The organism is Williamsia sp. Y712, from assembly GCF_059445525.1.
Window position 1 is genome coordinate 861,942 of the sequence record NZ_JCAIUN010000002.1, and the last position, 57,671, is coordinate 919,612.

Genomic DNA, 57,671 nt, shown 5'->3' on the forward strand with positions numbered 1-57,671 from the left:
GAACCTTCCCGTGCTCGGCCAGGCGCTGTCGCGATCGATGGAGTACACCGCCGACAATCACGGCTACTACAACCAGCCGTCCGGATCACCCGGCGCCATCGGGGTGCTGGCCGCCGGCAAATACATGCTGACGTCGGTCAGTTTCGACGAGTTCGCCGATCGGGCGACGCTGGAGAAGGGCTTCTTCACCTGGCTGACCAATCTGCAGTCGACCCATCCGGTGCTGACCTGGCGGGCCGCAGCCCTGCGAGACCGATCCGGACCGGGTCGGATGTTCTTCCGACCTCGCCAGATCGTTCGCGGGATCGGGAGCGGCCACGTCCAGCTGCTGCTGCCGACCGGTCCCATGCCCCCGACCGGGATGGTGCCGGTTTCTTCGATACCACCGGCGCCGCCGGTCGACCTGACCAAAGATCAGGCCGACCCACGCGCGACGACACGGAGGCCGAAGAGTGACGACCTCGGTTGAACCATCGGTCAGTCGAACTGCGGGCCCTCGTTGCGGGACCGCTTGAGCTCGAAGAAGTGCGGGTAACTCGACAACGCCAATGCGCCGTCCCACACTTTTCCGGCGACCTCTCCGCGCGGGATCCGCGACAGGACCGGCCCGAAGAAGGCCACGTCGTTGATGTGGATCGTGGGAGTGCCGACGTCATCGCCGACCTTGTCCATACCTGCGTGATGGCTCTTGCGGATGGCATCGTCGAAGGTGGTTTCGTCAGCGGCCTTCGCCAACTCGGCGGACAGTCCCACCTCTTCGAGTGCCAGCGGGATGACCTCACCGAAGTCCTTGATGCCCTTGTTGTGGATGAGCGTTCCCATCGCGGTGTACAGCGGGGACAGGATCTCATCGCCGTGTTCGGCCTGCGCAGCGGCGATCACGCGAACCGGGCGCCAGGCATCCTTGAGCCCTTCGCGGTATTCGTCGGGGATGTCTTTGCCTTCGTTGAGCACCGCCAGGCTCATGATGTGGAAGTTCGTCTCGATGTCACGGACCTTCTCGACCTCCAGAATCCAGCGGGAGGTGATCCAGCACCACGGGCACAGCGGGTCGAACCAGAAGTCAACGCGGTCAGTCGAGGCGGTCATGAGTTGGAGAACTCCTTCAGCAGTAGAAGCGTGGGGCATGGTGCCGGTGGAACCATTGCATGATTCAACAACTCGCGTCGGTTCACATTCCCTCCCGCACCGACCCATCGCGACCGTGCACGCAATACGGTAGTTGTGTAGCAACCGGCAAAATCTCTCCTGAAGCGAGGCAACGTGGCGGCACCAAACTTGACCCGGGATCTGGCGGGCCAACGCTCGGCGAACATCTCGGTCTCCAACTATGCGATCGATCTCGACCTCACCGACGGCTCGGGCAAACCCGGCGAGAAGACCTTCCGGTCGGCGGTGACCATCACCTTCACCGCCACGGCCGGTTCATCATCGTTTGTCGATCTGATCGCGCAGACGGTGCACAGCGCCACCCTCAACGGTTCACCCGTGGACGTTTCGGGTTACACCGAAGAGGACGGCCTGGCGCTGACCGACCTGGCCGGCGACAACACACTTGTGGTGGTCGCCGACTGCATCTATTCGCACACCGGCGAGGGCCTGCACCGCTTTGTCGACCCCACCGACGATGCGGTCTACCTGTACTCACAGTTCGAAACCGCCGACGCCAAAAGGATGTTCGCCTGTTTCGATCAGCCGGACATGAAAGCGACCTTCGACGTCACCGTCACCGCACCGACGGACTGGAAGGTGATCTCCAACGGAGCCGGTACCGAAACCGCCCCCGGCAAGCACACTTTCGCCACCACCCCGTTGCTGAGCACCTATCTGGTGGCGTTGATCGCGGGCCCGTACGCGGTCTGGACCGACAGCTATTCCGACGAGCACGGCACCATCGACCTCGGCATCTTCTGCCGCTCGTCACTGGCCGAGTTCATGGATGACGAGCGGCTGTTCACCGAGACCAAGCAGGGTTTCGAGTTCTACCACAAGAACTTTGGCATTCCGTACGCATTCGGCAAGTACGACCAGCTCTTCGTCCCCGAATTCAATGCCGGTGCCATGGAGAACGCTGGTGCGGTGACGTTCCTGGAGGACTACGTCTTCCGGTCCAAGGTCACCAAGTACCTGTACGAACGCCGTGCCGAAACCGTGCTGCACGAGATGGCGCACATGTGGTTCGGCGACCTCGTCACCATGCAATGGTGGGATGACCTGTGGCTCAACGAATCCTTCGCCACCTTCGCCTCGGTGCTGTGCCAGTCGGAGGCCACCGAATACAAGAACGCCTGGACGACATTCGCCAACGTCGAGAAATCCTGGGCATACCGGCAGGATCAACTCCCCTCCACCCACCCGGTGGCGGCCGACATCCCCGACATCGCGGCCGTAGAGGTCAACTTCGACGGAATCACCTATGCCAAGGGCGCTTCCGTGCTCAAGCAGTTGGTCGCATACGTCGGCCTCGAGGAGTTCCTGTCCGGATTGCGTGACTACTTCCAGTCCCACAAATTCGGCAACGCCACCTTCGCCGACCTCCTGGGCGCTCTCGAGAAGTCTTCGGGCCGCGACCTGTCGGACTGGGGTTCACAATGGCTCAAGACCACCGGTATCAACGTCATCAGGCCAGACTTCGACCTCGACGAATCCGGTGCTTTCACCCGCTTCGACATCCTGCAGGATGGTGCGGCACCCGGGGCGGGCGAGACCCGTACCCATCGTCTGGCAGTCGGCGTCTACGACGACGTGGACGGAAAGCTCGTCCGCACCAAACGAGTTGAACTCGATGTCACCGGCGAACGCACCGCTGTTGCCGAGTTGGTGGGGGTCGATCGGGGGCAGCTGATCCTGCTGAACGATGACGACCTGACGTACTGCTCGGTCCGCCTGGATCCCGATTCGCTGGCCACGGCAACCAGCCGCCTCGCCGACATCAGCGAGCCCATGCCCCGCACCCTGGTCTGGTCGGCGGCCTGGGAGATGACCAGGCAGGCCGAGATGCGCGCCCGTGAGTTCGCTGCATTGGTGGAGCAGGGCATCGGCACCGAAACCGAGATCGGTGTCGTCCAGCGAGTCCTCATGCAGGCGCAGACCGCAATCGACGGCTACGCCGATCCGGAGTGGGCAACCACGGTGGGGTGGCCGCGATTCAGTGCCCGTCTGCTCGAGCTCGCGCGGGCGGCGGAGCCCGGTTCCGATCATCAGCTGGCCTTTGTCAACACCCTGCTCTCCGGCGTGCTCGCCCCTGAACAGACCAGTGTTGTTCGGGCACTGCTCGACTCCGATCCCGCGGACCAGGGTCTGGCCGGCCTGACGGTCGACACCGACCTACGGTGGTCGATCGTGCAGGCGCTGGCGACCGCAGGCGCCATCGACACCGACCCGGCCTCGAGCCCGGTGATCGACGCCGAACTCGCCCGCGACAACACCTCGGCAGGCAGCAGGCAGGCCGCCAAGGCGCGGGCTTCACGTCCGCTGGCGGAGGCGAAGGCCGACGCCTGGGCCCAGGCAACCGAAGATGACACCCTGTCGAACACACTGGGGCGCTCGATCATCGCCGGCTTCGCCCGACCCGGCCAGAGTGAGCTCCTGGCGCCCTACACCGCGAAGTACTTCGAGATCGCCCCGCAGGTGTGGGAACGTCGTTCCAGCGAGGTCGCCCAGACCGTGGTGGTCGGGCTGTACCCGAACTGGGCCGTCGACGAAGACGCGCTGGCACTGGCCGACGAACTGCTTGCCGGCGATCATCCGCCCGCACTGCGCCGGTTGATCTCCGAGGGCCGCGACACCGTGGCACGGACGCTGCGGGCCCGCACCTTCGACAAGAGCTAGACGCGAACACACACAAGGGCGGGGCAACCGAATGGTTGCCCCGCCCTTGTGTTCGTTCAGACGCGTCTGTTCAGACGTGTTGCTTGGAGATTCGGATCAGCGAACCGTGACTGCCGCGGCCATGACCCGGATGGCGGAGATCAGTCCGTCGACGAGGTCACCGGACCGGATGCCTGCGATTGCCGCGGTGACCCCGAGCTGGGCCACCCGATCGTTGAGACGTGCGGCGACCTCTTTGCCGGAGACGACCACGACGTCCTTGGTGTTCGGCGAGACCGCGATCAGTACGGCGTGCTCGGGCTCAGGCGCGTTCGGCAGGATCGCCGCGGCACCCGCGACGGCGTCGGCGCCGAGGTCTCCGATGTACACCGAGAAACGGATGGCCGTCTCATCGGTTGCGTCGAACAATGCCTCGTCCAGTGCGACCAGTTCGTCGGTCTTGAACGGCGGCGTGGAAGGCACGTCCGTCGGGAAACGGGCTGCCGAGACCCGACCGCTGAGGGTCAGGGCCGAGCCCATGGGGAGCGATTCGGGATCGACAGTTGACTTGACCACATCACCACTTGCCACTTGCCGAGCCTCCGATCAAATCGTCCGTGCCGTGCCCGTGATACAGCGGGGCCACAGGTTTTGCCTCAGTTGCGCTGAGCAGCAACGGTCCGTGCTCCCACTTCTGGTCGATTGTGTAGAACTTCACCTTCGGGTACTTGACACCGCTGGTGAACACCAACGCTCCGACAACCATCACCACAGAAATGAGAGTGATGATGATGGTCGGTATGCCGACCGCCACAATCAGGTCTTCCATCGTTCCGCCCTTCAGAACCGCTCGACTCTTGTGTCAAAACTTAGCCGACGGCACCGGCGCTTGCTTCGCCGAGGGTCGCCCGGCGCGTCGGAACACCCTGCTCCGATGCCGCAGAGATCTGACTCAGGCCGCACCTACATCCAGATACCGCGACCATGCCGGATCGAAATCCTTCACCGTCGCAAGCAGTCGCCAGTGCCGGCCCTTCGGCGCGGTCAGGGCGACCTTGAGCGTCCAGCCGAGTTCTGAGAGCAGGCGGTCGGCTTTCTTGTGGTTGCAGGACGCGCAGCAGGCAACGCAGTTGTCCCAGGTGTGGGTTCCGCCGCGACTGCGCGGCACCACATGGTCGATCGTGTCGGCTTTACCGCCGCAGTAGCCGCAGCGCGTGCGGTCGCGCTGCATCAGTGCGGCCCTCGTCATCGGGATGACTGCGCGATACGGAACCCGCACGTACGTCCGCAGCCTGATCACCGACGGCACGGCTATCGCCATCTCCGCCGAATGAATGAGCGGGCCGGCGCCGTCCTCATGGATGACATCGGCCCGCTCACGGAGCACCAACACAATTGCCCTGCGTATCGAGATCGCGGCAAGCGGCTCATAGGTCGCATTCAGGAGCAGCACGCGGTGCTTGCCCCAGCGCGAATTGGTTCCGCCCCCGGGCGGCACACCGATCGCGTCGATGGAACGGGGGCCGGTGTCCAGCGTGGACACGCTTGCCTCACCGTGCGTTCTCACGCGTCCATCAGTTGTGGTCGGGCCGCGGTCATACCCCGCGTGACCCTTCTTACGCTGCACCTTCGTCCGCGACATCTAACCTCCCGGCCAAACCAACCGACCTCGATGGGAACGATTCAGTTCAACACGGATGCCGAACAAATGCGAGGCAAAATGCAGGCCGCTCGCCGCCAGGTATGTGAACACTGGATGTCCGGGCCCAGAAGTAGCCGACGGGCGGCGCCCACACCGATGCGCTCACCGGGTGGAACAATGGAGCCGTGACTACTTCTCCGCAGACGTTTTACGAGGCAGTGGGTGGCGAACAGACCTTTACCGACCTCACTGCCCGTTTCTACGAGGAAGTCGCGAAGGACGAGATCCTGCGACCGCTCTACCCCGAAGAAGACCTCGGTCCGGCCGAGCGACGGATGCGCATGTTCCTCGTGCAGTACTGGGGTGGGCCTCGGACGTACTCGGACGAACGGGGCCACCCGAGACTGCGAATGCGGCACAATCCCTTCCGGATCGGTCCCATCGAGAAGGCGGCATGGCTGCGGTGCATGCACATCGCTATTGCGTCGATCGACTCGGCTCGTCTGGATGACAATCATCGACAGGCTCTGACCGACTACGTCGAGATGGCAGCCGACTCGATGATGAACTCCCCGATCTGACTGAGAGACCTGCCACGGCGACGTGACCGTGACGTCCTGCAGGTCGTGAGGCAAGATAAATCACGTGAGTGATGAGACGAATGATCTTTCCGAGGCCGCGAGTAATGCTTCGGCGGAAGATCACACACCGGCCGACCCGGGCTTTCCCCGGTGGTGGCAGAACGCGATCTTCTATCAGATCTACCCCCGCTCCTTCTCCGACGACAACGGTGACGGTGTCGGCGACATCCCCGGTGTGATCGACAAGCTGGGCTACCTGGAACTGATCGGTGTCGATGCCATCTGGCTCAGCCCGGTGATGAAGTCCCCGATGGCCGACCACGGTTACGACGTCTCGGACCCACGCGATATCGATGAACTGTTCGGCGGCCTCGAGTCGCTGGACAACCTCATCCGCGAAGCTCACGAACGCGACATCAAGGTCACCATGGACCTTGTCCCCAACCACACCAGCGACCAGCACGCCTGGTTCGTCGAGGCACTCGCCTCTGAGCCCGGCAGCGCGGCCCGCGAACGATACATCTTCCGCGACGGGCGCGGAGAAGACGGCAGCGAACCGCCCAACAACTGGAGCAGCGTCTTCGGCGGGCCGGCCTGGACCAGGGTCACCGAACCGAATGGTGAACCGGGCCAGTGGTTTCTGCACATCTTTGCCCCCGAACAGCCGGACCTGAACTGGGAGAATCCGGAGGTCTTCGCCGACCTCGAGAAGACTTTGAGGTTCTGGCTCGACCGCGGTGTCGACGGATTCCGGATCGACGTCGCCCACGGAATGGCCAAGCCCGAAGGGCTGCCCGACATGGATCTCGAGGACGTCGGCCTGCTCAGCAACGCCGATGACGATCCGCGGTTCAACAACCCGGGTGTCCACGACATCCATCGCCAGATCCGCGCGGTGCTCGACGACTATCCCGACGCGATGACCGTCGGCGAGATCTGGGTGCAGGACAACGAACGCTTCGCCGAATACGTGCGTCCCGACGAACTCCACCTGGGATTCAATTTCCGGCTCGCCAAGATCCCCTTCGAGTCCGAGGCTGTCCGCGCTGCGATCGAGCATTCGCTGGAGGCAGTCGCGTACGTCTCGGGCACACCGACCTGGACGCTCTCGAACCACGACGTCGAGCGCGAGGTCACCCGCTACGCGTCCGACGACTCACCACAGGCCGGCATCGACCGCGCCCGGGCGATGATCCTGGTCGAACTCGCACTACCCGGCGCGGTGTTCATCTACAACGGTGCCGAACTCGGACTACCCAATGTCGACCTACCGGACGAGGTTTTGCAGGATCCGGTCTGGGAGCGCTCGGGGCACACCGAACGCGGCCGCGATGGCTGCCGCGTACCGCTGCCCTGGGAGGGCACTGCTCCCCCGTTCGCGTTCTCGACCAACCCGGACACCTGGCTGCCGATCCCCGCGGAGTGGGCGGCGCTGACCGTCGAGAATCAGCTCGAAGACCTGAACTCGACGCTGTCGCTGTATCGGCAGGCAATCGAGTTCCGCAAGACTCGTCCGGAGTTCGCCGGCGAGGCCATCGAGTGGTACGGCGCCCCGACCGGGTGCCTGGCATTCCGTCGATCGCTCGGCAGGTTGGTCTGCGCCCTCAATGCAGGCGAGGAACCGATCGGGTTGCCTCCGGGTGAGGTCCTGCTCTCCAGCGCACCGCTGGTCGATGGCCAACTCCCGCCCAATGCGGCGGCCTGGCTCGTCTGACCACCCTGATGGCCCGGTCGCCCGCGCGGCCGGGCACCGCTAGTTGACCGACAGCCCCAAAGACATGGTTCGGCGCTGGTAAACCGATCCGAATCTGGCGTCTAGTCGTGCCCACACGGCGGTGGCCCGGACCCGGACCATTTCGGCGTCGTCGATGTCTTCGATGGGCGATGTCTCGGTGACGTCGCGGTTGTCGGCCTGGCGCACGAAGCCCATGGCGGTCAGCGCAAAAACCGATCGCATCGATACCCCGATGACCTGATCGGATGACTCCGACGAGACGTCGACCACCCGCTGATCGAGCAGCGAGGTCGGTGGTCCGTGGCCGCTGCCCTGTGTGCGTGCGACCTCGGCCCCGGTCCTGGACAGTTGCACCAGTACCCGCGCGGGTATGTCGTCGATGTGGGTGAATCCGTCGGTGGAAGGCAACGCACCGCGCCAGGCGCTGTCGAGGGCGAACCCGGTGTCGACGGTTGTCGCCCCGGGATCGTCTTTGGTCGCCCGCAACGCCTTTCGCAGCTCGGACGCCCCACACACCACGTCGTCACCGGACATCGAACCGGCCACGACACGGCTGGCCAGGACATCGAATCCGGTGTTGACCCAGACGCCGAGCAATCCGTCCCCACGCCGCTTGATCCGGATCACGGCGACGTCGTCTGCTCGCAGGGCGCGGCCGGCGAAAGCCGCGAGATCAATACGGTCACGGGCGGACAGTGTCAGATCAGCCATCAGCGGATGATGCTCCTCAATTGTCGAGCTGCGACCGACAGGGTTGCCAGGTCGAGGTTTCCACTCTCGGAGATGTCCGAGAGTGTCGCGCGGACCCTGGACAACCTCGAGGTGTTGTGCAGTTCCCACTCGGCTATCTTCTCGTCCGCCGATTCTTCGGGTTCACCGGAGTCCAGGATCACCAGAGACAGCGATCGCAGCGCCTGGTGCAGATCATCGCGCAATGCCAGGCGCGCCAACGAGTGCCATCGGTCGATGCGGTCGAGATCGGAGACCGCGCTGAGCAGTTTCTCCACCCCGAGGTGATCCATCAGCGCGAAGTACAGGTCACCGACCTCCGCCGGGTCACGATCCGAGATCTCGGCGGCATCGATGATGTCGAGGAGGCAGAACCGGTGAAGGCTCAGTGCGACGGCCTGTGCGACATCGTCGGGGACACCGTCGCCGACCAGCCGTGCGGCGTGATGGTCGACAACGCTCGCCGACGCACCACGTAGCCAACCAGGCAGACGCGGAGACAACTCGGCGACCAGTTCGCCGTAACGGGTGACCTCCGCGGCCATCGCCAGGGGTTGTGGCCGGCCTGCGATCATCCACCGGGACGCCCGGAACAGGAGCCGTCGGGTGTAGACGATCATCGCGTCGGTGGTCGGGACCGGACACGGGGCCGCGGCGATCGCCCACCACAGTGCGTGCAAGCCGAAGACCTCGGTGACCACCTGATAGGACCGCACCACGTCGACCGGCTCGCCGCCGCTGCCCTCGCAGAGGCGGAAGACGTGCGTGATGCCGCCGTTGTCCACCAGATCGTTCACCACCGTGGTTGTCACGATCTCTCGACGCAGCTGATGGGTCGCGATCCCCTCTTCGAAGCGCTCCCGCAACGCGGCCGGGAAATAGGCGCTCAGGCGTGGCGAGAACACATCGTTGTCCGGGAGTTCGCCCGCGAGCATGTCGGCCTTCAGCAGGAGCTTGACGTGCGCCATCACAGTGGCCAGTTCGGGCGAGGTCAAACCGTGACGGCCGGTGGCACTTCCGCGTTTGGCCAATTCGTCCGGACGGGGCAGCGCCTCGAGTCGCAGGTCGACGCCGCGCCCTGCCATCTCCTTGAGCAACCGCCGGTAGACCTCTTCCGTCTGGTCGGCACTGGCCCGGCTGGTACCGAGTTCGGCGTTCTGCGAGACGTTGTCGGCCAAAACCAGATCCCCCACCTCGGTCGTCATCGACTCGAGCAGTGGGTTTCGCTGGGCAGCAGGCAATTTGCCCGTCGAGACCTGGGAATCGAGCAGTATCTTGATGTTGACCTCATGGTCAGAACAGTCGACACCGGCAGAGTTGTCCATCGCGTCGGTGTTCACCCGGCCGCCGCCGAGCGCGAACTCGATACGCCCGAGTTCCGTCAGCCCGAGGTTGCCGCCTTCCCCGACGACCTTGGCGCGCAACTCGTTTCCGTTGACCCGGATGGTGTCGTTGGCCTTGTCGCCCACTTGTTCCTGGGACTGGGTACTGGCCTTCACATAGGTCCCGATGCCCCCGTTCCACAGCAGGTCAACCGGCGCGAGCAGGATCGCCCGGATGAGTTCTGGCGGGGACAGCGCCGTGATGTCATGAGCCAGTCCCAGCGCGTCGGCGATCTGGGGGCTGATAGGTATCGACTTCTGATCGCGCGCCCACACTCCGCCGCCTTCGCTGATCAGGTCGGCGCGGTAGTCGGCCCACGAGGATCGAGGCAGGTCATACAGTCGTCGGCGTTCGGCGAACGACGCGGCGGCGGCGGGGTCCGGATCGATGAACACGTGCCGGTGATCAAATGCGGCGACCAGGTGGATGTGCTCGGACAACAACATTCCGTTGCCGAACACATCGCCGCTCATGTCCCCGATCCCGACGACGGTGAAATCGTCGGTCTGGGTATCGGAACCCATCTCCCGGAAGTGCCGCTTCACCGCTTCCCAGGCACCCCGGGCGGTGATTCCCATGGCTTTGTGGTCGTATCCGGCCGAACCACCCGAGGCAAACGCATCGCCCAGCCAGAACTCGTACTGTCCGGCAACATCATTGGCGATGTCGGAGAACGAGGCAGTCCCCTTGTCTGCGGCCACCACCAGATACGGGTCGTCGCTGTCGCGGCGGACCACTTCGGGAGGCCCGACGACCTCTCCCGACTTCGCGTCGATGTTGTCGGTGACATCGAGCAGTCCGGAGATGAATCGCCGATAGCATGCGATGCCTTCGTTGCGGACCGCCTCGCGATCGGCAGCGGCGTCTCCGGTCGGCAGCGGCGGACGCCTGACCACGAACCCACCTTTCGACCCGACCGGCACGATCACCGCATTCTTGACGGCCTGCGCCTTGACCAGTCCCAGGACCTCGGTGCGGAAGTCCTCCTGCCGATCGGACCAGCGCAGACCACCACGCGCAACCGACCCGAATCTCAGGTGCACGCCCTCGACGCGCGGCGAATACACATAGATCTCGAACAACGGCCTTGGCAACGGGGTTTGGGGAATCTCGCGTGGCCGGAGTTTGAAACTGAGGGTCTGGTGCTGCAATCCGGCCCGGTCGGTGCCGAAGTAGTTGGTGCGAACAGTGGCCTTCAGTGCGGAGACATAGGCATTGACGATCCGGTCGACATCCATGCTGATGATGTCGCCGATTGCCACGGATAGGCGTTCGAGTACATCGTTGCGACGGTCTTCGTCGGCGCCCTGCGGGTCGAAGGAAGCCCGGAAGAGTTCGACCAGCGACTTGGTGACCACCGTGTTCGTTCCGAGTACCGACGCCACATGTGTTGTGCTGTAGGAACTTCCACATTGGCGCAGATAGCGCGCGTAGGCGCGCAGCATGGCCACCTCCTGCCAGGTCAGACCACATCGGAAGATCAGTTCGTTGAAGTTGTCGACCGCGGCGTCGCCACGCCAGATCTGCGAAAATGCCTCGGTGAAACGATGTTCGACGTCGGCGACATTCTGTTCGTCGACCGTCATCCCGTCGGCCAGAGAGAGCCCGAATTCGTATACGAAACACCGATGGCCGTCCTGGCGCTCGATCTCGAGAGGACGTTCGTCGAGGACGTTGACGCCCAGGCTGTGCAAGACCGGCAGGATCTCCGTCAAGGTCGCCGGGCGTCCGCACAGATAGAACGCGAAGCGCCAATCCTGATCACTGCGCTCTATATCGGCGGCGGGCCGGTACAGCCGAACATAGAAGTCGCCGTCGCCGAGGGAATCGACTATCGCGACGTCGACATAGGCCTCCGCCGGGCTCCGCACGTCTTTGTAACTGTCGGGCAGGGTCGCGGCGTAGAACGCGATCTCATCGAGATCCCCGGCATCGCCAACGGCGACTTCACGGAGCAACTCGTCCCAGCCACGCGCTGCCTCGACCATCTTGTCCTGCAACGCAATCTGTCCCGGAGTGCCCACTGCGAGGCTGCCGAGTTCACGACAATCCCGCGCTCGGACCCGCATCACCACGTGCAACTGTGCCAGTGCGGATTCACTGACCCGGGCGGTGTATTCCAGATGCCCACCTCCGAGTTCGTCGAGCAGCAGTTTCTGCAATGTCTCACGTAGCCGGGTGGTGTAGCGGTCTCGAGGCAGATAGACCAGCGCAGAGACGATTTCGCCCGCGGGGTCAGGGCGCAGGAACACCCGTATCTGTCGATTCGGTACGGCCTCGAGGACCGCTGACAGCGTTCGCGCGAGTTCGTCGGCAGACATCGAGAACAGTTCGGTGCGTGGCAGGGTCTGCATCAGCTCGAGCATTGCCATGCCGTTGAAAGAGCTGGGATCGAACTTTGCCTTGGCCAGCACGTCGCCGGCCTTGGTGTCGATCACCGGAATCGCCAGGATGTTCTCGTGCAGCGCCGTCGATGTGAAGGTCCCGACAAAAACGTGATCGCCTTTTCGGGTGCCGTCGGTGTCGTAGTCGGCGACCGTGATCAGGGTGGGAAAGTTCGATCGCTGGATACGCGTCGGAAGATAGAGCTGTTGCACCGTCACCGGGCCGGCCCCGGGATCGGTTCTGTGCGCCGCGGTATCGCCCCGCCAGATACCCAGACCCGTCTCCGGTTCGGCAGTCCGGTTGCCGGCAGTTCCTACGCAGTGCACGTAGCCATAAGCCGAAAAATGATGCTCGGCGAGCCAGCCGAGCATCTGGGCATGGTCCGATGCCGTCGCGCGGTCGATACCGTCGGGCACGTCTGCTGTCGTATAGGAACCGAATACATCGGCAAGGCCACCGATCAGACCGATCATGACGTCTCGATCGCGATTGACGTCGCGAATCCGGGCAACCACGGTGTCGAGCTCTGCCCGGACTCGTTCGAGATCGATCGTCGAGGTGGTCGGCGTCGCCTCGACGTAGATCCACGATTCGGTGATCCGGCCACGCCCGGCGACGACGTCGTCGGCAGCCCCGGACCCGTCGACTTCCAGCAGCACGCCGTTCTCGTCACGGACAACCGGAAGAATCGGGTGATCGATGCGGACGACCATCAGGTCGGCCGCCTCGATACCGGCCACCACCGACTCGACAAGCAGCGGCATGTCGTCGGCAACCATTGCGATCAACACCGACCCGCCGTCGTGATCGATGTCGATGACCGCTGTGCCCGGGGATCGGATGTGTCCCAGCCCCAGATGCCGGAAGAGCTGGGATCGTTGTGCCGATCCCAGCTCTTCCCATGTCTTCTGCCGACGGGTGCCCGGTCCGTGAAAGTACCCACTGATTGCTTGTCCCAGCAGGGCTTTCATGGGTTCCGGCAGATCGTCGGACGGTATGTCCGCGAAATCAGACTGCGTCGATCCGACCATTACCGTCACACTCCAGTTGATCGGTCTCCCCCGGGATCTCCGGGGGTCTGCCTTCAAATGTAGTGATCGCGGGCGGTCGGCGAATTGCTAATCGCGTGTCAGCTTGCGGTGTGTCACAGAATGCGGGCGGGCGGCCTCGGCTCCGAGACGCTCGATCTTGTTGGCCTCGTACGCCTCGAAGTTGCCCTCGAACCAGAACCACTTGCCCTCTTCGACGTTGCCTTCCCACGCCAGGATGTGGGTACAGGTGCGGTCGAGGAACCAACGGTCGTGCGAGATGACCACAGCACAGCCCGGGAACAGTTCGAGCGCGTTCTCCAGCGAACCGAGGGTCTCGACGTCGAGGTCGTTGGTCGGCTCATCGAGCAGGATCAGGTTGCCGCCCTCTTTGAGGGTCAGCGCCAGGTTCAGGCGGTTGCGTTCACCACCGGAGAGCACCTCGGCGCGCTTCTGCTGGTCCGGTCCCTTGAACCCGAATGCGCTGACGTAGGCGCGCGACGGCATCTCGTTCTGACCGACCGTGATGAAGTCCTGGCCATCGGAGACAACTTCCCAGACGTTCTTCTTCGGGTCGATGTTCGCGCGGTTCTGGTCGACGTAGCTGAGCTTGACCGTGTCGCCGACCTTGACCTCACCCGAATCGGGTTCTTCGAGTCCGACGATGGTCTTGAACAGCGTGGTCTTACCGACACCGTTGGGGCCGATGACGCCGACGATGCCGTTACGCGGCAGGGTGAACGACAGGTCCTTGATCAGCACCCGACCGTCGAAACCCTTGTCGAGGTGGCTGACGTTGACGACCACATCACCGAGGCGCGGCGGCGTCGGGATCTGGATTTCCTCGAAGTCAAGCTTGCGCATCTTCTCGGCTTCGGTGGCCATCTCTTCGTATCGGCCGAGGCGGGCCTTGTTCTTGGTCTGGCGGGCCTTGGAGCCGGACCGCACCCAAGCCAGCTCCTCTTTGAGGCGTTTCTGCAGCTTCTGGTCCTTTTTGCCCTGAACCTCGAGCCGCGCGGCCTTCTTCTCCAGGTACGTCGAGTAGTTGCCCTCGTACGGGTGGAGCTTTCCGCGGTCGACCTCACAGATCCACTGCGCGACGTGATCGAGGAAGTACCGGTCGTGGGTCACGGCCAGCACAGCGCCCGGGTAAGACGCGAGGTACTGCTCGAGCCACAGGACACTCTCGGCGTCGAGGTGGTTGGTGGGCTCATCAAGGAGCAGCAGATCCGGCTTCTGCAGCAGCAGCTTGCACAGTGCGACGCGACGACGCTCACCACCGGAGAGGTGGGTGACGGGCTCGTCCGCCGGCGGGCAGCGCAGCGCGTCCATCGCCTGTTCGAGCTGTGAGTCCAGGTCCCAGGCGTCGCCGTGGTCGAGGGCTTCCTGCAGCTTGCCCATCTCTTCCATGAGCTCGTCCGAGTAGTCCGTTGCCATCAGTTCGGCGATCTCGTTGAACCGGTCGAGCTGTTCCTTGATCAGGCCCATGCCCTCTTCGACGTTCTGTCGAACAGTCTTTTCTTCGTTGAGCTTGGGTTCCTGCATGAGGATGCCGACGCTCGCGTCGGGGTCGAGGAATGCCTCGCCATTGGACGGCTGATCGATGCCGGCCATGATCTTCAGGATCGACGACTTACCGGCACCGTTGGGGCCGACCACACCGATCTTCGCGCCCGGGTAGAACGACATGGTGACATCGTCGAGAATCACCTTGTCGCCGTGTGCTTTTCGCACTTTTTTCATTGTATAGATGAACTCTGGCATCTGGTGGCCTTCCTACCTGCTGTTTAGGGGTAATGGGCGTAGGGATTGCCCTTGTTCTGCCCTCCGCTGAGCCGGGTCAGTTCTCCGGGATGAAGCGTTGTCCGATTTTGACACGCTGCACACGGAGGTGAGCCGACTTTGCACCCCACAACCCTATCCAATCGCCGGAGAGACTTTCGCCCGCCACCGCGCAATCACGGTTGCCGACGTCGCCCGTCAGCCGGTAGAGGCCCATCACCCTTGATAGCAACGTCGCAACATCACCATGGAGTTCCCGGGCACCTCGGGTGGGCGCCGGACCGTAACCACCTCGCGTGCGCGTGCCACGAACCATGCGAGGATGCCTGGCACGAATGTGCCGATCTGGGCTTGGTGCCTGCCGAAGTCAAACATGTACCGGCTGGACGCCGGCCTCATGAGCAGAGCACTCCCGGAAGTTCACTGTGAAATCATGCTCTTCGACAGGTACACAACGGCCTGGCGCATCACCTCGACTTCCTGCTCGAGTTCTTTGATCCTCTTGCGTGCTTCCCGCAAACCAGCAGCGCCGTCAGTGACGGATCCCGAAGTCGGTCCGTTGATACGGCCCTCGCGATCGGCGATCTTGAGCCACCGCTTCAAACACGTTTCAGAGATCCCGAAATCACTCGCGACCTGACGCACTGAAGCCTCGCCATTGCGAGCGACTGAGATCACCTCGCGGCGAAAGTCATTCGGGTAGGGCTTAGGCATTACAACCGTCCTTTCAACGCGAGATGGATCTCACGCGTGAACACACCGGACCAAGTTTCCGTCGTCCGGTGCGGTTCATTGTTGATCACGATCCCAACGACCATCCGAGCTTTGCCCATGGACAGGAACATGTGTTTTCGCTGCATTCAATTCGGAATCGTTGGCGCTCATGGCAATCCCTGAATATTCGGCAGGACAGCACCTATCGACGGTGGCACCTGATCAGCGACCGAAGTCGACACAGCGTCACCGACAGCCGGCACGACACCACCGACCACAGACGACGCGGCATCATTCAATGCAGACCCGACATCGTTGACAACAGCAATGGCGTCTTCGACCACAGGCGGAAGAGCGTCGGACACTATGGCCGGTGTATCGACCACCGCAGGCGAGATGTCAGCCACCGTAAGTACAGCAGTACCGACGGTAGATGGCGCAGTATCTGACACCGCAGTATCTGACACCGGAGGCGAGACATCGGCCACCGATACATCAGGTACCGCAGAAGGCACATCCGTAGACACCGCAGGCACCACATCCGGAACCACAGAAGGCACATCGGCAGCCACAGCAGGCACCACAGCCGGCACATCAGCAGCCGCGGGTAGAGCATTGAGGATCGCAGTGACAATGTCATTCCACCCGGCCATCGCCCAGTCAGGTACCGGAGGCGGAATATAGTCGGTCACCGAATTCGGTAATGCTGCCGCAAGCACAGGAGGAAGAAAGTCGCCCAGCCGAGTCGGTATATAAGGTGCATTCAATGCTCGAATAGGCGCGGTAGGCACCAACTGGTCCATCACTGGCTCGAGATCACGTGGATTCGGCACATCCCAGGGCACCGGATACGACGGATACACCGGATTGGCACATGGCGCTGGATAAGCGTGCTGCGCCTGGCAATACGTCCCAATCGCACGTTCGGCGAATGTCAATGGATCTTTCAACGGATTGACCGCATCACAGTAGAGGTCGCGAAGGTTGCATATCTCGACTATTGCCGGCCCGTTTGCCCGCGCCACGCGCCAACCCGTGAAATGAAAGCCAGGTATGAAAGTGGGCAACACACCGAAGATCCCGGCGCCGTCCGGCCCTGGCAGACGTTTCGGATTGCCTTCGGTAATACAGGTCGTGTTTCTGCCATCCAATCGGTCGCACACGTCCGACACGACGATGGCTCCGAGCGAGTATCCGACTATGGTCACACCCGAACCCGGACATCTGGCACGGAACGAGTTGACGGCATTCGTCAGACCTTCGGTACCGATCCGAACGGACTCGTCACCCGACACGTAGCCCCCGACAGGCGAGATACTCGCTGGATAAATGATATTGGTACGCGGTCCGCCGGGAACATTTGGCACGTTCACGCTGTTCGGGTCCCCGGTCCCGCCGACCACAAAATTCTGCGAGGCAGGACATACCTGGGCATTTGCCGCAGGCACCTGGATAACATGAAAAACGAGAAACGTCAACAGAGCTCCGATTACAGCAGGAATTAGTCGCTTCAACGAGGTTCACCTACGATTCGTTCAGAGATCAATGATGATGCGTGGTTCGGTGGATATCACCGGCACGCTTTACTCACTCGCGGCCCGTTGCAGAAGCCCGAGTATTCAAACGGGAGATTCCCCGCAATCGCCAGGCTTATCCATGCCCGACACAGTGGACCTACTCAGCTGTGCACAAAGTCCCGATGCCAGCCGCCGCAGACCCGCCTTCCCACGACAGGGTGTTGCGCGACTTCAAGACTGAATAAGGACTTGACTGTGAGGATCACACCTCTTGAATACTAGACCCTCGCCTGAACCACGGCTAGGTGCTCACCTAAGCACACCAATCCATGGCCTCATGCCCGACGGTCGGCAAAATAGTGCCCGACCACTGCAGTGCGAGAATGCGGGGAAGTCAATCCATCATGAAACATACGCTGCCGCTTTCGAATTGAAGCTCTCGAGCTAGCTGCACTTCAGATCGACGGTAGACCCGAACCCTGACTGCCGCTCGTTGCCGACGGCGCCCACGTCATCAAATGGTGGCCACCTACGCCTAGGCCTATCGGAAGACACTGGCCGCGTTGACCAAATACAGGGCCTTTTCGTGGCAGCCGGATCCACATAACGGCGTCTTCGTTGATCAACTCAATACTATTGCGACAGAATCAAATTCGTGGACAACGGCGCCTTGTTCCAGAATATCGAGCTCCGAGTCACACGTTCATGCATTGCCTGGCATTGGGACCGGCGTATCCACGCATAGGTTCAAAGTGGATAAATCGACCTATCGCGACAATCCCTGGGAAGGTGAGATGGACGGAGTCGATGGCCTTTTGGCATTTTCTCGGAAGGCCTTTTGTGCTGATGTGTGTCGAGATTCTAGGCTGCACCTAGTTGGGAGTCACCCGCGGACCGCCCGGAGTGGGTTCGCTCGAAACCTCCTGGCCGGTACCACCCACGTTGTACGCGAGGGCGTACGACACGGTACGCAAGATCTACCGGTGGAGTCCACGCCGTGCGCAGCATCAACAAATATGGTCCACCGGTCGGGCGGAGTTTCGAGAAAGACACAGCCCCAACACCTCTCGCTTTAGGGAGCCTGACACACCGAACCCACGAACCGACCGACTGGCGATCAGATGGCCGCACCATATAGACAACCCAGAAGTCCGTGGCATGTATGCAACGGCGCGCGAGCGAGTGGAGAACCCAGCAGAGTCTCGGCGGTCGACTTTCCGTCGCTGGCAACGTCGAGGATGATCAGCGTACTCGCCCTCCTGAACTGTTCAGGCGCACATCATTTGGGATGGATGCTCCGGGACAGATACACAACAGCAAGGCGCATCACCTCAACTTCTTGCTCGAGTTCTTTGATTTTTCTGTGGGCCTCCCGCAACTCAGCAGCCTCATCACCAACCGGCCGCGATGCCGACGGGTTTGTATCCTCCTCGCGGTCAGCGAGTTTGAGCCATCGCTTCAAACAGGTATCTGAGATACCGAAGTCACGAGCAACCTGACGTATTGAAGAGTCGCCATTGCGCGCGACTGAGATTACCTCTCGGCGGAATTCTTTCGGATATGGCTTCGGCATGGCTAACACCCTCTCGCCCTGAGGCGAATTCAATCTGAGAACAAAATAGAGAGATCAAGATAGTCCAGTGCGGCCCATTTTTGGTCGCGTTGCCAGCGACAAACCGGGGCTGGTCGACGAACTGGAATACGGGTTTTCTAAATATCACCGGCGTCCTTTCGGAATTCCTTTGGATCATGGCATCCCTGGAATATTCGGCAACACGTCAACCAGCGCAGGCGCAACATGATCAGCCACCGCAGGGATAACATCGGCGATCGCGGGCACCACTTCATCCACAGCAGGCACCGCATCAGTGATCCCAGATATGACGTCATCCACCGCAGGCACCGCATCAGTGATCCCAGATACGACGTCATCCACCGCAGGCACCGCATCGGTCACCGCAGATACAACATCGTCCACCACAGGCACCGCAGATACGACATCAGTCACCGCAGGAACAACATCATCCGGTGGGGACACCGCGTCAGTCACCGCAGGCACGACATTGGCGACGGCAGGTACAACTTCACCCACCGGAGGCAGAAGCAAGTCACCAGCCGCGGGCTGCAGAATGTCAGAGACCGGGGGCGGAATGTAATCGGTGATCACCGAGGGCAATGCATCACGCAGCACCGGGGGAAGATAGTCACCGAACGGTGTCGGAATGTATGGCGACTTCACCCGAATAGGTGCATGAGGAACCAGCTTCCGGGTCAATGGATCGAGGCTCCGCAAAGACAGAGTGTGAAAAGGTGTTGCCAAAGACGGCAATACCCGGTCCGCACGTGGAGCTGGATAACCGTGTTGCTGCTCGCAGTATGTACCAATTGCACGATCGATGAATGTCAGCGGATCCTGTAACGGATTTGGCGCCGAGCAGTACAAGTCGCGTTCATTACAGATCTCAACAACTGCCGGGCTACCTGGAGGCGATTCCCGCCAACCCGTAAAGGTGAACCCGGGCATAAAAGTGGGTAGTACACCCATTATTCCGCCATTTTGACGTTTCGGATTGCCATAGGTGACACAGGTTGTGTTCGTGCCATCCAAGCGGTCGCACACGTCCGAGACGACAATGGCTCCGAGTGAGTATCCGATGATGGTGACTTGAGAGTCTGGACATCTGGCCCGGAATGTTTGGACAGCATCGGTCAGACCTCCGGTACCAATCCTTACGGATTCGTCACCTGACACATGGCCGCCTACTGGCGAAATACTCGCTGGATAAACAATATTGGTGCGCGGACCTGGAGGAACGTTTGGCACCCCTCCACCTGTCGGGTCACCAGTCCCTCCGACCACAAAGTTTTGCGAGGGAGGGCATGCCTCAGCTTTCGCGGTTGGCGCCTGGATGATATGGAAACCGAGAAGGACGAATAGTGCTGCAATGGCAGCAGAAATTAACCGCTTCATTGCGGTTCACCTACGATTCAAAGAGAGAGTTGAATAGGGTTACGTAGGTCGGCGGTACCACCGATACGCTCGTTTCCTCGAGACCACTTCGACAGTCCGAGTGTGCGACAGGGAGTTTCCCGATGTGGTCAGGATTTATCCATACCTGACCCGTGGACGCTACAGACTCTTCAGAGCACGATGTCACCCACGTAGACGCGCCTAGGTGGGTCAGCTGATGCGTGACTTCAGCGATTGATCAGAGGTTCGGCTGTGAGGATCAACCACCCAAATTGTATGCCCTAGTTGCGCCCCAGACTAGGTTGATGTTCGACGTGCCGCTACTCCACATTTCTCGTTCTCCCGGTTGCGCGCATCGCAGATCCGACGTCGAGCAATACAGTGCTCCAAGAGCGGTAGATCGATCAAAACTGCTGTGCAGCAGGCATATACATGGACCAAAGCGCTCCACAACTGGAAGCGGCCGGCGGAAGCCAACACCGATTTGCACTGGTTGTCGGCCCATGCCCTTGAGTCATCGAAGGTAGTCGGATCGCGTAGGAAGCACCCTCGCCGTTTCGCGGGCATGACCCTTGCCTGCAGTCAGAAGGGTCTGATGGCGGCGACCAAATACAGTTGGGGTGCGGGCAGTCCGGCGAACGCCCAACGAGCACGTATCGCACCCGAAAGGGGCCACCGGCCGCCTCAAGACCTGTGTGGCACAGTCTATTCAAGTCATTCCGTCGCATCTCGGTCCAAGCACGACTCGAACGCTCTCGGCATGTTCGCCCATAGTCAGATGCTGTCCGAAGTGTCCACCGCATAGAGGCACAAGTGGGCGAATCGTCCTTTCACGGCAACGCTGAACTAGTTGCGCGGGCGAGCTCGAAGGACCTTGGGCATCTCTTTGAAGACCTTTCGGCGCATGGCAAGTGGTGTATGACATCAACGAATGAATCAGGACTCGACTGTCAGGGTCACCCCTCCTGGTACCAAACGCTCGTTCGATCCGCGGCAGGCTTCTCGCCCTTCCTGCACCACCCACAGTTGGGTCTTCTGACCAAGACTCGGATACGGATCCGGGCCCAGTCGCAAGTGGCGACGTAATGAAGCCACTCACTCCCGAAACATGCACTGCTGCGCCACTATCGGGGCGCCTTGACATCGCCTGACGTCGAGCCGCGGCAACTCCGAGAACATGGCTTCTCCTGGTTGCCGACCCGCCCGCGCCATAAGTGGTTCCCACATCCACCTAGGCCCGGTTGATGACCTTCGGCAACTCCTGCCAAGCCTTCGTCACCCTGAAATATGCTGCCCCACAATTGAATTGTGCAAGTCCGTCCGGATGAATCATCTCGACCACGAGAATCGGACTCTCGGGAGCGGGCTCGGGTCCGAGCGAGGAGAGTTGTGCCACTAGACCGCGTTGCTTGGTTCGTGAAACCAAGTGAAGCCCCGTCGCATCACCGCCGGTGTGGCAAACCCCGATCCAGCAGGGTCAGGAACGAGTCCCCGGAGTGGGTTCGCTCGAGTCCGGGGCCCCCGACTCGTCAGTTGCCGGCTTGTCCCCAACCGGGCTCGTTGCAACCACCGACTCCTGTTGGTCTTCTCGCGACATCTGCTTCAACATCGCGTTGTAGCTGGCCAACTCTGCATCTTCGTCACGATCGGCACGTCGGTCGAACTGCCGGGCCTGTCGTAGGTCCTGGCGACTCCATTGCACCAGCAGAGCCAGCATCACCAGCACGAGCGGAATCTCTCCGGCCGCCCAAGCGATGCCGCCGCCCAACCGTTGATCACTCATCAGATCGGGATTCCACGGCAACATCAAGCTCTGGTAGAAGCTGCGGGCGATGACGTTGTCGGTGCTCATCAGGGCCACGCCGAAGAAGGCATGAAAAGGCAACGAGCCGAACACCATTGCGAGCTTGGCAACCGGCGACAACGTTCGAGGCGCTGGGTCGATCCCGATGACCACCCAGTAGAAGAGATAGCCACTGACGATGAAGTGGAAGTTCATCGCAACGTGTGCGGCGTGATAATCGACGAGCGTCTCGAACAGGCCCCCCAGATAGAGGACGTAATAGCTGCCGACGAAAAGCACCGACGCCACCAGCGGATGCGTGATGAACCTTGAGTACGGACTGTGGAGGATGGCCAGGATCCACTCACGCGGTCCCGGTGGTGCGCTCTTTCCGGCCGGACGCAGAGCCCGCAGCGCCAACGTCATCGGACCACCGAGCACCAGCAGAACCGGCGTCAGCATCGAAAGCGTCATGTGCGCGATCATGTGCAGGCTGAACATCGCCGGCGCATATTTGCCGAGTCCGGATGAGGTGGCGAACAACAACGCCGCGCAGCCCAGGATCCAGGCAATTGTCCGACCGATAGGCCACGCATCTCCACGGCGGCGCAAGCGGATCACGCCGCGCAGGTAGACGACGGCCATGACAATCGCCAGGGTTCCGAACAGCAGGTCGAACCGCCAGTCGAGGAAGATCCGCGCGAATGTGGGTTCGTGATCGATTCGGTAGCCCAGAAGCAGTTCGGCAGCGGGCATGTTCGACGGGTTTGCATTGACCGGAGGAGGCGTCCGCGACAAACCAACGGCGATACCGAATGTTGCCGCGAACACGAGCAACTCCACTACTGCGAATCGGATCAGCGGACGCCGATTGTCATCCTTCTCGATCGCCGGAATGCTGGCCTTCCGGTGCCACGCACCCAATCCACCCAGAACAACCAGCGCCACGATCTTGGCCAGAACCAACTGCCCGTAGGTCTCGGTGAACAGCTGATCGATCTTCACCCGGACCAGCGCGTTGATGACGCCGCTGGCCCCGACAACGATGAATGTCCAGAACGCGACACGGGAATAACGAGAGATCGCGAGCAGTGTGTAGCGTCCGGCACCGCGGGCGTAGATCAGGACCGCGAAGAGTCCACCCATCCACAGGCAGGCGCCGACCAGGTGCAGGATCAGACTGTTCGTGGCGACGTCGTGGCTTCCGCCGGTCGACGAATGCCCTGCCAGGGCGGTCGGCATCAACGTCAAGATCGACAGGGGCAAGACGATCAGCGTCCAGGTCCATCGCAGGGCAATGCGTGCGACGATCGCACAGATCAACGCAAAGATCGCGGTCCACAACCAGGACCGAGCGTCGGCGACCTGATCAAATGCCGTGATGATCCGGTCGGGACTCAACGTCTCCGACAGCGGATACCCCGACGTGTCCGAGATGGTCAACGGGATCATCAGCAGGGCCGCCACCGCCCAGATCAGTGCGCCGACCGACGCGGACTTGATCGCCCGATATCCGCCCACGTCGAGGACGCCGTCGGATTGTGGCGGCACGAAGAATGCTGCGAACAACGCGCCGCCGACTGCGATCACCGCACCGATCTCACCAATCGTCTGAACGGTGGGCAGCCCATACCGCGTCAATGTCCCCGGGTCTCCGACACCGGCGAGATCCAGTGCGTCGCCGGCGGAGACCGCGGTGACCGCCACCGCAACAGCAGCTGCCACCCAGGCCAACACCCAGCCAATGCTTGCTGCCGCACTGCGGCGGATATCGATCGAATCGGGACTGGGTGTGCTCACCCCTTCAGGGTAGGCACCACCCGACTGTGACTCGCGTCCGCCTGTGTTCGCGCGTGCCGATATACTCGCCTGCGCCGGTCATCGGCACGCCTCCGTAGCTCAGGTGGATAGAGCAAGAGCCTTCTAATCTCTAGGTCGCAGGTTCGAGTCCTGCCGGGGGCACCTGGTTTCCGCTTGCGCGATCACCTGCCCACCTGGGCAGGTGATCAGTCCTCGGGAAGTGCCGCGAAAGCCTTCTTTGTGCTTCGGTACCAACCCAATCCCGCGACGGGTCGCTTCCACCTGCCCTGCATATCCTTCAACGCACCTTCGTGCGTGGCGTCGCCCTTCTCCACCATTTCCTTCAAATGGCGGTCTTGGGCGTGGATGACGTCGTCCGCCTTGTCGCCACGGAGTTCAACCTCGCACGGCCCACCCAGTTGCTTACATGTCATCGTCTTCATGGCTATACGACCTCCCAGGTCTGGCGTGGACATCGCTTGGTTGATGTCCTACCGGTGACGCTATCCGCGCGTTCGCGGCCCACGCTTCTCGATTCCTGATCGATGCGGTTGGGTGACCGACTGCCGGATGTTATCGTCGATGTGACGTCCGACACACGGAGGCCTCAATGCACCTGTGGATCCAAGGTCACATCGTGGAACGACTCACGTTCGACGACACTCTGACGTTCTTCTTCAACGACCACTGCGAGTTGGTGCTGTGGACGCCGTTCACGTTGACGTCTCCGCCCATCGGCGGACTCGGTGTCGAACACGACAGCATCAACCCTGCGAATGTCATCGACGAGCAACGACCACTCTTCACAATGCTTGGCAATCGAGCCGAGGTCGTGGAGTGCAACGACGACGGCGATCTACACATCGAGTTCGGCGACGGCAGCGCCATAGATCTGCCCAGCGATCCCGAACAGACATCATGGGAGCTTTTCGCCAAACGATACGGATACGCGACCTGCGAGAAGACCGGTCAGATCCGCATCATCGAACACAATCACGCGGCCACCTGACCGAGATTCCGAGCCGTTCAGGCGGCGCCTCGTCGCGGTGTCGATCCGGCCCACGATTTCGCATACTCGTCGACGTACTCCTGCCCGCTGTGCTGGGCAAGGATCCGCATCAATGCGTCGGTCGCGCCGCGATAGTCGCTGGTCGCCGCATACGGTGAAAGATCGAAGGCCGGCAATATCTCGACGACCACACGGCCACGACGCCACCACCTCACACCCGTCACCGGCCGCGTCCCGGTGATCGCCACCGGGACAACTGGTATCCCGTTGGCAATGGCCACCCTCGCCACTCCTGTCCGACCGCGATACATGCGACCATCCGGCGACCGGGTTCCCTCCGGATGTATTCCCCACACCTTCCCGTCGCGCACGATAGAGGTAGCCGCCGATATGGCCGATACCGCAGCATGCCCACCTGTCCGGTCCACCGGGATCTGTCCGAGTGCGGTAAAGAACCAACTCTGGAGACGGCCCACCGTCCCGGTTCGGGTGAAGTAGTCCGACTTGGCAAGGAAGAAGACCTGCCTGCGGGCAGCCAGTGTCAGATAGAAGGAGTCGATCACCGCCAAGTGATTGGCGGCCACGATCGCCGGACCGGTCGACGGAACATTATGGCGTCCAACAATTTTCGGTCGCCCGAGCACATACAGCACCGGACCGACCAGGACATGGCGACAAACCCGATAGGCAACCGCACTCGTAAACGACATAGACAGTGTCTACCCCATCCTCCTCGCTTCCATCGGCCGCTTCGGTCCAACCCCTGTCGGACTGCCCCGCTATGCTCCGAACACAGATTCGATCACGTTGTTCGGGGGAACCACATGCTTGAAACAAACGACATTGCGGGCTTTCGAGATGCCTTGCAACATATGCTGTTTGATCTTCCCGCTGCCGATTCGGTAAATCAGATCACGGCACTCGAAGACCTCAAGGCCGCTTGCGCCGCAGCCCAGGCAAGGGCGACCATGAACCTCTACAGCAGGCGCCGTGAGGAACATCGAGAACAAGGGGTGCCCGACAAGAAGGTCGGTGCAGGCATCGCATCGGAGGTCGGACTGGCCCGACGAGTCTCGCCCCATCGAGGGGGCCGATACCTCGGTTTCGCCCGGGCTGTGGTCGATGAAATGCCCCATACGATGGCCGCACTCGAATCGGGCCACCTTTCCGAGTGGCGTGCCACCATCCTGGTTCGCGAAACGGCCTACCTCGATGTCGCGGACCGGGTCGCCATCGATGCCGAGCTATGCGCCGATCCGGACGGACTTCAGGGCGTCGGCGACAAGGCACTCACAGCTCGCGCCAAAGCACTTGCTTATCAACGAGATCCACACGCAGTTGTCGCGCGTGCCGCCAAAGCGTCCAAAGACCGCCGGGTCACCTCGCGACCTGCACCCGATTCCATGGCAACGGTGAGCGCACTCCTACCGGTCGCCCAGGGCGTCGGAGTGATCGCTGCCCTGCGTCGGGCAGCCGATCTGCACCGCGGTGACGGCGATGGCCGCTCCCGGGATCAGATCATGGCCGACGTCTTGTTCGAGCGGGTCACCGGCAGCGCCGCCACCGATGGCCCACCGATCACGGTCAACTTGGTCGTATCGGATGCCGCATTGTTGGGTGACGCCGACGACGCCGCCCATGTCGACGGGTACGGCCCGATCCCGGCCGGCATTGCTCGACAACTGGTTGCCGCGGCCGCCGACCGCGACACAAGGCTCACGATCAGGCGGTTGTTCGCGAAACCAGCCACCGGCGTGCTGGTGGCCATGGAATCAGTCGCCCGAATATTTCCCAAGGCACTGGCACTACTGGTCCGCCTACGCGATCAGATCTGTCGCACCCCATACTGCGATGCCCCGGTACGGCATACCGACCATGTCACGCCCCATAGCATCGAGGGACCCACGACCAGCGAGAACGGACAAGGGTTGTGCGAGGACTGCAATTACGCAAAGCAGGCACCGGGGTGGCATTCGGTTACGCAGCCATCGAAAACCCAGCGGCACTCGATAGCCGTCACAACACCCACGGGTCATCGCCACATCTCCGTCGCGCCTGAGCTCCCGCGTCCTGCCACACCGTTGCCCATGTGCCGACGGCGAAGCGACACCCACAGTCGGCTCGAGGCGAGCCTTCTCGAGCTCATGGCGGCATGATTTGGATCAATACGCAGGTCAACCATATGAACTTCTGGTTATATGAACACCATTGCATAGTGCCGCGTTGCATGGGTATTATGCAGAGGTGGCACTCGAACACGCGATCATGACCTCGCTAGCCGAGCGACCGGGCACCGGCTACGAAATCGGCCAGCAGTTCAGCCGGTCGATCGGCCACTTCTGGTCTGCCACACACCAGCAGATCTATCGGACGCTCAAGAAGCTCCACTCCGATGGATTGGTCAGTTTCGAGTCGGTTGCGCAAGACGGCAGGCCCGATAAAAAGGTCTACACGCTCTCCGCCAAAGGCCGCGCCGCACTGAGTGATTGGGTCGGAACACCCACCGAGCCCCAACAACTCCGCGACGAATTGGGCGTGAAGATCAGGGCCGCCGAAGCCGCAGATCTACCCCAGCTGATCAGTGAACTACGCCGCCAACGCACCCTCCACGAAGAACGCCTGCGTCTCTACCAAGAGTTCGAAAAGAACGACTATCCCGATCCGAGCGCCCTGAGCCTGCGCAAACTCAAACAACACCTCGTGCTGCGTGGTGGCGTGCGCATCGAAGTCGGTTTCATCGACTGGTGCGACGAAGTGATCGCGGCACTCGAAGGTGTCCTCGACTCATAGCCCCGCAGCTGACAACACGGCCAGCCCCCGTGACGAAGGAAGGTCTTTCAATGACAACTCCATATCCAAAGCTGTTCGAACCGTTGACGATCAACAAAACCGTGTTGAAGAACCGCATCATCATGGGATCGATGCATACCGGTCTCGAAGATCGCATCTGGGACACCGACAAGCTCGCCGCCTACTACGCCGAACGTGCGCGCGGCGGCGCCGGCCTGATCATCACCGGTGGCATCGCACCGACCCGCGCAGGACTTCTCCTGCCCTTCGGGAGCAAACTCACCAACAAGGTCGACGTCATCCGGCACCGGCGCCTGACCAACGCCGTGCACAAAGAGGGCGGCAAGATCGCAATGCAGATCCTCTACGCCGGTCGCTACGGATATACACCGCTGAAGTTCAGTGTCAGCTGGGAGAAATCGCCGGTTCACCCCTTCCAGCCGATCAAGATGAACGACGCGCTCATCAAGCACGCCATCTGGTCGTACGGTCGCTGCGCAAAACTCGCCAGAGATGCGGGTTACGACGGCATCGAGATCATGGGCGGCGAGGGTTACCTGCTCAACACCTTCCTCTGCAAGCGCACCAACAACCGCACCGACAAGTGGGGTGGTAACACGGAGAACAGACAGCGGATCGTCGTCGAGATCGCGAAGGAGATCCGCAAGAAGGCCGGCCCCGATTTCATGGTGATCATGCGCCAGTCGATCGCCGATCTGGTCAAAGACGGCCAGACGTGGGACGAAATCGCCTCACTGGCACGCAAACTCGAGGCTGCCGGCGTCGACGCCATCAACACCGATATCGGCTGGCATGAGGCGCAGGTACCCACGATCGTCACGTCGGTTCCGCGTGGCGCGTTTGTCAGCTATACCGAGCGCTTGCGCGAAGAGGTGTCGATCCCGCTGATCGCCTCGAACCGGATCAACACACCTGAACTCGGCGAAGAGATCCTCGAAGGCGGACGGGTCGACGCCATCTCGATGGCCCGACCACTGCTCGCCGATCCCGAGTTCGCCAACAAGGCACAGGCGGGCCGCGGCGACGAGATCAACACCTGCATCGCATGCAACCAAGCCTGCCTCGACCACGCATTCGTGGGCAAGAAGGTGTCGTGCCTGCTCAATCCACGGGCTGGGCGCGAGACCGAATTGACCCTCGGCGCCACCCGCAAGGCCAAGCGTGTGGCAGTGGTCGGCGCCGGCCCCGCCGGGCTCTCCGCCGCTGTCGCCGCCGCCCAGCGTGGACACAACGTCCACCTTTTCGAGGCCGGCGAACACATCGGCGGCCAGTTCTCGATCGCGGCCAGGATCCCGGGCAAAGAAGAGTTCTCCGAGACCATCCGCTACTACAAGCGACAGCTCGAAGTCACCGGCGTGCAGGTACACCTGAGTACCTGGATCACCGCCGATGAACTCATCGAGCAAAAGTTCGACGACGTCATCGTCGCCACCGGTGTCACACCCCGAATGCCGGACATCCCGGGCATCGACCACCCGAAGGTGCTGTCGTACGCCGATGCCGTCCTCGGTCGCGGTGAGATCGGAAAGACCGTCGCGGTGATCGGCGCCGGCGGAATCGGATTCGACGTCAGCGAGTTCCTCATCGTCGACGACTCCCCCACCCTGAACATCAAGGAGTGGGAGCAGGAATGGGGCATCACCGACGACCTCACCGTTCCGGGGTTTGTCGGAAAGCCACGGCCGACTCCGGCCACCCGCAAGGTCTACCTCGTCCAGCGCAAGCCCGGGGGCCAAGGTAAGACCCTCGGCAAGACGTCCGGTTGGGTCCACCGCGCCACCATCAAAATGAAGGGCGTGGAACAGATTTCGGGCGCCACCTACGACAAGATCGATGACGCCGGGCTGCACCTGGGTTTCGCTCCGAAAGAAGAAGGCGGGGATCGCACCACCCGCATCCTCGACGTCGACACCGTCGTGGTCTGTGCCGGACAGGAATCGGTGCGCGATCTGATCGACCCGTTGACCGTCGGGGGTGTGAACACCCACGTGATCGGTGGCGCCGATGTGGCCGCCGAACTCGACGCCAAGCGTGCAATCCGCCAAGGTACCGAGGTCGCCGCGAGTATCGTCTGACCCAGCGAGAGGGGTCGCGATGGCCACGCCATTTCCGGATAGACGTTGGGGTTCCGAAGATTCCCGACTGAAATCGTTGGCGCTGGCCTTCGCGGCCACCCCCGCGGGATCGTTGGCGATCCGGAAGCTGACGCCGATCGACCGACGGTTGATGAGCCGGACCAACGGTAAGTACACGACGCTCGGTCCGATCGGCGCTCCGACCATGTTGCTCACCACCGTCGGCGCAAAGAGCGGTCAACGGCGGACGTCGCCTCTCATTTTCTACCGGGAAGATCCGGAGCTGTTTGTGGTCGGCTCCAACTTCGGGCAGGCCCACCACCCCGCATGGACCGCCAATCTGCTGGCGAACCCGGGTGCGTGGGTCAACATCGACGGGAGCGAGATCGAGGCCACCGCCACACCTCTCGAGGGCGCTGAGAAGGTCCGGATCTTCCACGAGTTCGAAACGATGGCCGACGTATATCGGGTCTACAACGGTCGGACGTCCCGCGAACTGCGCCTCTTTCGCCTGACCGCCGTATAACACTTGACCGCCGTATGGCCGGACACCGTTACGATCTGCGCCATGGGTATTCCGCAGCCGTCGTTGTCCGCGCGTGCCGTTGTCACCGGGGCCTCGTCCGGGATCGGGGCCGCACTTGCCACCGAGTTGGCGCGCCGCGGCCATGGACTGATCCTCGTCGCCCGTCGCGAAGAGATCTTGAATGCGACCGCTTCCGACCTCGGTACCGAGTTCGGTGTCGAGGTCGAGGTACGTGCCACCGACCTGTCCGATCCCGTCGCCACCACCGCACTCTGCGACGAATTGGCCCGGCGTGAGATCTCCATCCTGTGCAACAACGCCGGAATCGCAACATTCGGTGCACTCGCCGACCTGGATCCGGACTACGAACGTGCTCAGGTCCACCTGAATGCGGTGGCCGTCCACGACCTCACGTTGGCGGTGTTGCCCCAGATGGTCGGCCGGGGCTCAGGCGGCATCCTCATGGTCGGTTCCGCTGCGGGCAACATGCCCATCCCCCACAACGCCACCTACGCCGCGACAAAAGCATTCGTGAACACCTTGTCCGAGTCCCTGCGCGGCGAGGTCGCCGACCAAGGCGTACACGTGACGTTGCTGGCACCGGGACCCGTTCGCACCCAGACCCCTTCGCCGGAGGAAGCCAGCACCGTCGACCGGCTGGTGCCGGACTTCCTCTGGAACTCGAGCGAGTACGTGGCCAAGATGAGCCTGGATGCGCTGGAACGCAACAAGATGCGCGTGGTGCCGGGCTTGTTGTCGAAGGCGATGTCGGTCGCGGGCGGCTACAGCCCACGTAAGTTCACCGCCCCGATCGTCGGCGCCTTCTACCGCAAGTTCGGTGACTGACGGGCCGATCAACCACCCACTCGGCCCACTGGCCTCGGGCAACGGGTATCGCTGAACTAGGGTGATGTGATGCAAGACAAACTTGTGTGGATCGACTGCGAGATGACCGGCCTGCAATTGGGCAGTGACAAACTCATCGAAATCGCAGCTCTGGTCACCGACAGCGAACTGAACATCTTGGGCGACGGCGTAGACGTTGTCATCCATGCCGACGACGACGCCTTGGCAGCGATGCCGGACGTCGTGAAGAAGATGCATGCCGCCTCCGGCCTGACCGAAGAGGTGCGAGCCTCCACGGTCACCCTCGAGGAGGCCGAGAAGATGGTGCTGGAGTATCTGCGCTCGCAGATCGGCTCCGCCGGCGCGGCACCCCTCGCCGGTAACTCCATCGCCACAGACCGCGGTTTCATCACCCGGGACATGCCGAAGCTCGACAGCTACCTTCACTACCGGATGGTGGACGTCAGCTCCATCAAGGAGTTGAGCAGGCGCTGGTACCCGAAGGTCTACTTCGGCCAGCCGCAGAAGGGCCTGGCGCACCGAGCGCTGGCCGACATCCGCGAATCCATCCGCGAGCTCAAGTACTACCGCGCAACGGTGTTCGTACCGCAGCCCGGACCGGACTCCCCCGCCATCGAAGAAGTGACAAAAACACTCGGTCCGGCTTGATGAACCGCAGGTCAGGAACCGATTGGAGTTTCTGCCCGGCATACCGCTAAAGTTAGTTCCGGTCCCGCTCAGCGGGTACCGATGGTGGGCGTAGTTCAGTTGGTAGAGCACCAGATTGTGATTCTGGCTGTCGCGGGTTCGAGTCCCGTCGTCCACCCAAACAGAAACGGTCTATCGCGCTTCGGCGCGGTAGACCGTTTCTGCGTTTGCCCGCCATCGCCTCCGCGGCAACGAGATCCCCGGCCCGGCGTTTCGGTCCTCATTTCCCCGCAGCGGCCTTCGTTGTCCCACTGCGACACCCGATTCGGGTACGACGGATTCAGGGGCTCATATGACAAACGCCGGGCAGTAACCGTCTCTCGACGATCACCACCCGGCGTCTACGGTCCATGACAGGGACCAACCGGAAAGCAGCCTGAATCAGGCGTTGCCCTTCTTCCAGGTCTCCCAGGGGATGTTCCAGTCACCGAGGCCATCGGTGCCCGACAGCTCGGGACCGACCGTGTTCTTGACGGTGACGATGTCGCCGCGCAGCGAGTTCTGCACCCACCACAGGGCATTGTCCGGACTGACGTTCAGGCAGCCGTGGCTGGTGTTCTCGCTACCCTGCGCGTACATCGACCACGGGGCGGAGTGGATGTAGATACCGCTCCACGACATCTGGGTCGCGTAATCGACGTCGAGTTTGTACCCGGCCGGAGAGTTCACCGGAACTCCGTAGGTCGACGAGTCCATCACGATTTCATCGAGGCGGTCTCCGATGATGTACGTGCCGTTGTCCGTGGGTGTCGAATCCTTGCCCATCGAAGTCGGCATGGTCTTGATCACCTCACCGTTCTCGGTGATGGTGATCGTCTTGGTGTTGTCGTCTGCGACAGCGATCAGTTCACGACCGATGGTGAAGTTCGTTTTGAGGTTTTCCTGACCGAACAGGCCGTCCCCGAGGTCGATTCCGTAGGTGTTGATCGCGACATCGACCTTGGTGCCCGGCTTCCAGAAGTTCTCCGGCCGCCAGCGCAGTTCGGTGTCACTGAGCCAGTAGAACGCACCCTCGGTCGGCGGATCGGTCTTGACGGTGATCGCGTCCTGCGCAGCCCTACGATTCGGGATCGACTCGTCGAAGCGAATCGAGACAGGCATTCCGACACCGACGGTCGAACCCTTCTCCGGCAGTAGATAGGCCTGGGTCAAGTTGTTCGGCGAGCTGGTCGTGAATGTCCGGCTCGACTGGGTCTTGCCGCCAATGCCCTTGGCGTCGGCGACGAGCGTGTACCGCTTGTTGTAACCGAACGAGCCCGCCGGGACCGTCCACGTCTTCTGGTCGTCCGACATCACGCCCGGCACGACCACGCCGGCCGTGTTGGTGATCTTGACATTGGTCAGGCGACCATCATTTGCGGTCACCTGCACGGGTGCACCCGGCGCGAAACCGACGTCGCCGTCGATGACGGGCTCGTTCGCGAGGCCGGTGACCTCGACCGCGGGCTGCAGCAGATCGTCGAACGGTGTTGTGCTGACGACCTGATCGCTGTACTTCGGAGGCTTGGGATCAGAAGAGCATGCCGACGCGACACCTGCCAGTGTCACCAACAGAATCAACAGAACCGTGGGCGTACTCGCCCTCCGGGTCACAGAGGCCTGCCTGAACCCCATCACACTCCCAAGATCTGACTAAGGCCCGACGACGCGGGCAAGAAACTAACTAGGCGAAAGTGTACGTGTTAAACCCGACGTGCATGAAACAATAATCAGCCGATATTGTGACGCTCACTACACGAAGCCCGCTGCGGACCAGTGGTTTCCACGCCCCTCGAGCGGGTCGACCAGGCGATTTTTATTTCCGAGGGTCGGCCTGATAGCGTTCTATCTCGCAAGACGAAGTGAAGAACACGGCAAGAAGCAAGCGCCATTAGCTCAATTGGCAGAGCAGCTGACTCTTAATCAGCGGGTTCGGGGTTCGAGTCCCTGATGGCGCACAACAGAGTTGAACCCCCAGGCAACTGGGGGTTTTTCTTTTGCCCGAATGACGTTCGGCCGCAGCAATCCAACGACTGCACATCGCCGATCAGGGACCCTTCATCGCGGGTGTCCGCCGATTCTCCGACTGGCCCTAAAACCACAAACGCCCACCAGGTGATCATTGGTCACCGGGCGGGCGTGCGAGGACGGCGGTCCCCCGCCATTCATTCGTTCAGCTGACGATCTTCTTGATCACGATGGCGACCACGACCACGCCCACCGCGATCAGCGTCCCGGCGACCGCCGGTTTACGGACGGTGGCCACGACGGTCGCCTTGGCGTCATCGGCCAGGCGCTGCGGGTTGGCACGGGAGGCCAGCGCGTCAAGTGTCCCCGCCAGTTCATCGCGGGCCCGCTCGATATCGCGTTCGATGCTGTCGGTGTCGCGTGCCACAGGTCCTCCATCGGTACAGTGCCGTCCGCGCCGCAGATTGCGGGCGTGGATCGGTCCGGTCAGGTCTTCTGCTCTACGGTAGTTCACCGACCATGTTGCACGTGTTGCGCCACACTGTTTACTTACTCGGCTAGCCTGAGTTCGATGACTGAGAACACACGCTTGGCTGTGGGCGACGACGCCCCCGATTTTTCCCTGCCCGATGCCGACGAGAACATCGTCTCCCTCGCGGACTACCGCGGTCGGCAGGTGATCGTCTATTTCTATCCGGCAGCGAGTACACCCGGTTGCACCAAGCAGGCCTGCGACTTCCGCGACAGCCTTGCCGAGCTCAACACCGAGGGCATCGATGTCATCGGGATCTCGCCCGACAAGCCGGCCAAGCTCGCGAAATTCCGCGATGCGGAAAACCTGACGTTCCCGCTGCTGTCCGATGTGGACAAGTCGGTCCTGACGGCCTGGGGCGCGTTCGGTGAGAAGAAGATGTACGGCAAAACGGTGACCGGCGTGATCCGCTCCACCTTCCTTGTCGACGCGGACGGCAAAATCGCTGCTGCCCAATACAATGTGCGGGCCACCGGCCACGTGGCCAAGCTGCGCCGCGACCTCTCGGTCTGACCGGAGGCAAGCTGTTCATGGTGGAGCGGCAGCCGGGCCCCGGGCACGGAACCACTGGTGCGCTGAAGACCAGCGCTCCGGGATCCGGCGCGTCCCGGCTGCTCAGTGCCGAACCGCTGGTCCCCCGCAAGCGACCAACGCAGCAACGTAGTCAGCTGCGTTTCGACGCGATGTTGGCCGCTGCGCGGGAGCTGCTCATCGAGGTCGGGTTCGAATCACTGACCTGCGAGCACATCGCAGCCCGTGCCGATGTCCCGATCGGCACCCTCTATCAGTACTTCGCGAACAAGTACGTGGTGGTCTGTGAGCTCGACAGAGAGGATGCTGCCGGGGTTCAGGATGAGCTGGCGACGTTTGCCGCGGAGATCCCGTCGCTGGACTGGCCTCGTCTGCTGGAGAAGTTCATCGATCACCTCGCCCGACTCTGGCACGACGATCCGTCCCGGCGGGCCGTGTGGCTGGCCGTTCAGTCGACTCCGGCCACCCGAGCCACCGCGACAGTCCACGAACGCGCCCTGGCCGCCCAGGTGGCGCGCATCATCGCGCCGTTGACACCGCAGCGCGACCGCCGGGCCCTGATGTCGGAATTGCTGGTACACACGGCGTATTCGTTGCTCAGTTTCTCGGTGCAGGAAGGCCACAACCACGCCGATACCGTGGCCGAACTCAAACTCATGCTCGGGCGATACATGATGCTCGAAAACCCCGAAAGCCGCCAGACCACAGAGTGATCCGGCGGCTTTCCGCGAGCGGGTGATTCAGTCTTCTTTCGGGGCCTCTTCGATGATTGCCACAGCTGCTGCCATATCGCCGTCATGGGTCAGCGAGATGTGCACAACGGTGCCTTCCAGATGCCCTGCGATCTCGCCGCCCAGTCTGATCGCAGGCCGGCCCCACGTATCGGTGACAACCTCGATGTCGCCGTGCCGGATCATCGGCAACAACGGCTTTCGCGCGAACCGACTCACCGACCAGGCCTTGATGACGGCTTCCTTTGCCGCCCACCGGGCAGCCAGATGCCTGGCGTCATCGCCGGTGCCGGATGCAGAGTCGCGACGCTCCCCCACCGTGAACCGGTCGGCGAATGTGGTGCCCGGCTGCTGCAGCTGCTCGGCGAAGTCGGGGATCGACACGAGGTCGATCCCCACTCCGATAACCGTCATGACTCAGTAGTGTCCGTCGACCGACAGTCGGGCGTCACCGTCGAGCAGCATCGCCGCTTCCTGGTCACCTTCGTATGCGCTGTCGTCGAACCGCCGGTTCGGCGGCCGCTGGTACGCGGGCTTTCCACCGAACATCGACTCGAGCAGACGCTGCTGGCCCAACCGTGAGCGCTCTGCGGCCGCGGTCCGGTACTGCTCACGCTGAGCCGGATCAAGCGATGCGACAAAGGCTTCCGGATGCACGACGGCGATCAGGCCGGAGACGTGACCGAATCCGAGGCTGGTCAGCAGACCTGCCTTGAGCGCGAACCGGTCACCGAAGTGCAGCGGCTCGGTCGGCCAGACGAGGTGCTTGTACTCCTCCATGGCCTCGTCGACACAGTCCAGGCTGCGGTTCGGCGGGATGACGCCATCGCGCAGCATCTGGCACAGGCCGATCAGCTGGAAGGCAGCGGCACCACCCTTGGCGTGACCGGTCAGCGACTTCTGCGAGACAACGAACAGCGGCGCACCATCGCTGCGGCCGATGGCCGCGGCAAGACGCTCGTGCAGGTTCGCCTCGTTGGGGTCGTTGGCCTTGGTCGAGGTGTCGTGCTTGGAGACCAGCGCCACGTCGTCCGGGCTCACACCCAGTTGGCGCAGCGACCGGGCGAAGCCCGAATCCTTCTGTCCACGAGCCGCACCCAGTGCACCGATACCCGGAGCCGGGATGGACGTGTGGACGCCGTCGCCGAAGCTCTGTGCCCAACCGACGACTCCGAGGACCGGCAGACCCATCTCGGCCGCGACATCGCCGCGGGCGAGCAGGATCGTGCCGCCACCCTGCGACTCCACGAATCCGCCGCGACGACGGTCGTTGGCGCGAGAATAGCGACGCTCGTTGATGCCCTGTGCGGCCATCTTCGACGACTCCGCGGTGGCCGACATGTCACCGAATCCGACGATGCCCTCGATACCGAGGTCGTCAAAGCCGCCTGCCACTGCGAACAGCGCCTTGCCGAGCTTGATCTTGTCGACCCCCTCTTCTACCGAGACGGCGGCGGTGGCACAGGCGGCGACCGGATGGATCATCGCGCCGTAGCTGCCGATGTACGACTGGACCACATGGGCCGCAACAACATTCGGCAGAGCTTCCTGCAGGATGGCGTTGTCTTTGGCCTCACCGGTGAAGGTGTCGAGGTACAGCGACCGCATCGACGTCATACCGCCCATGCCGGTGCCCTGGGTGTTGGCGACCAGACCGGGGTGGACCCAGCGCATCAGTTCCGACGGTTCGAATCCGGAGGCCAGGAAGGCGTCCACGGTGGCGATCAGGTTCCACAGCGCCACGCGGTCGACCGACTCGGTCATGTCCGCGGACACACCCCAGCGGGTGGGGTCGAATCCGGTGGGGATCTGACCGCCGACGGTCCGGCTGAGCTTGAACTTGCGCGGGACGCGGATCTCGGTGCCCGACATGCGGGTGACCTGCCATTCGCCGCTCTCGGCGTCGACCTTGATCTTGGTCTTGTCGGGAGCCGCGGACAGGAACGACCGCGCCTCGGTCTCCGACGCAACCGAGAAGGTCAGGTCGTTGTCGAGGAACACCGACGTCAGCAACGGCGAGGTGTTGTCGATCATGTCGCCGTCATCGACGTACCGACGAATGCCGCAACGTTCCACCACAGCGTCGTGGTAGCGATCCGCGATCTCCGACTCCGCCACGGGATCACCGGATTCGGCGTCGTACCAGCCCGGCTTCGGGGTGGCCTCCCAGACGATCAGGCCGGTACTCCAGGCCAGCTCGAGCACACCGGCGGCCGACAGTTCTTCTGCGACCTCCATCTCGAAGCGGGTCCGGCTGCTGCCGTACGGTCCGAGTTCACCGGCGCCCACGATGACCACGAGGTCTTCGGGGCGGGCGTCGATGTTGCCCCACGCCGGAGTGGTCGACTCGGGTGCGCGAGCCGGTGCCGGCAGTGCCGCCACGGTCGGCTCGTCGTCTTCGGTGTCGTCCTCGGTCGCGGCAGCCGCGTCGGCCTGTGCCTGCGCCAGCGCCTTCATGTCGAGCTTGGCGTCGCCGAGCCCACCGGTCAGGTCGAGCTGCAACGGTTCGGTGCGTGCCTGCGCACGCGCCTCGGGAGTGACGGCCTTGAGCAGCTCGGTGGCCATCTCGGCCGTCGACCACGTCTTGACGCCTGCAGCCTCCACGGCGTCGACGAGTCCGTCGTTGTGGCCCATCAGGCCGGTTCCGGAGACCCAGCCGATCAGGGCGTGAGCCAGGGTGACCTTCGAGTTCCACGAATCCTCGGCGTTCCAACGCTTCACCAGCGCGTCGAGTGCAGCCTTGGATTCGCCGTAAGCACCGTCTCCACCGAACATTCCACGGTTCGGGGAACCGGGCAGCACCACGTGCAGGCGGGCCGCCAGGTGATGATCGGCTGCGATGTCACCGAGACCGGCGATCAACCGCTCGACCGACCACAGCAGCACCTTCATCTCGAGCTCGGCGCGACCACCGGCATCGGTGAGGTCACCGGCAACCCGCGGCGCAGCGAACGGGAACAGCAGCGTCGGCTTGAGGGCCGGCTTCACCACACCTGTTTTGCCACCGAGGTTCTCGGTCTGTTCGCTGCCGATCCACGAAACGAGTTCGTCGACGTCGGTGTACGACGACAGGTTGGCCGGCACCACCCAGAGCGCAGCGTTTCCGCGGGCGCTTCGGCGGTACAGCGACTTGAAGAACGCCAGGCGGCCATCGTCCAGACGCGAGGTCGTCGCGACAACCGTTGCGCCGTCGGCCAGGAGCTGCTCGACGATCGCGGCCGCGATCGAACCCTTGCTGGCGCCGGTGACCACTGCGATGTCGTCGGCGTAGGACGACGGCTGTGGATCCTGTGCGGCATGGGCGATCTGGGCGTACAGGCGCGAGTGCTCCTGATAACCGTTGGCCAGGGCCTTGCCCTGCCACCACGTCGCCTGATGGCACACCGTCTCTCCGGCACCGACGAAGCGTGTAGCGATGTCGTAGAAGTCCTGGTCGAGCACATGCTCGTCTTCGATCCACAACCGTGCCAAATCCTCACGGGAGCTGGCCCAGCGATCGTCGATCAGGATCGCGCGACGCTCGTCGAAAGCCGGTGCCACAACGCGTAGCCAGTCCGAACCGAGTTCGGCGTTGACACGCTCGAGGGCGACGGTGTTGTCCTCGGCAGGCTCGCCTGCCGAAACCTCATCGTCAAGACCGAGCTTCTCCAGGATGGTCCTGGCGGCCGAGGCCAGTGCCCCACTGCGTCCGGTGAACTGTTCTGTCAGCTCGCCGAGGGCAGCAGCGTCGATCGTGCCTCCGCCACCACCGCCACCGGCGGCCGGCTTGGACACCGGAATGCCCTTGATGGCGCCGACCTTCGCGACCGCGGCATCGATCAGCGCATCGACGGCGTCGGTGTTGGCCGGTGCCGTGGAGATCAGGTCACCGAGATCGCCACCGCGCACGCTCACGCCGTCACGGCTTCCGAGTGCGACCGCAACGGTGGTGTGCAGGGCCCAGCCGGGGCCGAGCTGCCAGACCGAGGTGACGCGGTCTTCGATGTACGACGAACGCTTGCCCGCCGGTCCGAAGACCTTACGGATCTGATCGCCCACCGCGTCGGTGAGCACCGATCCCAGCGGCTTGTAGCCACGGGCCAGCGCGTTCACTGTTGTCGACAGTGCCGGCATCTCTGCTTCGGCGGCGCCGTCGATCGCACCCAAACCGAGCTCGCCACCGATGTCGAGGAGCAACTGGTTGCGACGCGAGGAGACACCGTCACACAGCGCCTCGATGGTGTCGGCCGATCCGATCTGATCGACACGGATCTTGGTCCAGAGCGCGATCACCGAGTTCACGGCGTCGGTCGGACCGAACGAGATGTCGTCCGGGCGCGGACCTGAATCAGCCGGAGCCGCAACAGGAGCCGGAGCCGCCGCGACAGGTGCAGCAGCTGCCGGTGCGCCGGTCTCGGCCGGAGCCTGCGCCACGACGTCGTCCTCGTCCTCGTCGATCTCAGGCGCGCTGTCCTTGGACAGGATGACGTCGGAGTCGCGCTCGATGTTGAGCACCTGGACGATCGCCTGCTGGTAGTCGTCGAGCTTGAGGGTGTTGCCTGCCAGGCCGCTCAGCGTCGGTGCGGACTTCACGCCGACCTCGACGAAGCGCTCCACACCGATACCGCCACGCTCGGCGGGGGTGAACAGCAGATCCTGCGTCTCGATCCACCGGACCGGGCTGGCGAACTGCCAGGCCAGCAGCTCGATCAGGATCACCCGGGTCAGGGCACTGGGCTTTGTGGTCCATGAATCCCAGTCGGCCAGAACCTCGTTCAGCGGCTCGGACGGGACCAGGTCGGCGATCTCCTGGACGAAGTCGCGGCCCAGGTTGAACATCCGCGGAACCAGGTTGGGGACATAGCGGCCGACGAGGATGTCGGGGTCGATGTGCTCGGGAAGCAGATCGTCGAGACGGTGCCGGAAGTCGGGCACACCGGCGCGCAGGACCGTCGAGTGGAACGGCACGTCGATGCCGGGGATGACGATGAACGAGCGTTTGCCACCGGTCTTCGCGCGGCGCACCTCGATTTCGGCTTCGAGTGCTTCCAGACCCTTCACGGTGCCGGCGATGGCGTACTGCGAACCGAGCAGGTTGAGGTTGACGACCTCGACAAACTCGCCGCTGCGCTCACCGATCTCGTTGACGAAGGGGATGACGTCGATGTCGGCAAGACCGAACTGGCTGGGCCGGATCGCCGCCATCTGGTAGTCGCTGCGGCCCTTGGCATCTCGCGGTACCAGATGGTGCATCGCCTCGCCGCGCTGGAAGACGACCTCGAGCACGGCCTCGAGCGGGAGAACCCCGGCACAGGCGGCCAGCGCGTTGTACTCCCCGACCGAGTGGCCACAGGTGATCGCGCCCTCGATGAAGCCTCCGGACTCTTTCAGTTCGGCGATCTGAGCAACACCGAGGGTTGCCATCGCAACCTGGGTGAACTGGGTCAGGAACAGGACGCCGTCGGGATGCTGGTAGGTGGTGCCACCTGCCGACAGCGTGGTCGGGTTGTCGCGGACCACGGCCAGGATCGAGAAGCCCAGTGCATCTCGGGTGTGCTTGTCGGCACGGTCCCAGATCTTGCGGGCGGCTTTGGAGCGGGCGCGGGCGTCGAGACCCATGCCCTTGCTCTGGATGCCCTGGCCCGGGAACGCGTAAACGGTCTTCGGCGGCGCCAGCAGTCCGGTGGCCTGCATGACCAGCAGGTCGCCCACCTTGCAGGTGACCTCGATGATGTCGCGGCCGGCGTCCATGCCGACGCGATCAACGCGGATCGTCACCTCGTCGCCGGGACGGACCATGCCCAGGAACCGGGCGGTCCAGCCCTGCAGTGCACGCGGAACCGGGATCGGGTTCTTGGAGTCGGTGGCCGTCGCCACGTGCTGCGCTGCGGCCGAGAGCCACATGCCGTGCACGATCGGGCTACCGAGGCCGGCCATCTTGGCGGCCGAGTCGTTGACGTGGATCGGATTGTGGTCGCCCGAGACCAGCGCAAAGCCGTGCATCCGCGACGGGGTGGCGACCTTGGCCTCGCGCAGCTTCTTCCGGGTCGCGTCACCGGCCTTGGCACTCAGGGCGCCTCCGGCACGATCCGGATCGGACAGCTCTCCGGCACCGGTGCGTCCCCGCACTGCGAACCGCTCGGTCATCTCTGCGATGACGCGCGATCCGTCGGCGATCGACACGGCAACGGTGATCACGCGACCCAGGTCGGTGTCGGTGACATCGGAAAGTGTTGCGGTGACGGTGAACTCGGCCTTGGTACGGGGCAGCTCACCGACGGTGGATGTCGCGTGGTCGAGGTGGACCAGATCGAGCAGGCCCTCGACGACGGGCGCGCCGTCGTCGGTGGTGGCCGCGCCGATCACGCTGAACACGGTCGGCCAGCAGAGCCCGACGAGGGTGTCGGGGTTGGCAAAGCCGCCTGCGCCCTGCGGCAGTGAGGCACTGAGATGTTCGGGCAGCGTGTATGCGGTCACGGCCGCATGGTCGGCGACAGCTTCCGGATCCCAGGTCGCGGTGGTGGTCGCGGTGCGGTCGGCAACCGGGGTCAGCGATCCGCCTGCGGCAACGGTGAGCAGCTGGCGCATCGCACCGGCGGCTGCATCGACGGTCACCTTCGGGGCGCCGCCGTCCAAGATGGAGTTGTCGACGACCATCGGGATCGAGACGATTGCCTTACCGATCGGCACGTTCAGGACAGCACCGTCGTCGGTGCGTTCGAGTACGGCACCGGTGGGCTCGTGCTCACCGCGGTCCGAGGACGGGAACTCCCAGGCATCACGATCACCCAGCAGCGCAATCGGATTGGCGACCAGACGGCCCGACCACTGGACGTTCAGGGCTTCGATGACGCTACCGAGGACTCCGTCGACGTCGACAAGTCCGGCCCGCAGCCGGGCACTGATCGGCTGCGGCTGCTCGCCTGCGCCGACCAGATCGGTGACGACCTGGGCCTCGAAACGGTTGAGCAGGTCTCCGACCGGCTCATTGACCCGGGTGATGCCGGCAACGGCAACGGTGCCCGGGATGATGCACACCTCGTCGGCGCTGTAACGGGGGTCGTGGGCCTGCCACAACGAGTCACTGCGCCACCAGCGGCGGACGTCCTTGTCGACAACCGGCACGAAGTTGACCGGCTTGCCCGGGGTGCGGCACAGCTCGAGAAAGAACACCAGATCGGCGGGATGCAACACATCCGTGCCTGCCGACGGATAGACCGCGATCAGTGCATCGATTGCGGCCCCGGCGTTGTCGGTGGCCGAACTGTGTCCGAAGAGGGTGGTGATCTGGCCGCGATCGGCATCGTTGAGGCGAGCCTCGGCGCGCTGCAACATCTCGATGAAACGCTGACGCCAGGTGATGTCGGCCCAGGTCGCCTCGCCGGTGGCATCGCCAACGGCAAGCTCGACATAGCGTTCGAGCCACTGCTGGTAGGTCATCTGCGCGACGTCACCGAAGTACGGCTTGGCGGTTCGGGACAGCGCCTCGATGATCTCGTCGCGACGCTCGGCGACAGCCTCTTCGTCACCGGCCACGTCGTCGAGCAACCGGCCACAGCGGGAGGCGGCGTTGTCGATCTCGTGGATGTCTGCGCCCAATTGGCTTCGACCGGAGGCCATTCCGGCAGCGGCGTATCCGGCCCCGATCCACTCGTCACACCCCGGGGTGTTGACGAGGAGTTCCTTGACCTGCGGCGAGGTGGTCGCCTCTTTGGTGGCCATGGCGGCGGTGCCAACGAGGATGCCGTCGAGCGGCATCAGCGGGTAGTCGTGCGCGGCAGACCAGGCACCGGTCAGGTACTCGCTGGCGCGCTCGGCGGTGCCGATGCCACCACCGACGCAGATGACGACGTTCGGACGGGCCCGCAGCTCACCGTAGGTGGCCAGCAGCAGCGCGTCGAGGTCTTCCCACGAGTGGTGTCCGCCGGCGCGGCCACCCTCGATCTGCACGATCACCGGGTAATGCGGCACCTCGGCGGCGATCCGGATCACCGAGCGGATCTGGCTGATCGTTCCGGGCTTGAATGCGATGTACGGGATATGCGCATCGGCGAGTTCGGACACGAGGGCGACTGCCTCGTCGAGCTCGGGGATGCCGGCCGTCACGATGACGCCGTCGATCGGGGCACCGTTGGCGCGGGCCTTCTGCACCAGGCGCTTGCCGCCGATCTGCAGCTTCCACAGGTACGGGTCGAGGAACAGGGTGTTGAACTGCGCCTGGCGACCGGGCTCCAGCAGTTCGGTCAGTTTGGCGATGTTCGAGGCGAAGATCGCCTCGGTCACCTGGCCGCCACCGGCGAGCTCGGCCCAGTGACCGGCGTTGGCGGCCGCAGCCACAATCGCGGGGTCGACCGTTGTCGGGGTCATGCCCGCCAACAGCATCGGCGAGCGACCGGTCAGACGGGTGAATGCGGTCTCGACGACCTGTCGGCCGTCGGGCAGCGACACGATCCGGGGACGGTAACTGCTCCACGGGGTCTGGACTTCGGGGATGCCACCGGGTGCGAACAGGTTGCGCTGTCCGCCGCGTTGGCTGACGGAGATCAGGCCGATCCCCTGGCCGCGGACCACGGGGACGCTCAGGCGGGTGGCGACATCTCCGGGGCCGAGGTCCAGGATCCACTTCGCGCCTGCGCTGACCACGTCGTCGAGGGCATCAACCCAGTTGACCTGATCGACCAGGACGGCAGCGGCGAGCCGACGCGCGGCGACCTCGTCGATGTCGCAGGCGGCTGCCCATTCGGCGACCAGGTCGCAGGCGGCTTGCAGGGACGGGTGGTGGAAAGCGATCGACACGGCGAGCGGATCGAAGACCGGCGCGAACGGCGAACCGCCGGTGAGCTTCTTCTTGCGGTCCTGCGCCTCCGCGGCGGCGACTGCCTCACACCGGGTGATGAACGCGGCCAGATGACGCGGCGCGCCGGAGAGCACGACCGAACGGCGGCCGTTGATGATCGAGACGACCGGTGCCGACACGCGGTCGGATTCCTGCAGTCCCTGCGCATAGTCGTCGACCAGCACCTGGATGCGGGCGGGATCGACCTGGGTGACCGAGAGCATCGGACTACCCGCGGCGTCCACGGACAGGCCTCGGCGGCGGGCGATCAGCGCGCCGGCGGCGCCGATGAAGTGTGCAACCGCAAGCAGTGCTCCGTCACCCAGTCCACCGTCGTCGGATGCGGACTTGACGGCTTCTGCGGCGAGCACGCCCTGCGAATGACCGACAGCGGCCACCGGGGGCAATGCGTCGAGGTCGAGTCCCTGCTTGCGGTTCGCGCTGATGGCGGCGAGCTGCGCAAGCAGGATGCCGGGTACCGACACCTGCGCGGCGGCAAGGGCCGAGCCGGCGGGCAAGGTCTCTTCGCTGTTGTGCGCATGCACCCAACTCAGCGGGTGGAAACCATCGGGGCGCACGGCCGAGAGCTGATCGGAGACCGGCTCGATGAGTCGCTGCGCGGCTTCGACGATCTTGGTGGTGCTGCGGTCGAGATCTGCGTCGATCACCAGTTCGGCGAGCACGGGCAGCCACGGACCGCCCTGTCCACCGAAGCTGACCGCGTAGGGCTCACCTTCGCGCAGTCGGTCGATCAACGATCCATCCGGGCGCGGGGCCCAGGATGAGTTCTCTTCTGCTCCTGCGCGAAACTGGTGAATGGTCACGGGGCTCCCTCATAGCTGTTCAATCTTGATGGTTTGCGGGCGTGACACCGCTCATCGTCTTTGGTTGCGCACCTGCGAGCCGTTCCCACCTGTCAGCGACCACTACGCTGTCGATCATGTTGTGCTCCAACATGATCCATCTCCAGAGCCAGGCCTCGACGCCTGGCGTCGTCAGATGCGCATGGAGACCATGTTTACACACAAAAATGAGGCTTTCCTCATGTTTGAAAGTGACCCGCGGGTATACCCGTCGGTAACCTCGCCGGTAGTCCATTGATGAATATCTGTAGGCAGTCGAACTATCGGAAAACGCCAGTTCACACCGCCCGAACGACCGCTCGGCCGGTGCGAATCGGTCCCGTCGAGTTGTTACCAAACCGTGATAATTGAATATGTCACTGATCGCGTCGTTCTCGGCTGCCACTAGGGTGGGCGCATGACGGAGTGCATCTTCTGTGCCATCGCCGACGGTTCATCGCCAGCCCACCTCGTCTACGAAGACGTCGACATCCTCGGATTCCTCGACATCCGACCGGTCCGCCCCGGCCACACCCTGCTGATCCCGAAAAAGCATGCCGCCGACCTCGCCGAGTTGAGCCCTGAACTCGGCGGCAAGCTCTTTGTGGCAGGCCAGACGGTCGCTGCCGCACTGCGGTCCTCGTCCATCGCCGCCGACGGCGTCAACCTCCTGGTCAACGACGGCCGCGCGGCATTCCAATCGGTCTTCCATTCACATCTGCACGTGGTGCCACGTCACCATGGTGACAAGCTGACCCTGGCAAAAGGGTTGTTGACCAGACGTGACCCCGACCTGCCCGCGACCGCCGCGATTCTGCGTGCCCAATTGGAGAGCTCGACCACCGATGACTGAATCCGCACTCGATCCGGCAATCGCAGATCTGGTGGGAGACGCCGGATGGGTGACGGTCTGCTCGGGCGCCGGAATGTCCGCCGAGAGCAAAGTGCCGACCTTCCGCGACGCGCAGACCGGTCTCTGGGAACGCTTCGATCCGACCGAACTGGCCACACCGGAAGCCTGGTCCCGAGACTCCGCGATGGTCTGGGCCTGGTACCAGTGGCGCGCCAAGCTCGTGCGCTCGACAACCCCCAATCAGGGCCATGTGGCGCTGGCGCAGTGGGCCGAGCGCCGCACCGTCTCGGTGATCACCCAGAACGTCGACGACCTACACGAACGCGCCGGTAGCGAGGTCATCGCACATCTTCACGGCAGCCTGTTCGAACCCCGGTGCTCGAACTGCGAGCTGCCCTACTTCGGCATCGACGCCGATCCGGAGATCGCGACCGAGGCACCGCGCGTGGAACCGCCCTCGTGTCCACAATGTCTGTCAGAAGTACGCCCGGGTGTCGTGTGGTTCGGCGAACCACTCCCCTCCGACGCCTGGGGTCGCGCGGCCGACGCCGCGCTCGGCTGCGACCTGTTGATCGTCGTCGGTACATCGGGTCTGGTCTACCCTGCCGCATCACTGCCCGAGCGAGCTCTCGCCGCAGGCATTCCGGTGATCGAGATCAACCCGGAGCCAACACCTTTGAGGTCATCGGTCACCCACTTCATGCAAACCACGGCTGGCGCGGGCCTTCCCGCACTACTCCGGGAGGTCCGGGCTACCGGTTAGTCGCCGCCGGTCAGCGCCACCGGCACCCACGGGTCGTCAACCGGGCCGCCTGCCAGGTCCGGACCCACCGAATTGGGTCGCACACCGCGCTTTTCGAGTTCATCCCAGAGTCCGTCGAGGGCATGTTCCGGATTGAGCAGATACTCCGATTCCCGTACCCGCCAGAACCGCCAACCACACCGCCGGAGTTCACGCTCGCGCTCCATGTCGGCTCGCGCCTGTTCGGGGGTACTGGTGAACTCGTCGCCATCACACTCCACTGCCAGCCGGGCATCGCTGCCGGTGACAACCAGATCGACGACCCGGTTGTTCACCACCACTTTTGGATTCACATAGAATCCGCGGTCGACGAGGTCGACAAAGATCTGCTGCTCGAACAGTGAATCGAAAGGTTCCGTACGTGTGTTCGGGGTGACGCCGGTCGGCATCGGATCGACCAGGGCGCCTTCGGTCTTCTGCATGTAGGTCAGCAGCGAGTACCGCAGATCGTTGTCCTTGAGATCGTCCGGCTGAACCGAATGGACGAGCCACAGCTGTTCCATCGCGCGAGATGCGGCAACATTGATGCGCCGCTGAGATTCACTGCGCCGCAGAGCATTCACGTTGGTGTCAGGGCAGACCACCATCGACAGGAACACCACATGCCGTTCGTCGCCCTGGAAGTCCGGCGGTGTGCCGATCCGGAGGTTGCGGTCCCGCCACACCTGCGGATCGAGCGCTTCCCGCAGCATCTGGGTGAGAAGGTCCACCTGCCGTTGACCTTGCAGTACCACCACACCGAAGGACATCCCGTCGTAGCGGGGATCCTCCATGCATTCGGTCACAACACCGACCAGCGCCGCGGCCTCGTCGGCATTGACCAACGAGGAGTTGGTTCCGGTACTCCTGGCGTTCTCGACGTAGCGGGTACGCAACGGCGGCAACCTGTCGGCACCGAACTGGCGCACCGGGATCAGCGGCGAATCCGGATAGAACTGCCGACTGGAGAACTCGATGATCTCCGGCATCGACCGGAAGTGTTCGCGCAGGCGCACCACGTGACCGAACCTGGTCCGAAGCATCGAGAACAGGCTCGACCGCGGAGTCAGGCTGTCACGCATGTACTGCGGGATGTCGGGCAGGTAGGTGTCGAGCTTGGCAAACACCTCTTCCATACCCGAGCCGCCGAAACCACCCGGTGCACACTGCCGGTCGTCGCCGACGACGATCACCCGCGGTGCCAGCCAGAGCAGGAACAGACTGGAGATGTCGGCCTGGCTGGCCTCGTCGACGATGACCACATCGAATGAGTTCTGTGCGGGCGCAACCGAACTGAGGACCTGCGCGATCGGCATGATCCACGCCGGAACCGCAGTCTGTGCCTGCGCCATCGCGGAGCGTGCTGCCAGCCGGAAGCGCTCGGCGTGTTTACCCGAACCCTTACCGATGTTGGTGATGTGGTCGCGATAGGACTGCAGTGCCTGCACCTGACTGACGGTCATGTGCTCCAGGCACTCCCGCCAAGCGCAGGCCGCAGCCAACCGGGCGGTGAAGTGGGTGATATCCGCCTCGACCTCATCGAGATCCGCTTCCAGGCGGCTCTCTCGGTCGGGGTCGCTACGCTCTTGGGCCCACTGGTAGGCGCGTCGCCACGACCAGGCGGCATCGAGATCTTCGAGACGGTCTTCCCATACGGGATCAGTTGCGGTCTCGACAAGAAGCTTGACAAGGGCAGGCGCCTTCGCCTTCAGCCTCAATTCCAAAAGATCGAGCGCGCCCTGGTTTTCGAGTTCGACGCGGGCGGTGTGCCACGCCCGGCGAGCCTCCAGGACCGCATCGGCGTCCGCTGCCCGCACCGCTGCCAGTAGCGCGTCCCCTTCCGGCGACGGGCCCTTCTCGACCTCGGCCGACAGCGCACGTGCCACGTCATCGAGTTCGCGTCGTGCCAGGACACCGTCGTTGGCGGCAGCGATCGCACCGGCCTGCCGCGCAACCTCTTCGACCTCGTCGATGCTCTTCGGGCGCGGGCCGCCGGGGCTGATTGCATTGAGCTCACGGACCAATTGGTCACGGCCAGTGAGCAACTCGGAGACCCAGCCCAGTTGTCCGTCGAGACGTACCAACCGTCCGAGTTGCACCGATCGGGTGCCGGACGTATCCATCGGCACGCCCACCTCGGACAAGATCGCCTGTACGCGATTGACCGCATCGAGCACGCCGAGATGATCGGCCACCAGACGCAGCGACGCCGCATCCGTCGGTTCACGCCCGTCCACGGTGAAGGTGGCACCGAGATCTTCGACTGCCTTCTGCTCCTGCGCTTTTCGGAAACGTGCCCGCCACTGGCCACCGGACTCGAGGTACTCGGCCGCCTTCTCGTAGAGCACCGCATCGCCGGGCGCGGCACCGTGGCCCTCGACCGTGTGGGTGCCGATCCGGGTGTCACGTTCGGTGGCGTCGTCGATCACCGCAGAGAGTGCGGTGACGCGATTCCACAGGTAGGAGGCCTCACCCGAGAGCAATCGGTCTGCCATCTGCTGCAGATGCGGTGGGAACGTGCGGACTTCGCGCACGGCGGCGCCGAGTCGATCACACCTTGCCTTCACACGCAGCAACCGGGCACTGTCGACATCGGCCAGGATCGCGAGCAGCGAACCGCTGCCGACCATCTGCTCGGTGGGTCGATTGCGCACCCGGTTACAGATCGACTCGAGTTCCATCGTTCCGGGCAGGACCAGGTCGAGGTCGGGTAGATGCTGGCCGATCCGGCTCGCCCACTGCTCGGTGCGACGACCCAGTAGCTCGAGCAACCGATCGAACTCTTCACGCTCCAGCGGCGGCAACGGGCTGTGCAGCGGTCCCGGTAACCAATCATGTTGTGCGGCAACATCATTGCACTGCCGGACGATGCCGGCGGCGGTACCGCTGTAGCCGGCCGCGACCCACTCGTGCTTTTCGGTCTCGGACTCGCGCAGCTGCCAGATGTCCCGCAGGATCTGTTCCCGCTTGGACCGGGCCTGGTCACGCTTGGACCGCAGGTTCTTGATCTCGCTGGTCGCCACCCGCGACTGGAAGCTGCCCTTGCGATTGGCGATGGCTTCCACGCTGTCGATCAGCGATTGTGAACCGTCTTTGGTGACGTCGGTGATCGACACCGCCAACTGCTGTACTTCGACGGGCAGTTTGTCACGCAGTACGTGCAGGGCCTGCGCCTTTTCGGAGACGACCAGTACCCGCTGTCCTTTGGCCAGCAGCGCGGTCATCAAATTGGCGATCGTGTGGGTCTTCCCGGTTCCGGGCGGACCCTCGACCACCACGCCGCTGTCGAGACCGAGCTGGGCCAGGATGTCGCGCTGCTCGACGTTGGACGGCAACGGATAGAGCGCATCCTCGATGAGTTCTTCAGCCGACATCGCGCCACTGTCACGCAGACGTCGAACACGCTCCTCTGCCTCGACCGGTTCGACCAGCTGGGCCAGACCGATCGGGATCTCGTTCGACTCGTCGCGCAGAGCCGCGATCATCGACTCGTAGTAGTCGAGCAAGGGGGCGAAGCCACGTCGTCGGAGTACCAGCGCGGGCTCCAGGTCGACCTGGACCGACGCCGGGTCATCGGCAACCGCACGGCGCCATTTGGTGAAGAACTTCTCGATCGAGTCCGCAACCGGTGAGCGCGTGGTGGCCAGCTGGCCGGACAGTTCGGCCGAGACAGTCAGATCGAAACCGTCGAAACCGGTCAGCAGATGGCCGGCGTGCAGTTCAGGTTGCGAGCCTCCGGCGAGCTTGACGGTGATGATGCCCGCGGTGTGGTCATGGACGGCGACAACGGGCTGGGTCACGAGATGCTCGCGGACCAGAAGCGGGTCGCCATACGTCAACAGCCCCGAGGCGAGCACCAGTTCCAGTGACTCAGGACGCTCGGCCAAGTCGTCGACCGCCTGCGCGAGGAGGTCATACGCGGTGTTCTGCGCTGGATTGTCGCGCGAGAGCTCGGTGATCACCTGGCCCACGGCAGCGTCACGGTTGATCGAGATGTCATAGCCGTCGCCGAGCCACACCACGCCGGCGTGCTCGCTCACGTCACGGATCACCGACGATTTTGCGCGGATCAGTTCATGCAAGAACTGCAACAACCGCAGGACCCTGCCACGCCGGTCGTCGCCGGACACCGAATCGGTCATCACGTCCTCGAGTTAAGCCTCAGGTTGACACTATTTATCACCCTGAACGCTACCCGCTGAAGCGTCTCGGTTCACACCGCGTGTCTGTTACGGCCTGTCGTCACTTGTGGCTGATGGCACCGCGCAACGCGCGGTACCCGCCGACAACATAATGCACGTTCGTGTACCCCAGGGCTGCGATCTTTTCGGCGATCCGGGAAGCTTGTGACTTCACCGACACCACATCGATTTCGGTGTCGAATCCGTCGATCACCGGGATCCGGCGACTCGAACCCGGGTCGAAGGCATCCTCCAACTCACCGGGCTCGACCACGACGGCCCCGGGCAAACTACCCTGATGCCGCACTACTTGTGGTCGCATATCGACCACGATCGCTGTCCCGCGATCCCGATGCTCGGCTGCATCAGCTGCCGAGATCGGATCCGCTGTCGCCACTGAACCCATACTGTTCCTATTGCTATCGAGAGATGTACATGTGCCACTGGTGAGATCGTGTCACCAGACTGCATTGTTACGAGAAGATCTCATTTTGTCGAATACTTCCCCAACACGGACATGTTTTCCAGCGATAGGACCAGGTCCCTGTGAACTACCTGGGGCCGCGGCCGGCAACTTTCTGCGTTCCGCGCCGATCGCGACTGAACGACTTGTTGCCGTAGCTCTTCGAACCGCCACCCTGCGAGCGACCGCCGCGGGGCGAACCCTCGTCCTTCTTGATGCCGATGGGAACACCGGCGATCCGAGTGCTGCGCAGCCGCGACAGCGTGTCGCGATCGAGATTGCGAGGCAGCTCGACCAGGGAGTGGTCGGCGCGGATGCTGATGTGACCGAAATCGCCACGGGACAGGCCGCCCTCGTTGGCGATTGCACCCACGATTGCACCCGGGGTGACGTTGTGCTGCCTGCCGACGGCCAGTCGGTAGGTCGCAAAATCGCCGTCGCCGTGTCCGGAACGCTCAGTACGTTCCTTGCGATCGCGGTCTTTGCGCTCGCTCGCCGGCGGGTCAGGTGACAGCAGGAATCCGCCATCACGCGTTTCGAGTGCCAGCGCAGCCGCGATGTCAGCCATCGTGACGTCGTTCTCGCTCGCGTAATTCTCGATCAGCTTGCGGAACAGGTCGAGGTTGTCCGATCCGAGGTTCGCGGTGATCGACTCACCGAACTTCGCCACGCGCTGCGCGTTGACGTCGTCGACGCTCGGCAGACCGATTTCTTCCAGCGGCTGACGAGTGGCCTTCTCGATGGCGCGGAGCAGGTGACGCTCGCGCGGCGAGACGAAGAGCAGCGCGTTACCCGAACGACCGGCGCGGCCGGTACGACCGATCCGGTGCACGTACGCCTCGGTGTCGTGCGGGATGTCGTAGTTGAGGACGTGCGAGATCCGCTCGACATCGAGCCCACGGGCCGCGACGTCGGTGGCAACCAGGATGTCGACCTGACCGTTCTTGAGCTGTGCGATCGTCCGCTCGCGCTGCGCCTGGGCGATGTCACCGTTGATCGCTGCTGCCGAGAAACCGCGCGAACGCAGGCGTTCGGCGAGATCCTCGGTGGCCTGCTTGGTACGGACGAACACGATCATCGCGTCGAATGTCTCGACCTCGAGCACACGGGTCAGCGCGTCCATCTTGCGCTGGTGAGAGACCTGCAGATAGCGCTGCGTGATGTTCGACGCAGTCGCGGTCTTGGCCTTCATCGTGATCTCGACGGGGTTCTTCAAGTATTTCTGCGACAACCGCCCAATGGTCTTCGGCATGGTGGCCGAGAACAGTGCCACCTGCTTGCTGTCGGGGGTGTCGCGCAGGATGCGCTCGACGTCCTCGGCAAAGCCCATGTTGAGCATTTCGTCCGCCTCGTCGAGGACGAGGTAGTCGAGCTCGGAGATGTCGAGGGTGCCCTTGTCGAGGTGATCGATCACGCGACCGGGCGTACCCACGACGATCTGGGCTCCGCGGCGCAGACCGGACAGCTGCACGGTGTAGCTCTGGCCGCCGTAGATCGGCAGCACCTTCACTCCGGGGAGGTGCACCGAGTAACGGCCGAAGGCCTCGGCGACCTGCAACGCCAGTTCACGCGTCGGCGCAAGGATCAGCGCCTTGGGCTTGCGACCGTTCGGATCGATACCCGAGAGAATCGGCACTGCAAAGGCAGCGGTCTTACCCGTGCCGGTCTGTGCAAGACCCACCACATCCCGACCCTCGAGGAGCGGCGGAATGGTCGCTGCCTGGATCGGCGATGGGGTTTCATAACCCACATCCGTAAGCGCCTGCAACACGCGGGGATCCATCCCGAGGTCTGCGAAGGTCACGGTTTCTTCATTTTCGGCGGCCATATCACTCGTGGGGGCCGCACCAATACTGTCTGTCATCGCTTTCCACTGTAGCCGTGATCAGCTTGAATCCGTTATTCGTGAGTCGCGTGGTGAGGATGCGACACACTTACACCGTCAGCCCCCTACTCGCGAGTAATAAGAAAAGGTAACGTGGCCCACAGCTACGGGTGTCCGAATTGGTCGGTCACCCCTGTCCGCCATTCGTTTCCACTGGAGGCAAACGTGCAAGAGATCACCGTCCCCTCGGACTTTGTTGTTCCGGAGAAGGCGTCCATCGTCGATTCGATGCTGAAGCACCGCGCCGAGTCACCCACGAAAACACTGTTCAAGCGCCGCGCGACGGATGGTTCCTGGTACGACGTCACCACCAAAGAGTTCGCCGATCTGGTCGACAAGGTCGCGAAGGGCTTCATCGCATCGGGTATCGGCCCGGGTGACCGCGTCTCCATCCTCTCGGCGACCCGCTACGAGTGGACCGTCATCGACTACGCCGTCTGGCGGGCAGGCGGCGTCACCGTCGCGATCTACGAGACCTCGTCACCCTCGCAGGTCCAGTACATCGTCGAGAACTCCGGAACTTCGGTGCTGGTTCTCGAGAATGCCGACCAGAAGGCGCAACACTCCCCTGTACTCGCCGACGCCACCGAACTCAAAGAGACACTCGTCATCGACGAAGGTGGCATCGACGAGCTCGTGAAGCGCGGCGAGACGATCGACGACGACGAACTCGAGCAGCGCCACGCCAACACCCTGGCGTCCGACGTCGCGACTCTGGTCTACACCTCCGGGACCACCGGCAAGCCCAAGGGTGTGGCGCTGACCCACGCCAACTTCATCCATGAATGCCACGCGGTCCGGGTGACCCTCGGCGACCTGATGTCCGAGGGCAGCTCCACGCTGCTATTCCTCCCGTTGGCCCACATCTTCGCGCGGGTCATCTCGGTGGCATCGATCGTGCACCTCGTGCAACTCGGCCACACCACGGTGTCTCCCACGCTGATGGACGACCTGGCCGCCTTCAAACCGAGTTACTTGCTGTCGGTCCCCCGCGTCTTCGAAAAGGTCTACAACGGGGCAAAGCAAAAGGCCGAGGACGGCGGCAAAGGCAAGATCTTCGCCGCGGCCACCGACACCGCCGTCGAGTACTCGAAGGCACTGGACACCGGCGGTCCCGGCCTGGTCCTCAAGGTCAAGCACAAGCTGTTCGACGTGTTGGTCTACTCGAAACTGCGCGACGCACTCGGCGGTAATTGCGATAGCGCGGTCTCCGGCGGTGCCGCGCTTGGCGCGCGCCTCGGCCACTTCTTCCGCGGTATCGGCGTGCCGATCTACGAGGGCTACGGCCTCAGTGAGACCACCGCAGCCGTCACCGTCAATGCCGAAGGCGCACAACGCATCGGAACCGTCGGACGCCCCGTCCATGGTCAGTCGGTTGCGATCGCCGACGACGGCGAGGTCTTGCTCAAGGGACCGGTGGTCTTCGGGGGTTACTGGAAGAACGAGCAGGCCACCAAAGAGGCCATCAAGGACGGCTGGTTCCACACCGGCGACATCGGCACACTCGACGATGGCTACCTGTCGATCACGGGACGCAAGAAGGAGCTGATCGTCACCGCGGGCGGCAAGAACGTCTCGCCTGCCCAGATGGAAGATGCCGTCCGCGCCCATCCGCTGGTCAGTCAGGCGCTCGTGGTCGGCGACAACAAGCCGTTCATCGCCGCCCTGATCACCCTGGATCCGGAGGCACTGCCCGGCTGGCTCGAACGCCACGACCTCCCGGCAGATATGCAGATCTCAGATCTGTTGGAGCACAAGGAAATTCATGCCGACGTCGACGAAGCCATCGCCGCGGCGAACGCCCTGGTGTCCAAGGCCGAGGCGATCAAGAAGTACCGGGTCATCGAGACCGACTTCACCATCGAGTCGGGCGAACTGACGCCGACCCTCAAGCTCAAGCGCAACGTGATCCACGATTCGCACACCGCCGCCATCGAGGGCCTCTACACGAAGTAGGGCAGTCCGAGCGTCAACTGAGCAAACAAGAGGGAGACCATCCACCCGGGTGGTCTCCCTTTTTGCATGGCCATTTGTCGACCGATCGCCATCGCATCAGCGAGGCGCCACCGTCGTCGAAGTCACCACACGACGGGGGTCGGCAGTGCCGAGTACGTCGTTGACAGCGGACGCCACCGTCGTCAGTCGGTCGCGCGCCGGTTGCCAATCCTGTTCGTACTGTTGACGACTGAGCAGGACAACCACAAAGCGCCCGTTGCCATCGACCAGGCCCGCACTGTGCAGGTAGCCGGTCTGGCCCCAGCAACACATCCAGCCCTGTTTGGCGACCGCCACGCCGTCGGGCCTCGCGGCGAGCAGACCGAAGTATTGGGCAAAACCGTCCGTCGCAAATGGAGGTGCTGCGGCAAGCGCATCGAGGATCAGATCCCGGTCGGATGCGGGCATGGCCAGCACGTGACCGTAGATGCGCGCGATGTCTGCCGCGGTCACCGTCATCTCCCCCCAGTCCGAGGAGTCGACCGGTGCAATCGTCCCGGTCAACCCGAGGCGCGGGCCCAACCGATCGACCGCACCTTGCCCGTCGAGACGGGCCCAGAGCTCGCTCATCGCGACATCGTCGCTGGGCCCGAGCACTCGCCGGATCAGATCGAGGTCGGGTCCACTCACCATCAAGCCCTCATCCCGCCGGCGATCGATGATGTCCACCACCACAACCAATTTCGAGAGCGACGCCGACAGCATGGGCGGGTCGCCGGGACCGCCCGGGGCCAGCGCACCGGTCGTCGTGTCGAGGATCGCTGCCTCCAATTCGATCCCACCGGCGGTCCCAGCCGCAGCCTCGGCAGCTGCGCTCACCAGGCGCTCACTCGACGACCGCGACGGTGTCCGAGCCTCGATGGAATCCACGGTCGCATTGCCTGCCCCGCAGAACAAAGCGCCGACGGACGCCGTCAGCAAGACTTGAACAGCGATCAACCAGACCGCAACGGCAGCTCGTGCAGACCGCCGGCCGGGGGCCGCCAGGTTCGCAGACATGGTCCTTCCAGGGTCCGCCTCTATGCCGACTCCCGCCACTTCGCGGATCAACCACACGCGGCGGGCTACCTAGGTCCGGGCTCCGCAACCGGCCGCAATGCCCAGCCCGGTACCCAGTGCGTCACCTTCTCCTCGCGGCCGCGCGCCGGGATCGTGTAGGTGACCTTGCCGAACCATTCACCCCACTCGGTCATCCCCCACTCGGTCAGCACTCCCACCGTTTTTCGACGAAACTGCAACCCCTCGGGGTGATAGATGCCCGAGTGGTGCGGCTGGTAGGCGTAGAGGGTCACGAGATCGATCGACACGGCGACATGGCCGACTCGGACGAACGCCGAACCACGCGGTTGTCCACCGTCACCGCCTATATCTGCCACCTTCACAGTTCGATCATACGTTCGAATCTCTGTTACTCTCAACCACGGCAGGGCGGCGATGCCTGCAGACGTCACAGCGGATGCAGAGACGCCGCCCGCCATTTCATCTCTGCCCGATGAGGCACGACAACCGGCCGGTGATCGCGGTATCAAAGACGAAAGCTCCGGCAACGTCGCCCTTTTCCGTGCACCGTCAACCAAGCAGGTCACCATGACACACGAATCGACATCCTCGTACGAAGCCGTCTCACCGCGTTCCCGTCTGTACCAGGGCCCATATGGTCGACTCTTCGGCGATCTTGCACCGTGGCGTCCCACCGGCGAAGACGGGAAACCCATCTCCGACAGCGCGGAACTCGAGGCCTTCTGCCTGGAGTTCGCAAACAAACACATGATCGAGGCGGCCCCCAACGGGATCCCGACGCCACCCCATGAAGTCGACGAACCGGCGATGAACACGGAGTTCAAGTCCGTGATCCCGGCCGGCTACACCTACTTCGGCCAGTTCATCGACCACGACATCACGTTCGACCCGGCATCGAGCCTGCAGCGGGTGAACGACCCCAACAAGCTCGCGAACTTCCGGACACCGCGCCTTGATCTCGACAACCTGTACGGCCGCGGGCCGGACGACCAGCCCTACCTGTACGACACCGACCAGCCCGACCCGGCCAAGCGAAAGTTCCTGGTCGGCGACATACCCTCGACCAGCCTTCATGATCTACCCCGAAACTCCAAGGGACGCGCACTGATCGGCGATCCGCGCAACGACGAGAACAGCATCGTCAGTCAGCTGCATCTCGCATTTCTGTTGGCTCACAACACGTTGGTCGACCGCGCAATCGCACAGGACATCCCCGATGCGTTCACGGCGGCCCGAACAACACTGCGCTGGCTCTATCAG

The 57,671-nt window shown here is 63.2% G+C and carries 39 protein-coding genes, 3 tRNA genes and 1 pseudogene (2 of these 43 cut by a window edge); 20 read left to right on the top strand and 23 right to left on the bottom strand.

The window, feature by feature from the left end; genetic code table 11:
- Positions 1-469, top strand: the 3' portion of a protein-coding gene (locus tag AC1D75_RS18865) for a M48 family metallopeptidase (protein ID WP_495516821.1). 563 nt of this gene lie to the left of the window's left edge; only the last 469 of its 1,032 coding nucleotides appear in the window; its start codon lies off the left edge, out of view; the stop codon is at positions 467-469.
- An 8-nt stretch (positions 470-477) separates the two neighbouring features.
- Here the strand turns inward: AC1D75_RS18865 and AC1D75_RS18870 are convergent, their stop codons facing one another.
- Positions 478-1,089 carry a mycothiol-dependent nitroreductase Rv2466c family protein gene (locus tag AC1D75_RS18870; protein ID WP_495516822.1) on the bottom strand — a complete coding sequence of 204 codons (612 nt, stop codon included), beginning with the start codon at positions 1,087-1,089 and terminating at the stop codon, positions 478-480.
- 174 nt (positions 1,090-1,263) lie between these two features.
- Between AC1D75_RS18870 and pepN the strand changes: the two genes are divergently transcribed.
- On the top strand, positions 1,264-3,831 hold the full coding sequence (pepN, locus tag AC1D75_RS18875) for an aminopeptidase N (protein ID WP_495516823.1): 2,568 nt from the start codon (positions 1,264-1,266) through the stop codon (positions 3,829-3,831).
- 96 nt (positions 3,832-3,927) lie between these two features.
- Here pepN and AC1D75_RS18880 read toward each other — a convergent pair whose 3' ends face one another.
- From AC1D75_RS18880 to AC1D75_RS18890, 3 genes are all read right to left on the bottom strand, one after another.
- Positions 3,928-4,401, bottom strand: a complete 474-nt coding sequence (locus tag AC1D75_RS18880) for a DUF5130 family protein (protein WP_495516824.1) — start codon at positions 4,399-4,401, stop codon at positions 3,928-3,930.
- Positions 4,388-4,639: an aa3-type cytochrome oxidase subunit CtaJ gene (gene ctaJ / locus AC1D75_RS18885; protein ID WP_495516825.1), complete on the bottom strand. Its 252-nt coding sequence runs from the start codon at positions 4,637-4,639 to the stop codon at positions 4,388-4,390. The genes AC1D75_RS18880 and ctaJ overlap by 14 nt, the downstream gene beginning before the upstream one ends.
- 123 nt (positions 4,640-4,762) lie before the next feature.
- A complete protein-coding gene (locus AC1D75_RS18890) occupies positions 4,763-5,452 on the bottom strand; it encodes an HNH endonuclease (RefSeq protein WP_495516826.1) in 690 nt (229 codons plus the stop codon).
- A 185-nt stretch (positions 5,453-5,637) separates the two neighbouring features.
- Here AC1D75_RS18890 and AC1D75_RS18895 point away from each other — a divergent pair, with 185 nt between their 5' ends.
- Complete coding sequence (locus AC1D75_RS18895; protein WP_495516827.1) at positions 5,638-6,033, top strand: globin; 396 nt, start codon at positions 5,638-5,640, stop codon at positions 6,031-6,033.
- Positions 6,034-6,097: 64 nt separating this feature from the next.
- Complete coding sequence (locus tag AC1D75_RS18900; RefSeq protein ID WP_495516828.1) at positions 6,098-7,747, top strand: glycoside hydrolase family 13 protein; 1,650 nt, start codon at positions 6,098-6,100, stop codon at positions 7,745-7,747.
- Positions 7,748-7,786: 39 nt separating this feature from the next.
- Here AC1D75_RS18900 and AC1D75_RS18905 read toward each other — a convergent pair whose 3' ends face one another.
- From AC1D75_RS18905 to AC1D75_RS18940, 8 genes and pseudogenes are all read right to left on the bottom strand, one after another.
- Positions 7,787-8,479, bottom strand: coding sequence for a DUF8185 domain-containing protein (locus AC1D75_RS18905; protein WP_495516829.1), 693 nt, complete (start codon positions 8,477-8,479; stop codon positions 7,787-7,789).
- Positions 8,479-13,296, bottom strand: coding sequence for an NAD-glutamate dehydrogenase (locus AC1D75_RS18910; RefSeq protein ID WP_495516830.1), 4,818 nt, complete (start codon positions 13,294-13,296; stop codon positions 8,479-8,481). Before AC1D75_RS18910 ends, AC1D75_RS18905 begins: the two co-directional genes overlap by 1 nt.
- A gap of 87 nt (positions 13,297-13,383) precedes the next feature.
- Positions 13,384-15,057, bottom strand: coding sequence for an energy-dependent translational throttle protein EttA (gene ettA / locus AC1D75_RS18915; protein ID WP_495516831.1), 1,674 nt, complete (start codon positions 15,055-15,057; stop codon positions 13,384-13,386).
- Between the two features lie 456 nt (positions 15,058-15,513).
- A pseudogene (locus tag AC1D75_RS18920) lies at positions 15,514-15,789 on the bottom strand (transposase); the annotation flags it as partial.
- Between the two features lie 167 nt (positions 15,790-15,956).
- The gene (locus AC1D75_RS18925) at positions 15,957-17,267 is read right to left on the bottom strand and encodes a cutinase family protein (protein ID WP_495516832.1); all 1,311 of its coding nucleotides are present in this window, start codon (positions 17,265-17,267) and stop codon (positions 15,957-15,959) included.
- Between the two features lie 1,318 nt (positions 17,268-18,585).
- Positions 18,586-18,879 carry a transposase gene (locus tag AC1D75_RS18930; RefSeq protein WP_495516833.1) on the bottom strand — a complete coding sequence of 98 codons (294 nt, stop codon included), beginning with the start codon at positions 18,877-18,879 and terminating at the stop codon, positions 18,586-18,588.
- 174 nt (positions 18,880-19,053) lie between these two features.
- Positions 19,054-20,277 (bottom strand): cutinase family protein, encoded by a 1,224-nt coding sequence (locus AC1D75_RS18935; protein ID WP_495516834.1) that lies wholly within the window; start codon positions 20,275-20,277, stop codon positions 19,054-19,056.
- 1,477 nt (positions 20,278-21,754) lie between these two features.
- Entirely contained in the window at positions 21,755-23,860 is a 2,106-nt protein-coding gene (locus AC1D75_RS18940; protein ID WP_495516835.1) for a bifunctional copper resistance protein CopD/cytochrome c oxidase assembly protein, read from the bottom strand.
- 88 nt (positions 23,861-23,948) lie between these two features.
- Here AC1D75_RS18940 and AC1D75_RS18945 point away from each other — a divergent pair.
- Positions 23,949-24,022: transfer RNA gene (locus AC1D75_RS18945), tRNA-Arg, on the top strand.
- Between the two features lie 44 nt (positions 24,023-24,066).
- On the opposite strand, the gene AC1D75_RS18950 is transcribed toward AC1D75_RS18945, so the two are convergent.
- A complete protein-coding gene (locus AC1D75_RS18950; RefSeq protein ID WP_495516836.1) occupies positions 24,067-24,303 on the bottom strand; it encodes a hypothetical protein in 237 nt (78 codons plus the stop codon).
- Positions 24,304-24,470: 167 nt separating this feature from the next.
- Between AC1D75_RS18950 and AC1D75_RS18955 the strand changes: the two genes are divergently transcribed.
- A complete protein-coding gene (locus AC1D75_RS18955) occupies positions 24,471-24,869 on the top strand; it encodes a DUF6188 family protein (RefSeq protein WP_495516837.1) in 399 nt (132 codons plus the stop codon).
- A gap of 17 nt (positions 24,870-24,886) precedes the next feature.
- Here AC1D75_RS18955 and AC1D75_RS18960 read toward each other — a convergent pair whose 3' ends face one another.
- The gene (locus AC1D75_RS18960; RefSeq protein WP_495516838.1) at positions 24,887-25,579 is read right to left on the bottom strand and encodes a lysophospholipid acyltransferase family protein; all 693 of its coding nucleotides are present in this window, start codon (positions 25,577-25,579) and stop codon (positions 24,887-24,889) included.
- Positions 25,580-25,741: 162 nt separating this feature from the next.
- Here AC1D75_RS18960 and AC1D75_RS18965 point away from each other — a divergent pair, with 162 nt between their 5' ends.
- From AC1D75_RS18965 to AC1D75_RS18995, 7 genes are all read left to right on the top strand, one after another.
- Positions 25,742-27,025 carry an HNH endonuclease gene (locus AC1D75_RS18965; RefSeq protein WP_495516839.1) on the top strand — a complete coding sequence of 428 codons (1,284 nt, stop codon included), beginning with the start codon at positions 25,742-25,744 and terminating at the stop codon, positions 27,023-27,025.
- Positions 27,026-27,113: 88 nt separating this feature from the next.
- Entirely contained in the window at positions 27,114-27,659 is a 546-nt protein-coding gene (locus tag AC1D75_RS18970; protein ID WP_495516840.1) for a PadR family transcriptional regulator, read from the top strand.
- 50 nt (positions 27,660-27,709) lie between these two features.
- Positions 27,710-29,755, top strand: a complete 2,046-nt coding sequence (locus AC1D75_RS18975) for an FAD-dependent oxidoreductase (protein ID WP_495516841.1) — start codon at positions 27,710-27,712, stop codon at positions 29,753-29,755.
- 19 nt (positions 29,756-29,774) lie between these two features.
- Positions 29,775-30,281 (top strand): nitroreductase/quinone reductase family protein, encoded by a 507-nt coding sequence (locus AC1D75_RS18980; RefSeq protein WP_495516842.1) that lies wholly within the window; start codon positions 29,775-29,777, stop codon positions 30,279-30,281.
- 42 nt (positions 30,282-30,323) lie between these two features.
- On the top strand, positions 30,324-31,127 hold the full coding sequence (gene cmrA, locus AC1D75_RS18985) for a mycolate reductase (RefSeq protein ID WP_495516843.1): 804 nt from the start codon (positions 30,324-30,326) through the stop codon (positions 31,125-31,127).
- Positions 31,128-31,196: 69 nt separating this feature from the next.
- On the top strand, positions 31,197-31,796 hold the full coding sequence (gene orn / locus AC1D75_RS18990) for an oligoribonuclease (RefSeq protein WP_495516844.1): 600 nt from the start codon (positions 31,197-31,199) through the stop codon (positions 31,794-31,796).
- A gap of 84 nt (positions 31,797-31,880) precedes the next feature.
- Positions 31,881-31,953: transfer RNA gene (locus AC1D75_RS18995), tRNA-His, on the top strand.
- A gap of 263 nt (positions 31,954-32,216) precedes the next feature.
- Here AC1D75_RS18995 and AC1D75_RS19000 read toward each other — a convergent pair.
- On the bottom strand, positions 32,217-33,449 hold the full coding sequence (locus tag AC1D75_RS19000) for a L,D-transpeptidase (protein ID WP_495516845.1): 1,233 nt from the start codon (positions 33,447-33,449) through the stop codon (positions 32,217-32,219).
- 250 nt (positions 33,450-33,699) lie between these two features.
- Between AC1D75_RS19000 and AC1D75_RS19005 the strand changes: the two genes are divergently transcribed.
- A tRNA-Lys gene (locus AC1D75_RS19005) sits at positions 33,700-33,772 on the top strand.
- Positions 33,773-33,987: 215 nt separating this feature from the next.
- Here the strand turns inward: AC1D75_RS19005 and AC1D75_RS19010 are convergent.
- Entirely contained in the window at positions 33,988-34,209 is a 222-nt protein-coding gene (locus AC1D75_RS19010; protein ID WP_495516846.1) for a DUF3618 domain-containing protein, read from the bottom strand.
- Positions 34,210-34,353: 144 nt separating this feature from the next.
- Here AC1D75_RS19010 and bcp point away from each other — a divergent pair, with 144 nt between their 5' ends.
- Both bcp and AC1D75_RS19020 read left to right on the top strand, forming a co-directional pair.
- Complete coding sequence (gene bcp, locus AC1D75_RS19015; protein ID WP_482144738.1) at positions 34,354-34,827, top strand: thioredoxin-dependent thiol peroxidase; 474 nt, start codon at positions 34,354-34,356, stop codon at positions 34,825-34,827.
- Positions 34,828-34,844: 17 nt separating this feature from the next.
- A complete protein-coding gene (locus AC1D75_RS19020; RefSeq protein WP_495516847.1) occupies positions 34,845-35,558 on the top strand; it encodes a TetR/AcrR family transcriptional regulator in 714 nt (237 codons plus the stop codon).
- 27 nt (positions 35,559-35,585) lie between these two features.
- On the opposite strand, the gene acpS is transcribed toward AC1D75_RS19020, so the two are convergent.
- Positions 35,586-35,990 carry a holo-ACP synthase AcpS gene (gene acpS, locus AC1D75_RS19025; protein WP_495516848.1) on the bottom strand — a complete coding sequence of 135 codons (405 nt, stop codon included), beginning with the start codon at positions 35,988-35,990 and terminating at the stop codon, positions 35,586-35,588.
- A gap of 3 nt (positions 35,991-35,993) precedes the next feature.
- Positions 35,994-45,215 carry a fatty acid synthase subunit beta domain-containing protein gene (locus AC1D75_RS19030; RefSeq protein ID WP_495516849.1) on the bottom strand — a complete coding sequence of 3,074 codons (9,222 nt, stop codon included), beginning with the start codon at positions 45,213-45,215 and terminating at the stop codon, positions 35,994-35,996.
- A 436-nt stretch (positions 45,216-45,651) separates the two neighbouring features.
- Between AC1D75_RS19030 and AC1D75_RS19035 the strand changes: the two genes are divergently transcribed.
- A complete protein-coding gene (locus AC1D75_RS19035) occupies positions 45,652-46,086 on the top strand; it encodes an HIT family protein (RefSeq protein WP_495516850.1) in 435 nt (144 codons plus the stop codon).
- Positions 46,079-46,849, top strand: coding sequence for an SIR2 family NAD-dependent protein deacylase (locus tag AC1D75_RS19040; protein ID WP_495516851.1), 771 nt, complete (start codon positions 46,079-46,081; stop codon positions 46,847-46,849). The genes AC1D75_RS19035 and AC1D75_RS19040 overlap by 8 nt, the downstream gene beginning before the upstream one ends.
- Here AC1D75_RS19040 and AC1D75_RS19045 read toward each other — a convergent pair.
- From AC1D75_RS19045 to AC1D75_RS19055, 3 genes are all read right to left on the bottom strand, one after another.
- Positions 46,846-51,009: a PDDEXK-like endonuclease domain-containing protein gene (locus AC1D75_RS19045; protein WP_495516852.1), complete on the bottom strand. Its 4,164-nt coding sequence runs from the start codon at positions 51,007-51,009 to the stop codon at positions 46,846-46,848. The two genes, AC1D75_RS19040 and AC1D75_RS19045, sit on opposite strands and share 4 nt — an antisense overlap.
- 100 nt (positions 51,010-51,109) lie before the next feature.
- Positions 51,110-51,445, bottom strand: a complete 336-nt coding sequence (locus AC1D75_RS19050) for a rhodanese-like domain-containing protein (protein ID WP_495516853.1) — start codon at positions 51,443-51,445, stop codon at positions 51,110-51,112.
- A 154-nt stretch (positions 51,446-51,599) separates the two neighbouring features.
- A complete protein-coding gene (locus tag AC1D75_RS19055) occupies positions 51,600-53,339 on the bottom strand; it encodes a DEAD/DEAH box helicase (RefSeq protein WP_495516932.1) in 1,740 nt (579 codons plus the stop codon).
- Between the two features lie 222 nt (positions 53,340-53,561).
- On the opposite strand from AC1D75_RS19055, the gene AC1D75_RS19060 reads away from it, so the two are divergent.
- Positions 53,562-55,352 (top strand): AMP-dependent synthetase/ligase, encoded by a 1,791-nt coding sequence (locus AC1D75_RS19060; protein WP_495516854.1) that lies wholly within the window; start codon positions 53,562-53,564, stop codon positions 55,350-55,352.
- A gap of 96 nt (positions 55,353-55,448) precedes the next feature.
- On the opposite strand, the gene AC1D75_RS19065 is transcribed toward AC1D75_RS19060, so the two are convergent.
- Complete coding sequence (locus AC1D75_RS19065; protein ID WP_495516855.1) at positions 55,449-56,390, bottom strand: serine hydrolase; 942 nt, start codon at positions 56,388-56,390, stop codon at positions 55,449-55,451.
- Positions 56,391-56,455: 65 nt separating this feature from the next.
- Positions 56,456-56,767 (bottom strand): hypothetical protein, encoded by a 312-nt coding sequence (locus AC1D75_RS19070; protein WP_495516933.1) that lies wholly within the window; start codon positions 56,765-56,767, stop codon positions 56,456-56,458.
- A gap of 58 nt (positions 56,768-56,825) precedes the next feature.
- Here AC1D75_RS19070 and AC1D75_RS19075 point away from each other — a divergent pair, with 58 nt between their 5' ends.
- Positions 56,826-57,671: the 5' end (the start) of a peroxidase family protein gene (locus AC1D75_RS19075; RefSeq protein WP_495516856.1), read on the top strand. Its footprint extends 846 nt past the window's final position; the window shows 846 of its 1,692 coding nt (coding positions 1-846); the start codon lies at positions 56,826-56,828; the stop codon falls past the right edge of the window.

Coding starts and splice junctions, on each gene's coding strand:
- AC1D75_RS18870 (WP_495516822.1), bottom strand. CDS start 1,089: ATGACCGCCTCGACTGACCGCGTTGACTTCTGGTTCGACCCGCTGTGC.
- ctaJ (WP_495516825.1), bottom strand. CDS start 4,639: ATGGAAGACCTGATTGTGGCGGTCGGCATACCGACCATCATCATCACT.
- AC1D75_RS18890 (WP_495516826.1), bottom strand. CDS start 5,452: ATGTCGCGGACGAAGGTGCAGCGTAAGAAGGGTCACGCGGGGTATGAC.
- AC1D75_RS18905 (WP_495516829.1), bottom strand. CDS start 8,479: ATGGCTGATCTGACACTGTCCGCCCGTGACCGTATTGATCTCGCGGCT.
- AC1D75_RS18910 (WP_495516830.1), bottom strand. CDS start 13,296: ATGGTCGGATCGACGCAGTCTGATTTCGCGGACATACCGTCCGACGAT.
- ettA (WP_495516831.1), bottom strand. CDS start 15,057: ATGCCAGAGTTCATCTATACAATGAAAAAAGTGCGAAAAGCACACGGC.
- AC1D75_RS18930 (WP_495516833.1), bottom strand. CDS start 18,879: ATGCCGAAGCCATATCCGAAAGAATTCCGCCGAGAGGTAATCTCAGTC.
- AC1D75_RS18935 (WP_495516834.1), bottom strand. CDS start 20,277: ATGAAGCGGTTAATTTCTGCTGCCATTGCAGCACTATTCGTCCTTCTC.
- AC1D75_RS18950 (WP_495516836.1), bottom strand. CDS start 24,303: ATGAAGACGATGACATGTAAGCAACTGGGTGGGCCGTGCGAGGTTGAA.
- AC1D75_RS18955 (WP_495516837.1), top strand. CDS start 24,471: ATGCACCTGTGGATCCAAGGTCACATCGTGGAACGACTCACGTTCGAC.
- AC1D75_RS18960 (WP_495516838.1), bottom strand. CDS start 25,579: ATGTCGTTTACGAGTGCGGTTGCCTATCGGGTTTGTCGCCATGTCCTG.
- AC1D75_RS18965 (WP_495516839.1), top strand. CDS start 25,742: ATGCTGTTTGATCTTCCCGCTGCCGATTCGGTAAATCAGATCACGGCA.
- AC1D75_RS18975 (WP_495516841.1), top strand. CDS start 27,710: ATGACAACTCCATATCCAAAGCTGTTCGAACCGTTGACGATCAACAAA.
- AC1D75_RS18980 (WP_495516842.1), top strand. CDS start 29,775: ATGGCCACGCCATTTCCGGATAGACGTTGGGGTTCCGAAGATTCCCGA.
- cmrA (WP_495516843.1), top strand. CDS start 30,324: ATGGGTATTCCGCAGCCGTCGTTGTCCGCGCGTGCCGTTGTCACCGGG.
- orn (WP_495516844.1), top strand. CDS start 31,197: ATGCAAGACAAACTTGTGTGGATCGACTGCGAGATGACCGGCCTGCAA.
- AC1D75_RS19000 (WP_495516845.1), bottom strand. CDS start 33,449: ATGGGGTTCAGGCAGGCCTCTGTGACCCGGAGGGCGAGTACGCCCACG.
- bcp (WP_482144738.1), top strand. CDS start 34,354: ATGACTGAGAACACACGCTTGGCTGTGGGCGACGACGCCCCCGATTTT.
- AC1D75_RS19020 (WP_495516847.1), top strand. CDS start 34,845: ATGGTGGAGCGGCAGCCGGGCCCCGGGCACGGAACCACTGGTGCGCTG.
- acpS (WP_495516848.1), bottom strand. CDS start 35,990: ATGACGGTTATCGGAGTGGGGATCGACCTCGTGTCGATCCCCGACTTC.
- AC1D75_RS19035 (WP_495516850.1), top strand. CDS start 45,652: ATGACGGAGTGCATCTTCTGTGCCATCGCCGACGGTTCATCGCCAGCC.
- AC1D75_RS19040 (WP_495516851.1), top strand. CDS start 46,079: ATGACTGAATCCGCACTCGATCCGGCAATCGCAGATCTGGTGGGAGAC.
- AC1D75_RS19045 (WP_495516852.1), bottom strand. CDS start 51,009: ATGACCGATTCGGTGTCCGGCGACGACCGGCGTGGCAGGGTCCTGCGG.
- AC1D75_RS19055 (WP_495516932.1), bottom strand. CDS start 53,339: ATGGCCGCCGAAAATGAAGAAACCGTGACCTTCGCAGACCTCGGGATG.
- AC1D75_RS19065 (WP_495516855.1), bottom strand. CDS start 56,390: ATGTCTGCGAACCTGGCGGCCCCCGGCCGGCGGTCTGCACGAGCTGCC.